60 protein-coding genes, 1 pseudogene and 1 riboswitch (2 of these 62 only partly in view) are annotated in these 56,062 nt (G+C 59.7%); of the genes and pseudogenes, 36 read left to right on the top strand and 25 right to left on the bottom strand.

The features are described from left to right. The 9 genes from RD1_RS18030 to RD1_RS17990 form a co-directional block, all read right to left on the bottom strand. Positions 1-646, bottom strand: the 5' portion of a protein-coding gene (locus RD1_RS18030) for a mandelate racemase/muconate lactonizing enzyme family protein (RefSeq protein WP_011570005.1). Its footprint begins 596 nt before the window's first position; the window shows 646 of its 1,242 coding nt (coding positions 1-646); the start codon lies at positions 644-646; the stop codon falls past the left edge of the window. A 25-nt stretch (positions 647-671) separates the two neighbouring features. Beyond that, a complete protein-coding gene (locus tag RD1_RS18025; RefSeq protein ID WP_011570004.1) occupies positions 672-1,763 on the bottom strand; it encodes a Zn-dependent alcohol dehydrogenase in 1,092 nt (363 codons plus the stop codon). A 101-nt stretch (positions 1,764-1,864) separates the two neighbouring features. Then, positions 1,865-3,070 (bottom strand): TCR/Tet family MFS transporter, encoded by a 1,206-nt coding sequence (locus RD1_RS18020; RefSeq protein ID WP_011570003.1) that lies wholly within the window; start codon positions 3,068-3,070, stop codon positions 1,865-1,867. Further along, positions 3,067-4,398 carry a lyase family protein gene (locus RD1_RS18015; protein WP_011570002.1) on the bottom strand — a complete coding sequence of 444 codons (1,332 nt, stop codon included), beginning with the start codon at positions 4,396-4,398 and terminating at the stop codon, positions 3,067-3,069. Before RD1_RS18015 ends, RD1_RS18020 begins: the two co-directional genes overlap by 4 nt. A gap of 3 nt (positions 4,399-4,401) precedes the next feature. Continuing rightward, on the bottom strand, positions 4,402-5,112 hold the full coding sequence (locus RD1_RS18010; RefSeq protein WP_011570001.1) for an alpha/beta fold hydrolase: 711 nt from the start codon (positions 5,110-5,112) through the stop codon (positions 4,402-4,404). Beyond that, positions 5,105-5,908: a 3-oxoadipate enol-lactonase gene (gene pcaD / locus RD1_RS18005; RefSeq protein WP_011570000.1), complete on the bottom strand. Its 804-nt coding sequence runs from the start codon at positions 5,906-5,908 to the stop codon at positions 5,105-5,107. Before pcaD ends, RD1_RS18010 begins: the two co-directional genes overlap by 8 nt. Before the next feature lie 40 nt (positions 5,909-5,948). Then, the gene (locus tag RD1_RS18000; RefSeq protein ID WP_011569999.1) at positions 5,949-6,932 is read right to left on the bottom strand and encodes a threonine ammonia-lyase; all 984 of its coding nucleotides are present in this window, start codon (positions 6,930-6,932) and stop codon (positions 5,949-5,951) included. Beyond that, positions 6,929-7,753, bottom strand: coding sequence for an alpha/beta fold hydrolase (locus tag RD1_RS17995; protein ID WP_011569998.1), 825 nt, complete (start codon positions 7,751-7,753; stop codon positions 6,929-6,931). Before RD1_RS17995 ends, RD1_RS18000 begins: the two co-directional genes overlap by 4 nt. Then, complete coding sequence (locus RD1_RS17990; RefSeq protein WP_011569997.1) at positions 7,753-8,439, bottom strand: haloacid dehalogenase type II; 687 nt, start codon at positions 8,437-8,439, stop codon at positions 7,753-7,755. Before RD1_RS17990 ends, RD1_RS17995 begins: the two co-directional genes overlap by 1 nt. A 183-nt stretch (positions 8,440-8,622) precedes the next feature. Here RD1_RS17990 and RD1_RS17985 point away from each other — a divergent pair, with 183 nt between their 5' ends. Both RD1_RS17985 and RD1_RS17980 read left to right on the top strand, forming a co-directional pair. Then, a complete protein-coding gene (locus RD1_RS17985; protein ID WP_011569996.1) occupies positions 8,623-9,057 on the top strand; it encodes an FKBP-type peptidyl-prolyl cis-trans isomerase in 435 nt (144 codons plus the stop codon). A 134-nt stretch (positions 9,058-9,191) separates the two neighbouring features. Next, positions 9,192-9,626, top strand: coding sequence for a hypothetical protein (locus RD1_RS17980; RefSeq protein ID WP_011569995.1), 435 nt, complete (start codon positions 9,192-9,194; stop codon positions 9,624-9,626). Between the two features lie 224 nt (positions 9,627-9,850). Here the strand turns inward: RD1_RS17980 and RD1_RS17975 are convergent, their stop codons facing one another. From RD1_RS17975 to fabA, 3 genes are read right to left on the bottom strand one after another with little or no spacing between them, the layout of a single operon-like run. Beyond that, positions 9,851-10,642 (bottom strand): enoyl-ACP reductase FabI, encoded by a 792-nt coding sequence (locus RD1_RS17975; RefSeq protein ID WP_011569993.1) that lies wholly within the window; start codon positions 10,640-10,642, stop codon positions 9,851-9,853. Positions 10,643-10,651: 9 nt separating this feature from the next. Further along, a complete protein-coding gene (gene fabB / locus RD1_RS17970) occupies positions 10,652-11,881 on the bottom strand; it encodes a beta-ketoacyl-ACP synthase I (protein WP_011569992.1) in 1,230 nt (409 codons plus the stop codon). A 31-nt stretch (positions 11,882-11,912) separates the two neighbouring features. Further along, positions 11,913-12,422: a bifunctional 3-hydroxydecanoyl-ACP dehydratase/trans-2-decenoyl-ACP isomerase gene (fabA, locus tag RD1_RS17965; RefSeq protein ID WP_011569991.1), complete on the bottom strand. Its 510-nt coding sequence runs from the start codon at positions 12,420-12,422 to the stop codon at positions 11,913-11,915. A gap of 194 nt (positions 12,423-12,616) precedes the next feature. On the opposite strand from fabA, the gene irrA reads away from it, so the two are divergent. From irrA to trpB, 17 genes are all read left to right on the top strand, one after another. Further along, the gene (gene irrA / locus RD1_RS17960; RefSeq protein ID WP_011569990.1) at positions 12,617-13,036 is read left to right on the top strand and encodes an iron response transcriptional regulator IrrA; all 420 of its coding nucleotides are present in this window, start codon (positions 12,617-12,619) and stop codon (positions 13,034-13,036) included. A gap of 144 nt (positions 13,037-13,180) precedes the next feature. Next, positions 13,181-14,506, top strand: coding sequence for a tRNA (N6-isopentenyl adenosine(37)-C2)-methylthiotransferase MiaB (miaB, locus tag RD1_RS17955; RefSeq protein ID WP_011569989.1), 1,326 nt, complete (start codon positions 13,181-13,183; stop codon positions 14,504-14,506). Positions 14,507-14,618: 112 nt separating this feature from the next. Then, positions 14,619-15,638: a PhoH family protein gene (locus tag RD1_RS17950; protein WP_011569988.1), complete on the top strand. Its 1,020-nt coding sequence runs from the start codon at positions 14,619-14,621 to the stop codon at positions 15,636-15,638. 36 nt (positions 15,639-15,674) lie between these two features. Beyond that, positions 15,675-16,175: an rRNA maturation RNase YbeY gene (ybeY, locus tag RD1_RS17945; protein WP_011569987.1), complete on the top strand. Its 501-nt coding sequence runs from the start codon at positions 15,675-15,677 to the stop codon at positions 16,173-16,175. 38 nt (positions 16,176-16,213) lie between these two features. Beyond that, positions 16,214-17,110: a hemolysin family protein gene (locus RD1_RS17940; RefSeq protein WP_011569986.1), complete on the top strand. Its 897-nt coding sequence runs from the start codon at positions 16,214-16,216 to the stop codon at positions 17,108-17,110. Positions 17,111-17,145: 35 nt separating this feature from the next. Continuing rightward, positions 17,146-18,636: an apolipoprotein N-acyltransferase gene (lnt, locus tag RD1_RS17935; protein WP_011569985.1), complete on the top strand. Its 1,491-nt coding sequence runs from the start codon at positions 17,146-17,148 to the stop codon at positions 18,634-18,636. A gap of 30 nt (positions 18,637-18,666) precedes the next feature. Beyond that, a riboswitch (SAM-SAH riboswitch) is annotated at positions 18,667-18,716 on the top strand. 4 nt (positions 18,717-18,720) lie between these two features. Continuing rightward, on the top strand, positions 18,721-19,902 hold the full coding sequence (metK, locus tag RD1_RS17930; protein ID WP_011569984.1) for a methionine adenosyltransferase: 1,182 nt from the start codon (positions 18,721-18,723) through the stop codon (positions 19,900-19,902). Positions 19,903-20,016: 114 nt separating this feature from the next. Then, a complete protein-coding gene (gene trmB / locus RD1_RS17925) occupies positions 20,017-20,718 on the top strand; it encodes a tRNA (guanosine(46)-N7)-methyltransferase TrmB (protein ID WP_011569983.1) in 702 nt (233 codons plus the stop codon). Between the two features lie 83 nt (positions 20,719-20,801). Further along, positions 20,802-22,154, top strand: coding sequence for a 3-phosphoshikimate 1-carboxyvinyltransferase (gene aroA / locus RD1_RS17920; protein ID WP_011569982.1), 1,353 nt, complete (start codon positions 20,802-20,804; stop codon positions 22,152-22,154). A gap of 7 nt (positions 22,155-22,161) precedes the next feature. After that, positions 22,162-22,779: a (d)CMP kinase gene (locus RD1_RS17915; RefSeq protein WP_011569981.1), complete on the top strand. Its 618-nt coding sequence runs from the start codon at positions 22,162-22,164 to the stop codon at positions 22,777-22,779. A gap of 129 nt (positions 22,780-22,908) precedes the next feature. Beyond that, a complete protein-coding gene (locus RD1_RS17910) occupies positions 22,909-23,439 on the top strand; it encodes a hypothetical protein (RefSeq protein ID WP_044033251.1) in 531 nt (176 codons plus the stop codon). Between the two features lie 278 nt (positions 23,440-23,717). Beyond that, entirely contained in the window at positions 23,718-25,397 is a 1,680-nt protein-coding gene (rpsA, locus tag RD1_RS17905) for a 30S ribosomal protein S1 (protein ID WP_011569979.1), read from the top strand. A gap of 403 nt (positions 25,398-25,800) precedes the next feature. Then, a complete protein-coding gene (gene ihfB / locus RD1_RS17900) occupies positions 25,801-26,085 on the top strand; it encodes an integration host factor subunit beta (RefSeq protein ID WP_011569978.1) in 285 nt (94 codons plus the stop codon). Further along, positions 26,085-26,435 (top strand): lipopolysaccharide assembly protein LapA domain-containing protein, encoded by a 351-nt coding sequence (locus RD1_RS17895; protein WP_011569977.1) that lies wholly within the window; start codon positions 26,085-26,087, stop codon positions 26,433-26,435. Before ihfB ends, RD1_RS17895 begins: the two co-directional genes overlap by 1 nt. A gap of 40 nt (positions 26,436-26,475) precedes the next feature. Beyond that, positions 26,476-27,144 carry a phosphoribosylanthranilate isomerase gene (locus RD1_RS17890; protein WP_011569976.1) on the top strand — a complete coding sequence of 223 codons (669 nt, stop codon included), beginning with the start codon at positions 26,476-26,478 and terminating at the stop codon, positions 27,142-27,144. Positions 27,145-27,237: 93 nt separating this feature from the next. After that, positions 27,238-27,429, top strand: a complete 192-nt coding sequence (locus RD1_RS17885; RefSeq protein WP_044033250.1) for a hypothetical protein — start codon at positions 27,238-27,240, stop codon at positions 27,427-27,429. Between the two features lie 199 nt (positions 27,430-27,628). Then, positions 27,629-28,861 (top strand): tryptophan synthase subunit beta, encoded by a 1,233-nt coding sequence (trpB, locus tag RD1_RS17880; RefSeq protein ID WP_011569975.1) that lies wholly within the window; start codon positions 27,629-27,631, stop codon positions 28,859-28,861. A gap of 7 nt (positions 28,862-28,868) precedes the next feature. Here the strand turns inward: trpB and RD1_RS17875 are convergent, their stop codons facing one another. The 6 genes and pseudogenes from RD1_RS17875 to RD1_RS17850 all read right to left on the bottom strand — a co-directional run bounded on the left by RD1_RS17875 (position 28,869) and on the right by RD1_RS17850 (position 33,603). Then, entirely contained in the window at positions 28,869-29,507 is a 639-nt protein-coding gene (locus RD1_RS17875) for a hypothetical protein (protein WP_011569974.1), read from the bottom strand. A gap of 65 nt (positions 29,508-29,572) precedes the next feature. Then, positions 29,573-29,948: pseudogene (locus tag RD1_RS17870) on the bottom strand (DUF2237 family protein). After that, positions 29,935-31,122: a serine hydrolase domain-containing protein gene (locus tag RD1_RS17865; RefSeq protein ID WP_011569972.1), complete on the bottom strand. Its 1,188-nt coding sequence runs from the start codon at positions 31,120-31,122 to the stop codon at positions 29,935-29,937. Before RD1_RS17865 ends, RD1_RS17870 begins: the two are co-directional and overlap by 14 nt. Then, complete coding sequence (locus tag RD1_RS17860) at positions 31,122-32,162, bottom strand: DUF2332 domain-containing protein (RefSeq protein ID WP_011569971.1); 1,041 nt, start codon at positions 32,160-32,162, stop codon at positions 31,122-31,124. The genes RD1_RS17865 and RD1_RS17860 overlap by 1 nt, the downstream gene beginning before the upstream one ends. Continuing rightward, a complete protein-coding gene (gene pth, locus RD1_RS17855; RefSeq protein WP_011569970.1) occupies positions 32,159-32,860 on the bottom strand; it encodes an aminoacyl-tRNA hydrolase in 702 nt (233 codons plus the stop codon). Before pth ends, RD1_RS17860 begins: the two co-directional genes overlap by 4 nt. 104 nt (positions 32,861-32,964) lie before the next feature. Next, on the bottom strand, positions 32,965-33,603 hold the full coding sequence (locus RD1_RS17850) for a 50S ribosomal protein L25/general stress protein Ctc (RefSeq protein WP_011569969.1): 639 nt from the start codon (positions 33,601-33,603) through the stop codon (positions 32,965-32,967). Between the two features lie 147 nt (positions 33,604-33,750). Here RD1_RS17850 and RD1_RS17845 point away from each other — a divergent pair, with 147 nt between their 5' ends. After that, positions 33,751-34,923 carry an MFS transporter gene (locus RD1_RS17845; RefSeq protein ID WP_044033528.1) on the top strand — a complete coding sequence of 391 codons (1,173 nt, stop codon included), beginning with the start codon at positions 33,751-33,753 and terminating at the stop codon, positions 34,921-34,923. Between the two features lie 24 nt (positions 34,924-34,947). On the opposite strand, the gene RD1_RS17840 is transcribed toward RD1_RS17845, so the two are convergent. Beyond that, on the bottom strand, positions 34,948-36,117 hold the full coding sequence (locus tag RD1_RS17840) for an alpha-hydroxy acid oxidase (RefSeq protein ID WP_011569967.1): 1,170 nt from the start codon (positions 36,115-36,117) through the stop codon (positions 34,948-34,950). A 248-nt stretch (positions 36,118-36,365) separates the two neighbouring features. Then, positions 36,366-37,157 (bottom strand): tryptophan synthase subunit alpha, encoded by a 792-nt coding sequence (gene trpA / locus RD1_RS17835; RefSeq protein WP_011569966.1) that lies wholly within the window; start codon positions 37,155-37,157, stop codon positions 36,366-36,368. A 152-nt stretch (positions 37,158-37,309) separates the two neighbouring features. Between trpA and RD1_RS17830 the strand changes: the two genes are divergently transcribed. Then, on the top strand, positions 37,310-37,504 hold the full coding sequence (locus tag RD1_RS17830; protein ID WP_044033527.1) for a hypothetical protein: 195 nt from the start codon (positions 37,310-37,312) through the stop codon (positions 37,502-37,504). A gap of 66 nt (positions 37,505-37,570) precedes the next feature. After that, positions 37,571-38,668 (top strand): redox-regulated ATPase YchF, encoded by a 1,098-nt coding sequence (gene ychF / locus RD1_RS17825; RefSeq protein WP_011569964.1) that lies wholly within the window; start codon positions 37,571-37,573, stop codon positions 38,666-38,668. 111 nt (positions 38,669-38,779) lie between these two features. On the opposite strand, the gene RD1_RS17820 is transcribed toward ychF, so the two are convergent. After that, a complete protein-coding gene (locus RD1_RS17820; RefSeq protein WP_011569963.1) occupies positions 38,780-39,982 on the bottom strand; it encodes a pyridoxal phosphate-dependent aminotransferase in 1,203 nt (400 codons plus the stop codon). 83 nt (positions 39,983-40,065) lie between these two features. Here RD1_RS17820 and RD1_RS17815 point away from each other — a divergent pair, with 83 nt between their 5' ends. The 3 genes from RD1_RS17815 (at position 40,066) to dhaL (ending at position 42,636) form a co-directional block, all read left to right on the top strand. Next, positions 40,066-40,473 (top strand): helix-turn-helix domain-containing protein, encoded by a 408-nt coding sequence (locus RD1_RS17815; protein WP_011569962.1) that lies wholly within the window; start codon positions 40,066-40,068, stop codon positions 40,471-40,473. Next, positions 40,457-40,723, top strand: a complete 267-nt coding sequence (locus tag RD1_RS17810; RefSeq protein ID WP_011569961.1) for a succinate dehydrogenase assembly factor 2 — start codon at positions 40,457-40,459, stop codon at positions 40,721-40,723. Before RD1_RS17815 ends, RD1_RS17810 begins: the two co-directional genes overlap by 17 nt. A 155-nt stretch (positions 40,724-40,878) precedes the next feature. Next, a complete protein-coding gene (dhaL, locus tag RD1_RS17805) occupies positions 40,879-42,636 on the top strand; it encodes a dihydroxyacetone kinase subunit DhaL (protein ID WP_011569960.1) in 1,758 nt (585 codons plus the stop codon). A gap of 18 nt (positions 42,637-42,654) precedes the next feature. On the opposite strand, the gene RD1_RS17800 is transcribed toward dhaL, so the two are convergent. Next, on the bottom strand, positions 42,655-43,089 hold the full coding sequence (locus tag RD1_RS17800; protein ID WP_011569959.1) for an RbsD/FucU family protein: 435 nt from the start codon (positions 43,087-43,089) through the stop codon (positions 42,655-42,657). 93 nt (positions 43,090-43,182) lie between these two features. On the opposite strand from RD1_RS17800, the gene RD1_RS17795 reads away from it, so the two are divergent. From RD1_RS17795 to RD1_RS17755, 9 genes are all read left to right on the top strand, one after another. After that, on the top strand, positions 43,183-44,205 hold the full coding sequence (locus tag RD1_RS17795; RefSeq protein ID WP_011569958.1) for a LacI family DNA-binding transcriptional regulator: 1,023 nt from the start codon (positions 43,183-43,185) through the stop codon (positions 44,203-44,205). A gap of 29 nt (positions 44,206-44,234) precedes the next feature. Continuing rightward, positions 44,235-45,293 (top strand): sugar phosphate isomerase/epimerase family protein, encoded by a 1,059-nt coding sequence (locus RD1_RS17790; RefSeq protein ID WP_011569957.1) that lies wholly within the window; start codon positions 44,235-44,237, stop codon positions 45,291-45,293. Between the two features lie 66 nt (positions 45,294-45,359). Then, positions 45,360-46,442, top strand: coding sequence for an ABC transporter ATP-binding protein (locus RD1_RS17785; RefSeq protein ID WP_044033526.1), 1,083 nt, complete (start codon positions 45,360-45,362; stop codon positions 46,440-46,442). Positions 46,443-46,507: 65 nt separating this feature from the next. Then, a complete protein-coding gene (locus RD1_RS17780; RefSeq protein WP_011569955.1) occupies positions 46,508-47,968 on the top strand; it encodes an ABC transporter substrate-binding protein in 1,461 nt (486 codons plus the stop codon). Between the two features lie 72 nt (positions 47,969-48,040). Beyond that, complete coding sequence (locus tag RD1_RS17775) at positions 48,041-48,958, top strand: carbohydrate ABC transporter permease (protein ID WP_011569954.1); 918 nt, start codon at positions 48,041-48,043, stop codon at positions 48,956-48,958. Further along, positions 48,958-49,827, top strand: coding sequence for a carbohydrate ABC transporter permease (locus tag RD1_RS17770; RefSeq protein ID WP_011569953.1), 870 nt, complete (start codon positions 48,958-48,960; stop codon positions 49,825-49,827). The genes RD1_RS17775 and RD1_RS17770 overlap by 1 nt, the downstream gene beginning before the upstream one ends. Further along, positions 49,824-50,918, top strand: coding sequence for an ABC transporter ATP-binding protein (locus RD1_RS17765; RefSeq protein WP_011569952.1), 1,095 nt, complete (start codon positions 49,824-49,826; stop codon positions 50,916-50,918). The genes RD1_RS17770 and RD1_RS17765 overlap by 4 nt, the downstream gene beginning before the upstream one ends. Then, positions 50,915-51,202, top strand: a complete 288-nt coding sequence (locus RD1_RS17760) for a hypothetical protein (RefSeq protein ID WP_011569951.1) — start codon at positions 50,915-50,917, stop codon at positions 51,200-51,202. Before RD1_RS17765 ends, RD1_RS17760 begins: the two co-directional genes overlap by 4 nt. After that, positions 51,199-52,143: a carbohydrate kinase family protein gene (locus RD1_RS17755; RefSeq protein ID WP_011569950.1), complete on the top strand. Its 945-nt coding sequence runs from the start codon at positions 51,199-51,201 to the stop codon at positions 52,141-52,143. Before RD1_RS17760 ends, RD1_RS17755 begins: the two co-directional genes overlap by 4 nt. A 21-nt stretch (positions 52,144-52,164) precedes the next feature. Here RD1_RS17755 and RD1_RS17750 read toward each other — a convergent pair whose 3' ends face one another. From RD1_RS17750 to RD1_RS17740, 3 genes are all read right to left on the bottom strand, one after another. Continuing rightward, entirely contained in the window at positions 52,165-52,722 is a 558-nt protein-coding gene (locus RD1_RS17750) for a CIA30 family protein (RefSeq protein ID WP_044033524.1), read from the bottom strand. Positions 52,723-52,825: 103 nt separating this feature from the next. After that, positions 52,826-53,962 (bottom strand): Gfo/Idh/MocA family protein, encoded by a 1,137-nt coding sequence (locus tag RD1_RS17745; RefSeq protein WP_011569948.1) that lies wholly within the window; start codon positions 53,960-53,962, stop codon positions 52,826-52,828. A gap of 10 nt (positions 53,963-53,972) precedes the next feature. Beyond that, positions 53,973-55,016 (bottom strand): sugar phosphate isomerase/epimerase family protein, encoded by a 1,044-nt coding sequence (locus tag RD1_RS17740; protein ID WP_011569947.1) that lies wholly within the window; start codon positions 55,014-55,016, stop codon positions 53,973-53,975. A 160-nt stretch (positions 55,017-55,176) separates the two neighbouring features. Between RD1_RS17740 and RD1_RS17735 the strand changes: the two genes are divergently transcribed. Both RD1_RS17735 and RD1_RS17730 read left to right on the top strand, forming a co-directional pair. Next, positions 55,177-56,025, top strand: a complete 849-nt coding sequence (locus RD1_RS17735) for a sugar phosphate isomerase/epimerase family protein (RefSeq protein ID WP_011569946.1) — start codon at positions 55,177-55,179, stop codon at positions 56,023-56,025. After that, a protein-coding gene (locus RD1_RS17730) for an SDR family NAD(P)-dependent oxidoreductase (protein ID WP_011569945.1) crosses the window boundary here: on the top strand, positions 56,022-56,062 show its 5' portion. The gene runs 700 nt beyond the window's last position; the window shows 41 of its 741 coding nt (coding positions 1-41); it begins with the start codon at positions 56,022-56,024; its stop codon lies off the right edge, out of view. Before RD1_RS17735 ends, RD1_RS17730 begins: the two co-directional genes overlap by 4 nt.

Below are 56,062 nucleotides of genomic sequence, written 5' to 3'. Positions count from 1 at the left end.
CGGTGCTGAACTGACCATGGGTGCCGAACAGCAGGTCTGCCCGGTCGCCCACAGCGTCGCGGATGGCTTTGCAAAAGGCCACGGACAGCGCGATATCGCGCATCGCAGGCATGTGCCCGCCGCGCATCGTATAGGGGCCCGCAGGGTCGAATTTGAGTGCGGTATAGCCTTTGTCAACCATCGCAACGGCGGTTTCAGCGGCCATTTCCGGAGAGCTCCAGAAAGCGGACGGATCGTGATGCGCCAGCGGATAAAGATAGGTGTAGGCGCGGATACGATCGTTCATGCGACCGCCCAGAAGGGCATAAACAGGGCGTTCACGCGCCTTGCCCAGAATGTCCCAACAGGCGATTTCCAAACCGGAAAACGCGCCGATGACCGTCAGATCGGGGCGCTGCGTGAAACCGGAGGAATAGGCGCGGCGGAACATCAGTTCTATGTCTTCGGGGTTCTCGCCTGCCATGTGGCGGGCAAAGACATCGTCGATCACGGCGCGCATCGCGACGGGTCCGACGCTTGAGGCGTAGCATTCGCCCCAGCCGGTGATGCCGTTATCCGTGGTCAGCTTTACCAAAATCCAATACCGCCCGCCCCAGCCGGGCGCCGGTGGGGCCGTGATGATCACGTCGAGGTCTTTCAGCTTCATTTCTGTTCCCTCTTGGCTTGACCCGCTAGGTGTCGAACACGATCACATTGCGTCGCGCGGCACCTGTCTTGGTATCTGCAATCGCCTCGTTGATCTGATCCAAGGACCAGCGCCCGGAGATCAGCTCATCCAGTTTCAGGCGTCCCTGCAGGTAGAGGTCGACCATCCAGGGGATGTCCCGCTGGATCACCACATCGCCCATCTTCGAGCCGACCATGCCCTGTCCCAATGCGGCCAGAACGACCGGTTCATAGCTGGATTTGGCACCGGAATGGGGCATCCCGACCATCACGATCTTGCCGCCAGCGGCAAGGTAGCGCGGTGCCTGATCATAGGCGGGGATTGCACCGACGGTAACGATGACCGCGTCCGCACCGCGCCCGCCCAAGGCCTCAAATGCCGCGCGCCACGGTTTGTCCGTTGTGCCCAGAACGCCGTGTGTCGCGCCGAAATCCTTGGCTGTTTCCAGCTTTTCCTCGCTCATGTCGATGGCTACGATGCGGCGCGCGCCTGCGATCCGCGCCCCTTGTATCGCGTTCAATCCGACACCTCCGGCACCGATTACAACGACGTCCTGCCCGGCGCGCAGGTTCGCCGCGTTCACCACGGCCCCCACACCTGTGATGACGCCACAAGCGATCAGGCTGGCCGCGTCCTTGGGCACAGCAGGGTCAATGCGGACCACCTGATTTTGCGCAACCACGACCTTTTCCGCGAAACCACCGGTGGCCATCGCCTGATGCAGCCTGCCCCCGTCGGCGGTTGTGATTGGCCCGGCGTCCCCGTCATAGGGCGTGTCGCAGAGCGTCGGTTTGCCGCCCGCGCAGCTACCGCAGGTGCCACAGGCGCGGATCAGGGTGACAACGACGCTGTCGCCCGTGTTCAGACCGGTAACACCCGCGCCGAGGGTTGTGACGCGCCCGGCGGCTTCATGTCCATAGACGGCCGGCAGCGATCCCCCCCAAGCGCCTTGCGCGAATGAAATGTCGGAGTGACAAATCGCGACGGCGTCAAGGGTGACCTCGACCTCGCTACGTTCCGGGGGGCGCAGCAAGATGTCCTCGACCACCAGCGGCGCTGCGAACTCATGGCACACGGCGGCTCTTACTTTTTGCATGATCTGGTGATCTCCCCGGTGCTTCCTGTTTCTGTCTGGCCAGCGTTACTAAATGCCGGGTCATGCGCAAGCCCGAACGCGACGAAAGCCAACTGGTGCCGTCAGGAAAACGATGCGGCGCGCCCGCGTGTGATGAAAATGGTCAGACCGATGACGATCAATCCAGCCGACAGGATGAAAGGCGCGCCCGGCGCGTAAATGGGCGCATCCGGGCCGGTGAAGGCTGCGAAAGTGCCCGTCATGACCAGTGGTGACAGGATCATCGCAAGTGCGCTGAGCGAGGTGAGCGCGCCTTGCAACTCGCCCTGCGCGTCGGGTCCGACGGATTTGGACATGATGCCTTGCAGGGCTGGGGTGATCACAGCGGCGAGGGCTGCGAGCGGTGTCAGGATCAGGGCGATGGTGCCACTGGTGACAAAGGCGAGGGCCAGAAATACACAGATGTCAAAAATATGGCCATAAACGACCGTGCCACGCGCGCCCAGCAGACGCATCACGGGGCGGATCAGACCGCCCTGCACGATGGCCATCATGATGCCGAACAGCGCAAGGCTCAGCCCGATGGTCGCAGGTTCCCAACCGAACCGTTCCTTGCCAAAGAAGGACCAGATGGCGGGGTAAACGGCGAATGCCACCTGATAGAGAAAAAATACGATCAGGAACGGCCCCAGCGCATGCAGTTTGCTGAGGTGGCGAAAACTGCCGAAAGGGTTGGCGCGCCGCCACTCGAAAGGGCGCCGTTTGCTGGCGGGCAGCGTTTCCTTGAGCACGAAATAGCCGAAGATCGCATTCAACCCGGCGCAGGCGGCAGCGGCATAAAACGGGGCGCGGGTTCCGAATTCAGCCAGCAGGCCGCCAATCAGGGGGCCAAGCACGAAGCCGACACCGAAAGCCGCACCGATCAGGCCGAAGTTCGCGGCCCGGTCCTGCGGGGCCGAAATGTCCGCCATATAGGCATTGGCCGTTGCCTGTGTCGCAGCCGTGACCCCGCCGATCATGCGCCCGATCAGCAACAGCCAGATGCTGCCTGCCAGCGCCATGACGAGGTAATCCAGCATCATCACAAACAGTGATACCAGCAGGATTGGCCTGCGCCCAAAGCGATCTGACAGACCGCCGATCACGGGCCCAAAGAAGAACTGCATGACCGCAAATGCCGTGGCCAATATCCCGCCCCAGAGCGCTGCGGTGCCCAGATCGCCCGCGCCCACCTCCTGGAACAGGTCGGGCATGACGGGGATGATCAGCCCGATGCCCATCGCATCAATCATCATGGTCATCAGGATGAAAACGACGGCGGGTTTCACTTGGCCATGCTCATGATGCGCGCGGCAAAGGCCCGCGCCTCTTCCGGGGCCTGACCAAGCTGATGCCCGGCCTGAAATAAGGTCTGCGGCAGGTGGGGGTAGGCCGCGCGTGCAAGATCGGGCAGGGACGCGCCTTCAGCCACTGCTTGGGCACAGAGCGCTTTGGTCGCCGCCTGTGCCTGCGGCCTCGGCATGTCCTGGCTAAGCGCGAAACTCAGCGCTTCGGCGTGGATCAGCCCGTTGCCGGTTTCCAACCCCGCCTGCATCTGTGCTACGTTTGGCTGCACTTCGCCCGCCAGCCCGGTGGCGATCTGCAACGCTGATGCGGTCGTCAGGACGATCTGTGGCAAGAGCATCCATTCGCTGAACCATGCGGTGCCGTCGCGTTGGTGCCGGTGCTGCGCGGCGGATGTCATGCCAGCGCGCAAAGCGCATGATTGGTTGGAAAGCGCCACAAGCCCAGTGGCCGCAATCGGGTTTTGCTTTTGCGGCATGGTGGAGGAAGCCCCGCGTCTGTCAAACGCGACCTCGTCAATCCCGCTGGCGGCAAGCCCGTTCAGGCTGCTGCCCATACTGCCAAGTATGGTTGCCACATGTCCCAGCCAATCGCTGATCCGCAACAGGGGCGTGCGGTCTGTGTGCCACGACCTTTCAGGATCCTGCAGCCCCAGCCCCGCCGCCAGCGCGCGGCGCAGATCAGGGGCCTGTGCGCCCAGTGCGGCGGATGTCCCGGACGCGCCTGAGAGCGAGACGAAGAGACTCGATTGACGCAGATGCGGCAAAGCATCCAGCGCATCCGCGAGGGGCATGCCCCATTGCGCCACAACCGCGCCCCATGTTGTCGGTGTCGCAACCTGCCCATATGTGCGCGCGGCCATGGGGGTTGTTGCATGTTCTTCTGCCGCAGCGGCCAGACGCGACAACAACTCGCTGAGGTCACTTTCGGCCAGCGCGAGGGCCTGACGCAGCCGCAGCATCAGTGCTGTGTCGATGATGTCCTGCGATGTGGCCCCCCAATGAACGAATTGCGCATGTTCGGGTGCGTTCATCTCGGCGCGAAAGGCGTCCACCAGACCGGGGACGCAGACGCCGTTCTGCCCTGTGGATGTGGCCAGCGCGCCGGGGTCGATCTGAATTTCAAGGGTGGCGCGGTGAATGGCGGCGGCGCTTGTTTCGGGGATGATGCCCAATTTGCCCTGCGCCTTGGCCAATGCGCCTTCCACCAGCAGCATTGCACGGATCGCGGCGGAGTCTGAAAACAGCCGGCCCGTCTCACCGACCGGAAAGAGTTTGCTGTAAAGCGGGCTGTCAAAAACGCTTGCGGCCATCGGTTATCCTCGGATCGCCTGATCAATATGGGTGGCGAGGGTTTCGGGGTCTGAGAAAAACGGGGAATGGCCGCAATCCATCTGGTGCAGTCTCTGCGCAGGCCAGTCTTGGGTCATGGTGACCTGAAACTCGGGCGGGACAGTGCGATCATCCATACAGCGGATGTAGCTTCGGGGCAGTTTTTCAACAGCCGACATATCAGCCAAAGGCGCATTCGTCGGTGCAACCGCCTGCGGGCAGAGCCGGGTCAGGGCAAATTCAACGTCGCCCGGGGCACAGTCGTGATAAAAGATGTCGGGGGCCATCTCAGGGTCGATTGTAAAGCTCAGCCCATCTGGTGCCATGCGAACAGCGGGCAGAAGAGGCTGGCGCGGCGCTTTCTTGCGCATCTGGGCAAGGGTCATGCCGTTTTGCGGGACATAGGCACAAAGATAGATCAGCTGTGCGATCTGTTCCGGAACGCGCTCTGCCGCCGCAGATATTGCGTAGCCGCCCATGGAATGGCCCACCAGCGTCGTCTGTTCGTGGCAGTTTTCAACGATGGCTTGGGCATAGCAATCAAGGGTAACCGTTTGCACGGGCGTGTCATCTGCGCCGTGGCTTGGCAGGTCGATGGCGCGCGCCATGTGCCCCTTGGCGTTGAGACAGGGGATCAATTTGTCCCAGCACCACGCCCCGTGACAAGACCCGTGGATCAGCAGGATATCAGCCATCCGGCCCCGCAATATGACCAACCTGCTGCAAGAAACCGGTCAGAACGCGCGCGTATTCCTCTGGCTGTTCGACGCAAGGCAAGTGCCCCGCGTTCCGGATCAGGTGGAACTGACTGCCCGGGATCAGGTCTGTCGTCTCGCGCACGAGATCGGGGGGCGTTGAGCCATCTTCGGAGCCGGCAATGCCCAGCGTCGGCAGACGCAGCCCGCTGGTGGGCGTGTAAAAATCGGTTCCGGAAATGGCGGCTGAACAGCCGATGTAGCCGTTGTCTTCCTGCCGCGTCAGCATGTTGCGCCAAAGCGCAAGTTCAGCGCGAGTGCGAAAAGCGGCCGAAAACCACCGCTCCATTACCGCATCGGCCAGCTTTTCGATGCCCCCGCTTTCAACATCCGCGATCCGCGCGTCCCATAGGGCGGGCGTCCCGATTTTCGCCGCCGTGTTGGACAGGACCATGGCGCGGATCAGGTCGAGCCGTTTGACCGCAAGCCCCTGCGCGATCATGCCGCCAATCGACAGCCCCACAAAGACGCAATTCCTGACCTGCAAATGATCCAGCAGATTTTCCGCGTCCTTGACAAGCGCGCCCATCGCATACCGACCCGGCGGGCAACTCGTCAGCCCATGGCCGCGTTTGTCATAGCGGATGATGCGCAAACCGCTTGGCAAAAAGGGCAGAACGGGATCCCACAGGCGCATATCCGTGCCCAGCGAATTGGCAAAGACGACCGGCGGCCCATCCTCAGGCCCATCCACACGGTAATGCACCGCGATATCACCAAGCTGTGCCATTTTCATGCGCGTTCCCTCACATTCCGGGCTGAAAAACACTGCCAGATCACGCGCTATCCCCGCATCGCTTCAAGGCCATTTGAAAAACATCCGCATCCACATTGCCGCCTGAGATGGTAACGATCACCGTGTCTGCGTCAATTTCAGAGGTGTGGAACAGGGCCGATGCCAGCGCAACCGCCCCGCCGGGTTCGGCCACGACCTTGAGGTGCGCAAAGGCCAGCGCCATGGCGTGCAGGGCCTCCTCATCGCTCACCACAAGTCCCGGACCTGCCAGACGCTGCAAGATGGGGAAGGTCAAAACGCCCGGCGTGGGCGTGATAATGGCGTCACACAGGCTGCCGGAGGTTTGCGCGTTGTGCAACCGCGCGCCCGCTTTGAGGGAGCGCGCCATGTCATCGAAACCGGCGGGTTCAGCCGGGCGCACGCGAAATCCCGGTGCGTCCGCCTCAAGCGCCAGTGCGATGCCGGAGGCGAACCCACCGCCGCCGCAGCACACGATCACGTCGGCGTCGTCGATGCCCCGCGCTTGCGCCTGTGCTGCGATTTCCAGCCCGGCGGTGCCCTGACCTGCGATGACTTGCGCATTGTCAAACGGCTTGATCAGGGTGAGATTGCGCTTTGCTGATAACTCAGCGCCAATGGCGTCGCGATCTTCGCCCCCAACCCGGTCATACAAGACGATTTCCGCCCCGAGCGTCCGCGTATTTTCAATTTTCGTGCTTGGCGCATCCTGCGGCATGATGATCACCGCAGGGGCGTCAAACTGGCGGGCGGCAAGGGCGATGCCCTGCGCGTGATTGCCGCTGGAAAAGGCGATGATGCCCCGCTTGCGTGCATCAGCATCAAGGGCCGAAATCGCAGACAGCGCGCCGCGGTACTTAAAGCTGCCAGTATGCTGCAAACACTCAGCCTTGACGAAAACGCGGCACCCTGCGATCGCATCGAGGTTGGGTGAACACAGCAGGGGCGTGCGCCGCACATGGCCTTTCAACCTTTGTTCAGCGGCCCGGATTGCGTCGATGTTCACTTGAGCGCCTCAACCCATGTTTGCAGTGCGGCCACCGATTCCGGTTCATCAAGAAACGGCACATGCCCCCGCCCGATCACCGTGGCTGAAATCATGTCCGGGCGACGTTTTTTCATCTCCTTCAGGGTCTCATGCGAAAACAGATCGGAGTTTTCACCGCGAATGCACGCCAGAGGCAAATCGGACAATGCGTCGAAATAGGGCCAGAGGTCGGGGGCGGCCTGTGCGCCTTGCAATTCCACGGCATCGCGTAGTTTGGGGTCATAGGTGATGTCCAAGCCATTGCGGCTGCGGGTGTAGTGTTTGATCGCCTCTTCCATCCAGCGGGTCAAAGGGACGTCCGAAAACCCGGTCATGTTCTGTTCCAGCAGGCGTGCTGCAGTCAGGTGGCTGGACGCTTTGGGCGCGCGGCCAATATAACCCATGATGTTCTCCAACCCTTTGGGTTCAATCACCGGCCCGATGTCATTGAGGGCTGCGCCCAGAAGCCGTTCCTTGGCGCCAAAGGCCAGACCCATGGCCAGCAACCCGCCGCGCGACGTGCCAAGGATCGCCACGCGATCCAGCGCCAGATGATCGAGCAATTCAATGACGTCGCGGGCTTCAACGATCAGGTTGTAGTTCTCCCAGTTCTTGTCCCAGTCCGAATTGCCCCGCCCACGGTAATCAAGTTTGATCAACCGCGCGCCACTGAGGTGGGGTGTCACGTAAGAGAAGTCTTTTGACGTGCGCGTCAGCCCCGACAGACAAAGGATCGGCAAACCGTCGCCTTCGTCTGTGTAATAGAGGGAAAGCCCGTCTGAGGTTGTGAAATGTGGCATTATATTCCTGCAATTTCGGGGATTTTCCGCAAATCATTCAACACATGTTCTGGGCGCCATGGCAACCTGTCCACCGGGTCACTCGCGCGATTGACCCATGCGGTTTGAAACCCGTAGCCTGTGGCGCATGCGGCATCCCAGCCGTTGGACGAGACAAACAGAACGTCACCGAGGTCGCCGCCGAACCTCTTGAGCACCAGATCATAGACCCGCGCATCCGGTTTGAAAACGGCCACGCTTTCAACCGACAAAACATCATCAAGGTATGCGTCAATACCCGCCGACTGAACCGCACCGGCAAGCATGTCGGGCGATCCGTTGGACAGGATTGCCGTGTTCAGCCCCGCCTCTTTCAGCCTCGCCAGCATCATCGGCACTTCGGGATAGCTCTGAAGTTCCCAGTAAAGCGCCAACAGGCGTTCGCGCAAGGCCGCGTCCTGCGCATGCCCGGATTTTTCCAGGGCCCAATCCAGCCCTTCCTGGGTGATGGTCCAAAAGTCATCATGCGCCCCGACAACAGCGCGCAGCCAGGTGTATTGCAGTTGTTTCTGCCGCCAGTTTTCCGCCAGAACGGGCCAGCTGTCGGAAATATGGTTGAAATCGGGTTCGCAGGCCGCCTGCCGTGCCGCCGCCGCAACATCGAAAAGCGTACCATAGGCATCAAAAACGCATGTCTTAATGGCCATTTGCACATTCCTTTCCTGCTGTCGGGGCCAGAGTGTCACGGGCCGTTGCATTGTAAAAGGGCGAAAAGGGCGCGTTTTCGGGTTTACTGATCCGGCGGACCTGTTCAATGTGGTCGTGAAACGGAAGAACCTGCGCAGATACGCGGCCTTCGCCACACACCCCTCGCAAAAACGGGAGACGACATGACCCACGTCAAGACAGGCGATACAGTCGCTATTCACTATACAGGCACGCTGGAGGATGGAACCACGTTTGACAGCTCGGACGGGCGCGCGCCCCTGGAGTTCGTCGTCGGGTCCGGTCAGATTATTCCGGGACTTGACGTGGCTTTGCCGGGCATGAGCGTGGGCGACAAGAAGAAGGTCGAGATCGCCTGTGATCAGGCCTATGGCCCCTCGAACGCCGAGATGCGACAGGCCGTCCCGCGTGAGGGCATCCCGCCGGATTTACCGCTGGATATCGGGACGACACTGGAGATGCAGACGCCGGATGGCCAGTCAATGCCGGTGCGTGTGGTCGCTGTCGACGAGGCAACGGTGACACTGGATGCCAATCACCCGCTCGCCGGTGAGGATCTGACGTTCGATATCGAGGTGATGCGCATAGACGCGGCGTGACGCCATCGTGCTAACAACGCGTTAATTACGAATTCTGGAGTTACTTGAACGAAATACGAGGTGATTCTACTCTCCTAACCGCGGCGTGATTGCGCTCACTCGGTCCATTCTGCGTTCCGGAAGGAGAGATTCAGATGAATTACGAAACCTCCCGAACGCGCGACGCCCCTGCGTTAAATGTGCTGCAGGTCATTTTTCTGGATATTGTCCTGACGCTCGGCCTGCTGGTGACGTTAAAGCTGAGCGGTGCTGGTTGGTTGTTCGCTTTCGTTGCGGCTTGGGCGGGCGGGTGTGTTTTGACGATTGTTGCTGTTTTCGTGATCTACAAGGTTGCGCTGATGGCCGAAGGCAGGGCAGATGTGGCGGCCACGTCTCCGCGCACCTCCGTTGCCGAGGCGATAGAGGCGTGGGAAACAGACCGCTTGAGTGATCTGGAAACGCGCACGCAAGCGGGGTCGCAAGACACGAAAAACGCAACTGATCAGCCGATCAGCGACGCGCCCGCGTCGGCCGCGCACCCATCTGCGTCGCCGCCGGTCACCGACAGGAAATGCGCAAACGGGCCTTGAAGCGTCATGTCAAAATCCTGAACCATCCATCGCTATCGAAACCCAAACACTTCAATGCGTTACGTGATACTTGCAGTGTCAGGTATTTCGTCAGGCGTCTTGATGCGAGGACGCGCATTGAACGGCGCTGCCAGCGACCGCCCTTTACGCATGTATTGCCGGTCGGGCGCAGGCGAAGCGCCCTGCGCTTTGACGGCGAAGGGCAGTAAGAGATTGTGCCCGGATTACAGGTTCTCGCCCTGCGGCATCCCGAGGATATGATACCCCCCGTCGACATGTATGATTTCGCCGGTGGTGCAGGCTCCTGCATCTGACGCGAGATAGACCGCTGTGCCGCCGACCGCATCCAGCGTCGCGTTTGAGCGCAGAGGGGCGTTTTGGTCGGTGTGTTTATAGGTTTTGCGCGCCCCGCCGATGGCCGCCCCGGCGAGCGTTTTCATCGGACCGGGAGAGATTGCATTCACGCGGATGCCCTCCGGGCCAAGGTCGTTCGCAAGATAGCGGGTCGCACTTTCCAACGCGGCTTTTGCTACACCCATCACATTGTAATTCGGCACGACGGTATTGCTGCCCTGATAGGTCAGCGTCATCAGCGTGCCACCATTTTCAACCATCATGGGATGCGCGCGACGCGCCACCTCCAGAAACGAATAGGCGCTGATGTCCATCGTCTGCTTGAAGTTCTCGCGACTGGTGTTGAGGAACCGCCCTGTCAGTTCGGATTTGTCCGAAAACGCGATGGCATGCACCAGAAAATCCATCGTCGGCCAACGCGCCGACAGTTGTCGGAAGGCGTTGTCCAGGGACGCGTCGTCGGTGACATCCACATCGACCATGAAGTCCGACCCGACAGAAGCCGCGAGCGGGGCAAGGCGCGAGCCGAAAGCTTCCCCCTGATAGGTGAACGCCAGTTCCGCACCGGCGGCCGCCATCGACCGTGCGATGCCCCATGCGATCGAACGCTCGTTGGCAACTCCCATGACCAGCCCGCGTTTTCCTGCTAAAAGACCTGACATGATGCTCTCCTACCCCAGATATTTCGACAGGATCATTGACCCGTTGGTGCCGCCAAACCCAAATGAATTTGTCATGACGGAATCAAGGCCCGCGTTATCGACACGTTCCAGCACGATCTCCGAAGGCGTCAGCGCGGGATCCAGTGTCTCCACATTGACGGATTTTGCCATGAAGTCATGTTTGAGCATCAGCAGGCTGAAGATGGCCTCCAACGCGCCGGCGGCGCCCTGTGCGTGACCCGTCAGGGACTTGGTTGAACTGACCGGTGGCGTGGTGCCTGTGCCAAAGACACGGCGCACCGCCTCGATCTCGCCCACGTCACCCACGGGCGTGGATGTGCCATGCGCGTTGATATAACCGACCTTGCGCCCCTCGGGCAGGGTGCTCAGCGCCAGACGCATTGCGCGTTCGCCACCTTCACCAGAAGGGGCGACCATGTCGTGCCCGTCAGATGTGGCTGCGTATCCCGTAACTTCTCCGTAGATCGTCGCACCTCGTGCCAGGGCGTGGTCCAGATCTTCCAGCACCACGATGCCGCCACCGCCTGAAATCACAAACCCGTCGCGGTTGGCGTCAAAAGCGCGGCTGGCCTGTTCCGGCGTGTCGTTATACTTGCTGCTCATCGCGCCCATGGCGTCGAAAAGGCACGACAGCGTCCAGTCGAGTTCCTCGCCGCCGCCTGCGAACATGACATCCTGCTTGCCGAGCATGATCTGCTCCGCTGCGTTGCCGATACAATGAAGCGAGGTCGAGCAGGCGGAGGTGATCGAATAGTTGATGCCCTTGATCTTGTAGGCGGTCGCGAGGTTAGCGCTGACCGTGGAGGACATGCACTTTGGCACCGCAAAGGGGCCGATCCGCTTGGTCGCGCCGGTTTTCTTTACCACCTCATGGGCGGTCAGCATCGCTGAGGTCGATGGCCCACCAGAGCCCGCAACAAGGCCGGTACGCGGGTTGCTGATCGTGTTCTCGTCCAGTCCCGCGTCGGCGATGGCTTGCCCCATGGCGATATAGGCATAAGCCGCACCCGGCCCCATGAAGCGCAGCGCGCGCTTGTCGATATGTTCGGTCACATCAATCTTCAGCGTCCCCGCGATCTGGCTGCGAAAGCCGTGTTCGCTCATCTCAGGGCTTGCGGTGATGCCACTGGTGCCGGCCTTGAGCGCGGCCAGAACTTCGTCGGCGTTGTTTCCGATGGATGAGACGATGCCCAGACCTGTCACGACGACACGGCGCATGGCGCACTCCTTTATTTCTCGCGGCGCTGCCTCAACTCTCGGAGAGCGCGACCTTCATATCTGTAACCCGATAGATGGTTTCCCCATCTGCCTCCACACGGCCATTGGCCACGCCCATTGTCAAGCGCCGGGACTGGATCGCCTTGGTGAAATCCACGTAATAGGTCAGCATCTTGCGATCCGGGCGCACCATCCCGGTGAGTTTCACCTCACCCACGCCAAGCGCATAACCGCGCCCCTGCCAACCGCGCCAGCCCAGATTGAAACCGGTCAGTTGCCAAAGCCCGTCAAGGCCAAGGCACCCGGGCATGATTGGGTTGCCGGGAAAGTGGCAGTCGAAAAACCACAGATCGGGGTTGATATCAAACTCTGCGACAACATGTCCTTTTCCGTTCGCGCCCGCATCGTCCGAAATCTCGGTGATGCGATCCATCATCAGCATGGGGGGCTCGGGCAGTTGTGCGTTGCCGGGGCCGAAAAGCTCGCCGCGGGCGCACTTTAGCAGGCCTTCTTTGTCGAAACTGGTGGGGTATTGGGCCATACTGGCGCGTCTCCTGATCGGCGTCTTTAAAGGTCGAACCCCTCTAGCATCGTGTTTGCGGGTCCTGCAAGGGCGCGGGTGCGGCATGATTCCATGCAACACAAGCTGTTTTCCACACAAGCGTGGGGGTCTTTCCAATTGAAAACCATTCGCAAAGTCCTTTATATTAATGAGGAACGTAGCAAGAGGCATCCATGACTGACGCGCAACATGACACCGGGGCACAATGGCTGGCATCCGCCGGGCTGCGTCCGACGCGGCAGCGCGTGACATTGGCCGCATTGCTGATCGGCGATGGGCAGGACCGCCATGTGACCGCCGAAAGCCTGTTTGACGCGGCCAAGGCGCAGGGCGAAGCGGTGTCTCTGGCGACTGTCTACAACACCTTGCGGGCCTTTTGCGATGTGGGTCTGGTGCAGGAAGTTACCGTGGACGGATCAAAAAGCTACTTTGATACGAATACGCATGATCATCCGCATTTCTATTGGGAAGATGACGCAACCCTGACCGATGCCCCGTCTGAGGATCTGGTGATTGCACAACTGCCCGATGCACCCGAGGGGGCGGAGATCGCCTCTGTGGACGTGGTGATCCGTCTGCGCCGAAAATCCTGACGCGGCACAACCACGGCGATGACGTGTGCGTTTACGCATGCAATGGCGGGCCTGCGTGCGTTGGCCGTAGGCGCTAGTTGCATTGCAAGCCTTCCCGGAGACTGATATTCAGCCGCGCAACTTCCCTTTGATCGGATTCCTGCCATGACAGCGCCCAAGAAGCTTTTCATTAAGACATACGGCTGCCAGATGAATGTCTATGACAGCGAACGCATGTCCGAGGCTCTGGTCGCGGAAGGGTATGTTGAGACGAAAACCGCAGAAGACGCGGATATGATCCTGCTCAACACCTGCCACATCCGCGAAAAGGCGGCGGAAAAGGTTTACTCCGAACTAGGCCGTCTAAAATCGCTCAAGGCCGATAACCCTGATCTGAAGCTTGGCGTCGCGGGATGCGTCGCACAGGCCGAAGGGGAAGAGATCATGCGCCGCCAGCCGGCGGTGGATCTGGTTGTGGGGCCGCAGTCCTACCACCGCTTGCCACAGATGGAAGCGCGCCTGCGCGAGGGCCACAAGGCGCTCGACACCGACTTTCCACCCGAGGACAAATTCGAAGAGCTCAAGGCGCGCCCCAAAGCGCGGCGCGCCCCGTCAGCGTTTTTGACCGTGCAGGAAGGCTGCGACAAATTCTGCGCCTTTTGTGTGGTGCCTTACACGCGGGGTGCTGAGGTCAGCCGCCCTGTCACGCGCGTGCTGGACGAGGCCCGCGATCTGGTGGAGCGTGGCGTGCGCGAAATCACCCTGCTGGGGCAGAATGTAAACGCCTATCACGGCGCGGGTGCGGACGGTAACGAAAAGACGCTGGCGCAATTGATCTGGGCGCTCAATGACATCGACGGGTTGGAACGCATCCGCTTTACCACCTCGCACCCCAACGACATGCAGGATGATCTGATCGAGGCGCACCGCGATTGCCCGAAACTGATGCCCTATCTGCATCTGCCGGTGCAATCGGGGTCTGATCGGATCCTCAAGCGCATGAACCGCAAGCACACGGCCGACAGCTATCTGCGCCTGATCGAACGTATTCGCGTCGGACGGCCTGATATCCTGCTCTCCGGGGATTTTATCGTCGGCTTTCCCGAAGAAACAGAAGCGGATTTTCAAGCCACGCTCGATCTGATCGAGGCGGTAAATTACGGCTATGCCTATTCGTTCAAATATTCCACACGGCCCGGCACGCCCGCCGCGGAGCGCGCGCAGGTCGACCCCGTCGAAGCGGATGAGCGGTTGCAGCGCATACAAGCGCTGATCACGCGCCAGCAGCAGGATATCCAGCAGTCCATGGTCGGGCGTGACGTCAGCGTTCTGATTGAAAAGCCGGGCCGTTTCGAGGGTCAGATGGTGGGAAAATCCGAATATCTGCACGCGGTCCATGTGGATCAATGCAGCGCGCAGATCGGCGACATTTTACCCGTGCGCATTGTCGAGGCGAAACGCAACTCGCTTGCCGCGGTGACGCTTGCCTGAACGCCGACTGCATTTTTGTGCAGCTTTACGGCATAAACATGCCCGCAGCGCTTGCGTTGGTCTCTAGGAATTGGCACCGTCAAAGCGACTCGTACCCCGTGAGGAGCAGCTATTGCCGCCCGATGACCCAAGCGCGACTGATGTTTTGACCGCCGCACCCGGTGGCACAGTTGAATTCCCCGATAATCGTCTGCTGATCGACTTGTGCGGGCCCTATGACGCAAACCTCGCGCAGGTGGAAAAGGCGTTGGGCGTGCAGATTGTGCGGCGTGGCAATCAGCTGGCCGTTGTGGGCAGCCATGATGCTTCTACGGATGCGATGCGCGTGTTGCATGCGCTTTATGCCCGGCTGGAAAGCGGGCGCGCTGTCGAGGCGGGCGATGTGGACCGCGAATTGCGCATGGGCCCCTTCGAGGAAGTCGCGGCGCCCGAGGACGGGCACCAGCTGGAGATGCCCATCGGAAACCGCATCGAGATCCAGACCCGCAAGAAACGGGTGGAACCTCGGACCGATGCGCAGAAAGCCTATGTGCAGTCGCTGTTTGAAAACGAACTGGCCTTTGGCATTGGTCCGGCGGGGACGGGCAAGACATATCTTGCCGTTGCGGTCGGGGTGTCGATGTTTTTGTCGGGGCAGGTGGATAAGATTATCCTGTCACGCCCTGCCGTTGAGGCGGGGGAGCGGCTGGGGTTTCTGCCCGGTGACATGAAAGACAAGGTCGATCCTTACATGCAGCCGCTTTACGATGCGTTGGGCGATTTTCTGCCCGGCAAACAGCTGTCCCGCCTGATCGAGGAAAAGCAGATCGAGATCGCACCGCTGGCCTTTATGCGCGGGCGGACGTTGTCGAATGCCTTTGTAGTGCTGGATGAGGCGCAAAATGCGACCACCATGCAGATGAAGATGTTCCTGACCCGCCTTGGCGAGGGGTCGCGCATGGTGATCACAGGGGACCGCACGCAGATTGATTTGCCGCGCGGCACAGCGTCGGGACTGGCGGATGCGGAGCGGTTGCTGAAAGCGATCCCCAAGATCAGTTTCAACTACTTCACTTCAAAAGACGTGGTGCGCCATCCGCTGGTGGCTGCGATCATCGAAGCCTATGAGGCTGACCCGACGCCCAAGGCGTGAATTGCGCGTTTTGCGGATCGGTTCAGGGACTGGCGCATGGATATTGATATTCTGATCGAAGATGACCGCTGGGCAGCCATGGATCTTGATGTGCTGGTTCGGGATGTGCTGCGCGCCATATCTGATACCCTGACCCTTGATCTTGCGGCTGCGGAGGTTTCGTATCTGGCCTGCGATGATGCGCGTATCGCACTTCTGAACGCCGATTTTCGCGAAAAGGCGACGGCGACAAATGTGCTGAGCTGGCCCGCCGCTGATCTGGCACCGGTGGTCGCCGGTGCTGTGCCCACCACGCCGACGGTGGATGTGACGGGTGCGCTCACCTTGGGTGATGTGGCGATTGCCTATGAGACATGTGAGCGTGAAGCCGCCGATCTGGGCAAGCCGCTTGCGGAGCATGTAACGCATCTGATCGTTCATGGAACGTTACATTTATTGGGGTATGATCATATACGGGACTCAGATGCCGCGCTTATGCAGGGCGTTGAGGCTAAAATACTTGGCAAAATGGGGTTTGATGACCCATATATGGTGTAGTAGGCGGATGCTCCCGCTTTAATTCAGAACAGGACCCAATGGGCGACAACGACGGATCATCTGACGCAGCGCAAAGCGCGCGTGAACAAATCACCCCCCCACAAGACGACGAACCTGTAAAGCAAGCAGGGTTCTTCAGCCGCGTGATCGGCGCATTAAGCCCATCTGAGGGCGATGTTGTCGAACTGCCGACCGAGAACCATCGGGAGAGCCAGCAAACACACGGCATGATGAACCTGCGCCGGATGCGGGTTGAAGACGTCGCGATCCCCAAGGCCGATATCACGGCGATTCCGGCGACATCGACCCTCGATGAGGCTGTCGCCGTTTTCAAGGAAAGCGGCTCGACACGGCTGCCGGTATACGATGGCACGTTGGACACGCCCATCGGATTTTTGCACCTCAAGGATGTGGCGCTGAACTATGGGTTTAACGGCGGATCAAAGGGGTTTGATCTGCGCGCAATGCTGCGTCCGCTGCTTTATGTGCCGCCGTCCATGACCATTGGCGTGCTTTTGACCAAAATGCAGGCAGAGCGTCGGCACATGGCGCTGGTGATTGACGAATATGGCGGTGTGGACGGGCTGGTCACCATCGAGGATTTGATCGAACAGGTCATCGGCGAAATCGAAGACGAACACGACGTGGATGAGGGCGTCTATTTCACCGAAGAAAAGCCGGGCTGCTATCTGGCCCTGGCAAAGACTCCGCTTGAGGATTTCGAGGCTGAAATCGGCACCTCCCTGACCGCCCATGAAGAGGTCGATGAAGAAGAGATCGAAACGCTGGGCGGGTTGGTCTTCATGCTGTCGGGGCGTGTCCCGGCGCGCGGCGAGGTCGTGGTGCATCCCGACGGTCCCGAATTCGAGGTGATCGACGCAGACCCGCGCCGCATCAAAAGGCTGCGGGTGCGCACGGCGGCTCAAACGGCGTGACACCTGCGCCGGGGCGTTCGGCGGGTGCCGTGTTGATGAGATTCCCATGGGTCGCGCAAATCGTGCTGGCCGCAGCCTTGGGTGTGTTCGCCGCCTTTGGGCAGGCACCTTACGATCAGCCTGCCGTGCTTCTGATCGCTTTGGCCGGGGCATTTCATCTGTGGCGCATCCAGACACGGCCCCGCGCGGCGGCGGTCATGGGGTTGGCCTTTGGCTGCGGCTATTTCGCGCTGGCGCTGATCTGGATCGTTGAACCTTTTCAGGTGGATGCCGCCCGCCACGGGTGGATGGCCCCTTTTGCGGTTGCCTTGCTCAGCCTTGGGCTTGCGCTGTTCTGGGCTGCTGCCTTTTGGGCGGCCCGGCTTTTGTCGCATGCGGCCTTCGGATTGGTGTTGACATGGACGGCTGCGGAAATGGCGCGGGCCTATGTCTTTACCGGTTTTCCATGGGCAAGCCCGGCGCAGGCGACAATCAACGGCCCCCTGTCGCAGGTGCTTGCCTTGGGGGGGCCGCATGCGGCGAACTTTGTGCTTTTGCTTTGCGCTTGGGTGGTATCGCTGTCGGGGCGGTGGCCGGTCAAAGCGGGGCAGGCCGTCGTTCTTGCCGCCGTCTTGTGGTCGCTCCATGCGCCGTTGCAACGTCCTGCGGCCGTGCTGAGTGACACGTGGGTGCGGCTCATCCAGCCCAATGCCGCGCAACATCTCAAATGGCAGCCTGAGATGGCAGAGGTGTTCTTTACCCGACAGCTCGCGCTGACCGCCGCCCCGGCGCAATCGGCGGCGCAAACGCCCGATCTGGTCGTTTGGCCGGAAACGGCAATTCCGTGGCGTCTGGAGACGGCGGGTCCGGCGCTTGTGGAAATCGGGCGCGCGGGCAATGGCGCGCCAGTCGTTTTGGGGGCATTGCGCGCGGAAGGGGTCCACCTGCGAAACGCGCTTGCCGTGATAGACCCCGCAGGCGCGCCAGAGGCGATTTACGACAAACACCACCTCGTGCCCTTTGGCGAATATATGCCCTTTGCGGGCCTTGCGAACCGTCTTGGGTTATCCGCCCTTGTGGCGCAAGCTGGCATCTTCAGCAGCGGCCCCGGTCCTGAACTTTTGGATTTTGGTCCTTTGGGCACGGCGCTGCCCTTGATCTGTTACGAGGCTGTCTTTGCCCATGGCGTCAACGCGGCGCCCGCGCGCCCGGATTTCCTGTTGCAGATTACAAATGACGCGTGGTTCGGACAATACGCGGGGCCCCAGCAGCATCTGGCACAGGCCCGCATGCGCGCAATTGAGCAGGGTTTGCCATTGATGCGCGCGGCCAATACAGGGATTTCCGCCATGATTGACCCGGCGGGGCGGATCATTTCCAGTCTGCCCCTCGGGCAGGCCGGTTTCATAGATGCGCCCCTCCCACGCCCAGACCCCGCGACGCCGTACAGCTGGTTTGGAGACGTCCCGGTACTCGTGTTTTTGCTTGTCGCTCTTGGGTTTATCCGCCTGCGACAGACCACCGTACGGTGGTCATATAGCGATTGACCTTGCCATAGCGCGACCGTAAGCAGTTGCAGCGAACCACAACGGCTTCCTGACGTGGTTCTTCATTGGCGATTGGAGCGATAAATGTCCCGCAAAAACTACGTTTTCACCTCGGAGTCCGTTTCAGAAGGACATCCGGACAAACTCTGTGACCGGATTTCGGATGCGGTTCTTGATGCGTTCATCGCCGAAGAACCCGAAGCGCGTGTCGCTGCGGAAACTTTTGCCACGACGAATCGTGTGGTGATCGGCGGTGAGGTGGGGCTGTCGGATAAAGACAAGCTGCACGACTACATGGACCGGATCGAAGCGATTGCACGCGCCTGCATCAAGGACATCGGCTATGAGCAGGACAAGTTCCACCATGCCACATGCCAGGTGACAAACCTGCTGCATGAACAATCCGCGCATATCGCGCAAGGGGTTGATGCCGCAAAAGGCAAGGATGAAGGTGCCGGCGATCAGGGTATCATGTTCGGCTATGCCTCCAACGAAACGCCGGAACTCATGCCCGCGCCGATCCACTATGCACATGCAGTGCTGCGCCGCCTTGCCGAGGTGCGCAAAGACGGAACCGAACCAACCCTGCGCCCCGACGCCAAGAGCCAGCTTTCGGTGCGCTATGAGGACGGCAAACCGGTTGGTGTCACCTCTGTCGTTCTGTCGACGCAGCATGCTGATGAAAGCCAGACCTCCGACGATATCCGCGCAATCGTTGAACCCTATATTCGCGAAGTCCTCCCCGATGGCTGGATCACAGGCGATACGGAATGGTGGGTGAACCCGACCGGCACTTTCGTGATTGGCGGCCCAGATGGCGATGCCGGTCTGACCGGGCGCAAGATCATCGTGGACACCTATGGAGGGGCTGCCCCGCATGGTGGCGGTGCCTTCTCGGGGAAGGATCCGACGAAAGTGGACCGTTCAGCCGCCTATGTGGCGCGCTATCTGGCCAAGAACGTGGTTGCGGCAGGGCTTGCGAACAAATGTACGATCCAGCTCAGCTATGCGATTGGTGTCTCCAAGCCGCTGTCGATCTACTGTGACACCTTCGGCACCGGCGAAGTGGACGAAGAAGAGATCGAACGCGCGATCGGGAAGGTCATGGATCTGACCCCGCGCGGCATTCGTGAACATCTGCACCTGAACAAACCGATCTATGAGCGGACGGCGGCATATGGTCATTTTGGGCGTGCGCCTGATGCCGATGGCGGGTTCAGCTGGGAAAAAACCGACCTTGCAGACGTGCTGAAAGCGGCGCTGTAACAGAACGAGGCCGCCGGACGCCCCATCATGGCGGGCCGTCCGGCAGCATATTGCCAACCAACTTCTGCCCGTTGCAATGTTGCAGCGGTTTTCATGGCCCGTTAAACGGCAGCCATGAGCAAACAAACACGCCCACATCGAAACTTTTATGGTCGCCTCAAGGGTAAGTCGCTCAAGGCGGCGCAGAAGCGCTACCTTGATGAAGACCTCGCAGCGCTCTCGCCCGGAGCTGTGGGCTGGGAGGAAAACCCCGATCGCAGGCCTCTCGATTTGCCCGGGCTGTTTGAAGGCAAGCCTGTCTGGCTGGAAATCGGCTTTGGCGGGGGCGAGCATCTTGTGCACCAAGCCGCGCAAAACCCCGATATCGGCATCATCGGGGCGGAACCCTACATCAACGGTGTCGCGATGTTGCTTGGTAAGATCCGGCGCGCGGGTGTTGAAAACCTCGCGGTCCATGCGGGCGATGCCCGCGATCTGATGGATGTATTGCCGGCCGCCTCGATCGACCGAGCCTTTCTGCTTTATCCCGATCCATGGCCGAAAGCGCGCCACCACCGCCGTCGGTTTGTCACGGCAGAACACCTCGACCCGCTCGCGCGGGCGCTCAAGCCCGGCTCGGTCTTTCGCGTGGCCACGGATATCGAAGACTATGTCCGGCAAACCCTGCAGGAAGTGCCAAAGCATGGGTTCAAATGGTTGGCGAACGCGCCGCAGGATTGGCGCAGACCCTGGCCCGACTGGATTTCCACGCGATATGAACAAAAGGCGCTGCGCGAAGGGCGCACGCCGCATTACCTGACCTTTGTCAGGGAGTAGGCAGCCCGAGACCCGAATGGGCTGGACGCAGCAGCGCCTTGCCGCTAATCCAGCGGCAGTTCTGTTCAATACCGAGATGCATCATGTCCAGCCACGGCGCTCCCATTCCAATGACATCCAGCGCCTGCGGGCCTCTGACGGGTGAGGCCCGTGTCCCCGGTGATAAATCCATTTCGCACCGGTCGTTGATTCTGGGCGCGCTGAGCGTGGGCGAGACACGGATTTCCGGCCTTCTTGAGGGGCAGGATGTGCTCGATACCGCCAAAGCCATGCGGGCCTTTGGGGCCACAGTCACCGATCATGGCGGTGGTGAATGGTCCGTGCATGGGGTCGGTGTTGGCGGGTTTGCCGAACCTGATGGTGTGATTGACTGCGGCAATTCAGGCACCGGTGTACGGTTGATCATGGGGGCCATGGCCACATCCCCGATCAGTGCGACATTCACCGGTGATGCCTCGCTGAACGGGCGACCGATGGCGCGGGTTACCGATCCGCTGGCGCTGTTCGGGGCGCAGTCCTACGGCAGACAGGGCGGGCGGCTGCCGATGACGGTGGTCGGTGCGGCAGAGCCTGTGCCGGTGACTTACACTGTGCCGGTGCCGTCTGCGCAGGTGAAATCGGCGGTGTTGCTCGCTGGTCTCAACGCGCCGGGACAGACAGTTGTGATCGAGGCTGAGGCGACGCGTGATCACACGGAACGCATGCTGGCAGGTTTCGGGGCCGAGATTTCGGTTGAAGACGCGGACGAAGGCCGGGTGATCACCCTGACTGGCCAACCCGAATTGAAATCCCAAAAGATCGACGTGCCGCGCGATCCCTCCTCTGCGGCCTTTCCGGTCTGCGCGGCGTTGATTGTGCCCGGGTCGGATGTTCTGGTGCCGGGGATCGGGTTGAACCCGACGCGCGCCGGGCTGTTCACAACGCTGCGTGAAATGGGGGCGGATCTGACCTATGAGAACGAACGCGTTGAAGGCGGCGAACCGGTCGCCGACCTGCGCGCGCGGTTTTCACCGGACCTGACGGGCATCGAGGTGCCACCGGCGCGCGCGGCCAGCATGATTGATGAATATCCCGTGCTGTCTGTCGTGGCGAGTTTTGCGCGCGGCGATACGGTCATGCGCGGTGTCAAGGAACTGCGTGTCAAGGAAAGTGACCGCATTGATGCCATGGCCAGCGGTCTGCGCGCCAACGGCGTGGCTGTTGAGGATGGCCCCGACTGGTGGGTTGTTACGGGGCGGGGCCATGGGAATGTGGCCGGTGGGGCGACCTGCGCAAGTTTCCTTGATCACCGGATTGCCATGTCGTTCCTTGTGATGGGCATGGCCACGCAAAAGCCGGTTACGGTTGATGATGCCGGGCCCATCGCGACGTCTTTTCCCATTTTCGAACCCTTGATGGCGCAATTGGGTGCGCGCATTCAGCGCGACAACGGCTAGGGGCGCGATGTCGGACGCGGCCTTCACCATTGCCATCGACGGACCCGCCGCCGCGGGTAAGGGCACGATTTCAAAAGCGGTCGCTGCGCATTTCGGGTTTCGCCATCTGGACACGGGGTTGCTCTACCGGGCAGTCGGGGCGCAGGTGCTTTTGGGGATGGAGCCGCTGCAGGCAGCGCAACGGCTTTCCGCTGATATGCTGGAAGGCGCGAACCTGCGCAGCCCGGAAGTCGCGCAATCCGCCAGCCGCGTCGCTGTCATTCCCGAGGTGCGCGCGGCCCTGCTTGATTTCCAGCGCAGCTTTGCCAGACGGGCCGGAGGCGCGGTTCTGGATGGGCGTGATATTGGCACGGTGATCTGCCCGGATGCGGAGGCCAAGATTTTCGTGACGGCCAGTGCAGATGTGCGCGCGCGCCGCCGCTTTGATGAACTTGTCGCAGCAGGCGCGGCGATCAGTTTTGAACAGGTTCTCGCAGATGTTCTGGAACGCGATGCCCGTGATCGGGACCGCGCCGAGGCCCCTTTGAAACCCGCCGCCGACGCGGTGACGATTGACACCTCGACCTTGGATATTGAAGAGGCGGTTGCCGCAGCGATCAAGGCGATCGAGGCGCGGCGCGCGTAACGGTCCCCGTCGGCGCGCGCCGCGGGACGCGTCTTTTTTGATGATCATCAGGCCGTTCACAAAACGGTGCTTGGTCAACACGGCCTTCGAACGCTATCATTCCACTATATAGATACGAGAGGGTTTGGAATGATACGGATTGCATTATTGACCGTCCTGTTTGTGGTGTCGACAATGGCGCGCGGGCAAGACGTGCCCACGCCCGAAGGGCCGATGACGATGGAGCGGATGGCGGGCATCATCGCGGCCCTTGACCCCGACGTATCGCAGCGCGGCCCGACCTTTGAATTTACCATTCAGGACATCCCCATTATCGTGATCGCGGACCCGCGTGCGGATCGTATGCGGGCCATGGTGCCGATCCGCTCTGCCGATGCGCTGGAGCAGGCAGAGCTTTTGCGCCTGATGCAGGCCAATTTCGATTCGGCACTTGATGCGCGATATGCTGTGGCACAGGGGCGGTTGTGGGGCGTGTTCATCCATCCCCTGTCGCCGCTGGAGCGCGATCAGCTGATTTCCGGATTGGCGCAGACGGTCAGTGTCGCGCTGACCTATGGGCAGAGTTATTCCGGAGGCGCGTCGGTCTTTGGGGGCGGTGATTCCAGCGGCATTTATCAGAAGCTGCTGGAGGAGTTGCAAAAACGCGGTGAAGAGCTTTGATCGCGCGCGGCGAATAGGGCGCCTCATGCGGGCTGACGGTGTTTTGCCGAATTGCACCGCGCGTTATCACATGCCTTGATACCGCGACAAAACCACGTTAAGAGCGGCGCATTGACGGGGCGCTAAAGCCACGCGGCTGAGGAAAACAGGCAGGGTCGGTGATCACCGGCCCTTCGTTTGTTTCAGCGCAGGGCCCGGCCCGTCAGTGCAAAATCGTCAAAGACCGGCGGAGACAACCGCACGGCCAGAAACAAACCAAGTTAGGAAAACGACGCCACATGGCAAATCTGATGGATGAGTTTGAAGCACTCTTAGAAGAAAGCTTCGAAATGGACACCCCCGAAGAGGGATCGGTTGTCAAAGGCAAGGTCATCGCGATTGAAGCGGGCCAAGCCATTATCGACGTAGGCTACAAGATGGAAGGCCGCGTCGAACTCAAAGAATTCGCAGACCCCGGTGAAGCCCCCAAAATCGCTGTTGGCGATGAAGTGGAAGTCTTCCTCCGTCAGGTCGAAAGCTCCAAGGGCGAGGCGGTTATTTCCCGTGAGATGGCCCGTCGCGAAGAAGCATGGGACCGTCTGGAAAAAGCCTACGCCAGCGAAGAGCGTGTCGAAGGCGCAATCTTTGGCCGGGTCAAAGGTGGCTTTACGGTCGATCTTGGTGGTGCTGTCGCCTTCCTGCCCGGCTCTCAGGTTGACGTGCGTCCCGTGCGGGATGCAGGCCCGTTGATGGGTCTCAAGCAGCCTTTCCAGGTTCTGAAAATGGACCGCCGCCGGGGCAACATCGTTGTATCGCGTCGCGCGATCCTTGAAGAATCCCGTGCCGAACAGCGCGCCGAAGTCATCGGTAACCTGTCCGAAGGCCAGACAGTTGACGGTGTGGTCAAGAACATCACCGAATACGGTGCCTTTGTGGATCTTGGTGGCGTAGACGGCTTGTTGCACGTGACCGACATGGCATGGCGCCGTGTGAACCACCCCTCCGAGATCCTCACCATCGGTGAGACGATCAAGGTGCAGGTCATCAAGATCAACAAAGAGACACACCGCATCAGCCTCGGCATGAAGCAGCTGCAGGAAGATCCATGGGATCTGGTGGCCGCGAAATACCCGCTGGGTTCCACCCACACAGGCCGCGTGACCAACATCACCGACTACGGTGCCTTTGTTGAGCTTGAAGCCGGTGTTGAAGGTCTGGTACACGTCTCCGAGATGTCCTGGACCAAGAAGAACGTGCATCCGGGCAAGATCGTGTCAACCTCCCAAGAGGTCGAAGTCATGGTTCTGGAGATCGACGGTGCCAAGCGCCGCGTGTCCCTTGGCCTCAAGCAGACCATGCGCAACCCATGGGAAGTCTTCGCGGAAACACATCCCGAGGGCACGGAAGTCGAAGGCGAAGTCAAGAACATCACCGAATTCGGTCTGTTTGTTGGTCTGGACGGCGACATCGACGGCATGGTTCACCTGTCGGATCTGTCTTGGGACGAACGTGGCGAAGATGCGATCCAGAACTACCGCAAAGGCGACATGGTGCAGGCCGTTGTCTCCGAAGTGGATGTCGAGAAAGAGCGTATCTCACTGTCGATCAAGGGCGTCGGTGGTGACAAATTCGCCGAAGCCGTGGGCGGCGTGAAGCGTGGGTCCATCGTGACCGTGACCGTCACCGCCATCGAAGACGGTGGTGTCGAAGTGGAATATGAAGGCATGAAATCCTTCATCCGCCGCTCCGACCTCAGCCGTGACCGTGCAGAGCAGCGCCCCGAGCGTTTCTCGGTCGGTGACAAGGTCGACGTGCGGATCACCAATGTCGATGCAAAATCGCGTCGTCTGGGTGTCTCCATCAAAGCGCGCGAGATCGCGGAAGAGAAAGAGGCCGTGCAACAGTATGGCTCTTCGGACTCCGGTGCTTCCCTGGGCGATATCCTTGGCGCGGCGCTGAAAGGCGACGACGACAAATAATACTAAACGTTCTGCGACCCTGAAGTGACATTTTTCGGGTTTGAAGATCAAAGGCCCCGGCAACAAAGGTTGCCGGGGCCTTGTTTTTGGCGGCGCAAGCACATGCGTTGGAATGTACCACAGACCGACACCTCCGTTTTCACATGGTCAGCCCATGAAGGGATCGCTTGCCTGCCCTACCTAAATCGAATCATCGCCTTAGCTGCACCGCAGCAAGGCACGCGCAACGCTGCCCTTTGTTGTGGCACTTGACGATAATGGCGAAAAACTGCGCGAATACAGGGCCTTCACCAAGAAAAAACTGGAAACCGCTTCACAGGCTGACTTTCCGTGGCGACAGAAACTTTCTATAGTTTATGCAATGCGCTCCAAAGCGCTACACATAATCCTGGGGGGTGTTGCTATGATCCGTTCTGAGCTGATCCAAAAGATAGCTGACGAAAATCCACATTTGTACCAAAGAGATGTGGAGCGGATTGTGAATACCATATTCGAGGAAGTAACAGGCGCCATGGCGCGCGGCGACCGGGTCGAGTTGCGCGGCTTTGGTGCATTTTCGGTCAAGAAGCGGGACGCGCGTATCGGACGCAATCCACGGACCGGCGAGACGGTGCACGTGGAAGAAAAGCATGTGCCGTTCTTCAAGACGGGCAAACTTCTTCGCGACCGCCTTAACGGGAAATCCTGATGCGCTACATCAAATACGCTCTGATCGCCACTTTTGGCATCGCCCTGATCTCTGTCGCGGTTGCGAACAGGGAGCACGTTTCTATCCAGTTGATCCCGAATGAGGTTGCAGGTTGGTTCGCGATGAACCCGCAAATCGAGTTGCCGCTGTTCATCATCATCTTTGGCGGTATCATCGTCGGCCTGTTCGTCGGATTTGTCTGGGAATGGCTGCGCGAGCATGCACAACGTGCCGAGGCGGCGCGTCAGGCGCGCGAGATGCGCCGCCTGCAACGTGAGGTGAAACGGCTCAAGGGCGAAAAGCACGAAGGCAAGGACGAAGTGATCGCCCTGCTGGAAGAGGCCAGCTGAAGCCCTTGCAGTGCCGCCTTTGGCGTGATCAAACCGTGCCATGAACAACAGTGTCTCAGTCAAGATTTGCGGTCTGTCGACGGCGGACGATGTTGCTGCGGCGGCGGCATCGGGCGTGGCTTATGTCGGGTTCGTGTTCTTTGCGAAATCGCCGCGCAATGTAAGCTTCGATCAAGCGCGTGCCCTGGCCGTTGAAACACCCACCGGTGTGGCGAAGGTCGCCCTGACGGTAAATGCGGATGATGCGTTTCTGGATGCGCTGGCGGCGCGGGTCCCGCTGGATATGCTGCAACTGCACGGGAGCGAAACGCCCGAGCGTGTGTCGCAGGTCAAGGCACGCTATGGTCTGCCGGTGATGAAGGCATTGGGCGTTGCCGATGCCAGCGACCTGCCCGCAATTGATCAATACAGTGCGGTGGCGGATCAACTCCTGATCGACGCCAAACCACCGAAAGATGCCGATCTGCCGGGCGGCAACGGACTGGCCTTTGACTGGCAGCTTTTGGCGGACCGCAAGTACTGGAGCCGGCCGTGGATGCTGGCCGGGGGGCTGACGGCTGAAAACGTCGCGGATGCGGTTCGCCTGACCGGCGCGCGGCAGGTCGATGTATCGTCGGGCGTGGAAAGCGCGCCGGGAACAAAAGACGCGCAGCTTTTCGACGCTTTCGTGCAGGCGGCCAACAAAAAGAGCATTCCCTCTCTTCTGTGACCCACTTCACAGACCTGCCGCTGGCGCTTTGTTAAGAAAGTGTTAGCAGCAGATCATCCATAGGTCTGAGTTGCAGATTTGTGGAATAGAAAAGTGAAATTTGTCCTTCTCGTCGCTTTTGCCTCTGTTGCCGTGACCGCTATTGGCGTTATTGCCGGGACAAAGACGGATGTGGATCGTGCCGGGGCCGGCAGTACGCTCCATCTGTCTGATGTCTCCTCCCGAACCGGCAGTATCGCCGATAGCACCGCGACACCCTTACCCTTTGAATTTGGTCCGCCCTAAGGCGTCATGCGAAAAACCTGAAGCACGCAACGCTGCCCGAAATCAGAGATTACAACGCGTTATGCGATGCTTGAAGGTGCAGGTATTCCGTCAGACGACTTAGGCAACGGGTCGCAGGCTTGCAGCGGCCAAAACGCCTTGTTTACCTGTGGCGTGCAGGATAGTCAGAAGGTCAGTTCTGCGAACAAAGGTGCGTATCATGGCCAATGATCTTTTCAATTCTTTCATGACGGGTCCGGATGAAAACGGACGTTTTGGCGATTTCGGGGGGCGCTTTGTCTCCGAGACGCTGATGCCGCTGATTCTGGAGTTGGAAGAGCAATATGAAAACGCCAAGACGGATGAAAGTTTCTGGGCCGAAATGAATGACCTGTGGACCCATTACGTGGGCCGACCCAGCCCGCTTTATTTTGCCGAACGCCTGACGGATCATCTGGGCGGCGCAAAGGTCTATATGAAACGTGATGAGCTGAACCATACCGGCGCGCACAAGATCAACAACGTGCTGGGCCAGATCATTCTGGCGCGCCGGATGGGCAAAACGCGCATCATTGCGGAAACGGGCGCGGGTCAGCATGGCGTGGCCACGGCGACGGTCTGTGCAAAGTTCGGTTTGAAATGTGTCGTCTACATGGGCGCGCATGACGTTGAACGGCAGGCCCCGAATGTGTTCCGCATGCGGCTTCTGGGGGCTGAGGTTGTGCCGGTAACCTCCGGTCGTGGGACGCTGAAGGATGCGATGAACGACGCCCTGCGCGACTGGGTGACCAATGTGCGCGACACGTTTTACTGCATCGGGACGGTTGCGGGTCCACATCCTTACCCTGCCATGGTGCGGGATTTTCAGGCGATCATCGGCAAGGAAGTGCGCACGCAAATGACCGCTGCGGAGGGCCGCTTCCCGGATACGGTGATCGCAGCGATCGGGGGCGGGTCCAATGCCATGGGCCTGTTCTATCCGTTTCTCGACGACAAGGAGGTTGGCATCATCGGCGTCGAGGCGGGCGGCAAAGGCGTCAATGCCAAGATGGAGCATTGCGCATCGCTGACAGGCGGGCGGCCCGGCGTGCTGCATGGCAACCGGACGTATCTGTTGCAGGATGATGACGGTCAGATTCTCGAAGGGTTCTCAATTTCGGCGGGTCTGGATTACCCGGGCATCGGGCCGGAACATGCATGGCTGCATGACATCGGGCGCGCGCAATATGTGTCGATCACGGATGTCGAAGCGCTTGAGGCGTTTCAGTTGTGCTGCGAACTTGAAGGCATCATCCCGGCGCTGGAACCCAGCCACGCGCTGGCCCATGTGATGAAAATCGCACCTGACCTGCCATCTGACCACATCATCTGCATGAACATGTGCGGGCGTGGCGACAAGGATATCTTTACCGTTGCCAAAGCGCTTGGGTTCGAGATGGGGGAGTTTGCCTGAACCGCACTCAGGCGCAGATCAGGCTTGCGTTGCGACGTTGCAGCCTCGCAGTTTTACGCTGTCGCCAGACGATCATCAGCCCGGCTGATGCAAACAACAGGCCCGATGCGGGTAGCGGAACAGTGGCGGGCGTCACGGACAGGATCGTCGCATCTATCCCCTGAATTTGATCCTGTTCGTCAAGAAAATAGGCCGTGAGAAACGCGCTGTCGAAAGTTGACGGAAACATGGTTGGCAGGCTTGTGTCGCCATTGCGCCACCCCGTAGCGTTGATATCCATCGCGAAGTTCCACCCATTCGGGTCCTCAGACAGGAAACTCTGCACAGTAAAGAAATCTGTTGTGCCGATGCTGGCGATCGACACGAGGCGGTTGTCCAGCACGAGCCTGTAGCCTTGCGGCGTTGTGAGGGTCAGCGTTTCCAATCCCGGGTTATACAAGTAATCGCCGCCAAACTGCCGCGAGGGTGGAAAGGAATAGGTCATCCTCACGTTGAGGTCCCCGCCTTTGACCACCTGTGCATTTTCGGCCGGGTTACGCAGAAATGCACCATCTACTCGAGCCGTTACGTCGAACGTGTATGTCGTGGCGCTGCACAACGTTGTACTGAATGCAAATAGGGCGAGCGCGATTGACGTCAGTTTCATCTTATTCCTCCCAGAAGACCGCCGATAACAAAGGTTAATGGGAAAGATGCGATACGTCCAACGTGTCAGCTCATGGCATGCTTGCTTAGAATTTCCAGCGGTACGATTTTCCAGTGCCCTCTATGCGTCGCCTCGAAGGCTGATCCGTGGTGCGCAGCCCCTCGGTGTGGGCCTGTAAAACCGGCTCGCACAGAGGCACCATGTATCGCCCGGGTTTCAAGCCCTGCAAACCCATACTTCGGGGCGCGGAGTGCTGAGGTCGTTGCCGAGGTATTTGGAAAACGCGAGGAACTCCGCCGTCATCACGGCGCAGACCGTGTGGCTGCCCTGATCGGCAGCACAGGTGTTGCAATACCCGTCGCGAAAGAACCCCGTGACCGGGTCGGTGCCGCAGATCACGAGCGGTTCGCCCAATACGTTGATGCTGTCATCTTTTTCCATTTGCATCTCCTTGCACACGATCGGCTATCTCACGAAACAGCGCGATGTTCTGTTGCTGCACGTCCGCATCGCGAAACGCGGCATCCGCTGCTGTCAGCGCAACAACTACCCCTTGTTCCTCGTTGATGTAGAGGTATTGGCCATAAATGCCACGTCCCATGTATTCACGCGGTCTTGCGTCACGCGGCATCCACCATTGATAGCCATAGCCGTATTCATCCGGACCGGTTGGCGCCGAGGCAGTGGTGGAGTCGATGACCCAGTTTTTCGGGACGATCTGGCGTCCGTTCCATGCCCCGTGTTGCGCCATCATCTGACCAAAGCGCGCATAATCGCGCGTGGTCATGTTCAACCCGCCCAAGGCAAATGCCACACCCGCGCCATCCGTCAGATAGTAGGGCGTGCTTTCCAGACCCAGCGGCGTGATGATATGCGCCCCCATCAAGTCGACCACGGACCGCCCCGTCGCAGCACGGATCACCATGCCCAGCACATGGGTGTCAATCGACACATATTGCCATTCACTGCCGGGGCGCGCGAAGGTTTGCGTAAGTCCGGCGGCAAAATCATCCATCAGCCCGCCCAACGCCAGCACGCGCCCCATGCGGTTTATGTCGGAATCGTAGTCGGTATAGTCTTCGTCAAAGGTCACGCCAGTGGCCATATTCAGCACATTGCGCACCGTGGCACCGTCATAGGCGCCGCCCTTCAGGCGCGGTGCATAGCGCGTCACCGGATCATCAAGCGATGCGATGGACCCTTGCGCCAAAACGATGCCGGTCAGGGCAGAGATATAGCTTTTGGCCAGCGACCAACTGATGCGCCTGTCTTCGGCTTTGGTGCCGAGATGATAGCTTTCATGGACCAGCTGCCCATTGCTCAGCACCACCAGAGATGTGACCTTGCGCGCGGCGAGCCATGCCGCTGTGCCATCGGGCAGGGTCATTTTCGGACCATCCGGCAGGGCAGAGGGCGGCGTCTGGGCTTCTCCAACGGGGGTGTGCAGGAATGCTGCATCCATATTGCTGAAATTCCGGACGATAAGGTCTGGCTCAAACAGGCTGTTGACTGCCATCAGGCGCTTGATTTCCTCGCCCTTCCAAAGGCCTATGACGAGTGCCGCGCAGAGGGCGGCCAGCAAGACGCGCCCCAGCCATTTTCCAAAGCGGCGCATCAGGTCGCGCCCGCCCATTTGACCCATCGGCCATGAAAATCCGCGCGACCAAGGTACAGCGTTCTGTCGCCCGGCCATAGCCTGAGGGTCAGCGCCGCGCCCAATGCGCCTTTGGTATCGCCATCGGTTTCCAGTGAAAGCCACGCAAGGGGGCGCGTTTGCGTGGCCTGCGCACCGGCCGCTTCGATCAGGGCGCGGCCTCGGGCCTGCGCGGCGCTGGGGAAATACTGCCACGCCACGGTGTGCTGGATCAGGTGCATGTGATGGTCTGGCGCGTCTGCCAGCCGTTTTTCCAGCCAGTCGATGGCATCACCGCGCTCCATCTTTGTGCAGGCAACCGATGCGGCTGCTTTGGTCAAGGCCAGCCGCTCAGGTTGGTCCGGCCACAGAAAAGCGGTCAGGCGCAGCAGGTCCGCAGGGTCGCGGGGGTCGAGCGGGTTGAGGTCAACGCCCGCGCGCTCTGCGATCTGTGGCAAGCGTTGCGGGGGCATCGGCCCGTCCCATTGCGGGCGCAGGGTAAGTGCGGGCGCTCGCACGCCGAAGCGCCCCTCCGGCAGCGCCACATCAAAGCGGTCCCACATGAGGTTCAGCCCCCCGCTCGCGCCAAGCTCGGACAGGTAGACCGGCAGATCGAAATAGGTCGCAGCCACCGCCGCGCCGGGCATCAGCGCAGCGCTGCGACGTACCTCATTGGTTTGCGGCGGGCTTTGCACCCAATCGAGCAGAAAGACCTCGTGGGTACGCAGCGCTTGCAGCACCGCGTCACGCAGCAGCGTATCTTCGCTCTGGTGCGGGGGATAGACCCGCGTCAGCGCAGGTGCGCGGTCACTCAGCACCAGCGCATGCAATCCGCCCGCAATGCGCAGCGGCAGGGAGGCACCAGCCGGGCCAATATCTCCGCCGAAGTTCGCAAAATACCGGCCCAACCGGCTGTCGGCAGGCCAGTGATCCGCAAGAATGCCCAGCAGTTGTCCCATGAAGGGCGAACCAAGGCGCGCGCAGCTGATCGCCTGATCGGCAAACGCGTCTCGTATGTTCACTTGAAGCGTTCCATCAGCTTTTGCAGTGCAGAACGCGTGTCGGGTTCGGGTTCTGCCTTGGTCGCCGTCGCCTGTTGTTTTGCGGGCGCGGGTGGTTTGTCCTTGCCCTTTTGCCCGGTGCCGGAACGGCGGGGCGACACGCGCAGCGCAACCGCGTTGCTGAATTTTGCAGCCTCAGTGGTGGCAAGAAAGGGCGCACCGTCGCTGACACCGCGCAACACATCATCCAGCCAATCCTGATCCGCTTTGGCAAAATCGTGCAATACATAGCCGGGTACGCGGTCCTTGTGCCCCGGATGGCCAACCCCCAGCCTGACGCGCGCGTATTCAGGCCCGATATGCGCATGGATCGAGCGTAGCCCATTGTGACCTGCATGCCCGCCGCCGGTCTTGTATTTCACTTTGCCCGGTGCGAGGTCGATCTCATCATGCAGGACAATCACATCCTCCGGTTCAAGTTTGTAAAAGCGCATCGCCGCCTGAACCGATTGACCCGAGTTGTTCATGAAGGTTAGCGGTTTCAGCAAGACCGCACGGTCACTGCCAAAACGCCCCTCGCTGAGACTGCCCTGGTGCTTGTCTTTCCACGCGCCAAAGCCGTGATCCGCGGCGATACGGTCCAGCGCCATGAAGCCGATATTATGCCTGTGACCGGCGTATTTCGGGCCCGGATTGCCCAACCCAACGATCAGTTTCACGCGACGGTTTCCTCCATATTGCGGTGCAGCATAGCCGAGCATGATCCAAAACGAAATACGGGGCCGCAAAGGGCCCCGCATAGCTTATCGCGTTGACTGGCGATTTACTCTTCTGTGGCTTCAATGGCTTCTTCGGCACCGTCCTCTTCCTCTTCGTCATCAGAGGATACAAGACCCGCAGGTGCGGAAAGCTGAGCAATCACAAAGTCACGGTCAATGGTCGGCTTGGCACCTTCCGGCAGGTTCACCGAAGAAATCGTGATGTTGTCGCCGATTTCCATTTCCGAAATGTCGATGGTGACGTGATCGGGGATATCGCCCGCTGTCACAATCAATTCGACTTCAGGGCGGATCAATGTGAGAACACCGCCTTTTTTCAGACCCGGTGCGACGTCTTCGCCTTCCACTTCAACCGCGATGAAGAGGTTGATCTTGGTGGTGCGCTTCAGACGCATGAAATCGATATGTGTGGGCAGGTCTTTGACCACGTGACGCTGCACGTCGCGGCAGATCACACGTACGTCGTCGTGACCTTCGACCTTCATGTTGAAAAGGGTCGATTTGAAACGCCCTTCACGCAGTTTCTTGATCAGCACGTTGAACGGAATGTTGATCGGCAGCGGGTCGACATCACCCCCAAAAACGATACCAGGAACCATGCCGTCGCGGCGTGCCTGACGAGCGGCGCCCTTGCCTGTCCCCGTCCGTTCCTGAGCGACAAGATCCGGAATTTCTCCAGCCATTGATACTCTCCAATATGTAAGGGTGGGGCTCCTCCAAGGCTGTAGCCCCACGTGAAGCCGCGCGTATAAACCGGATTATCCGCCATGGAAAGCGGTTTTTGCAAACAGGCGACTTGTTGGAATTGGCGCGGCATGGCAGGGAAAGTCATGGGATTTTTGCTTGACCTGTGGATATCGCGCAGACCGCTGACAGGGTTCGCCCTGATGGCTGCCGCATGGGCTGCGTTTTTTGCGCAGATGCCGGTGATCAAGACGGCTATTGACGCCTCTGACGGGGCCTATGGTGCCTTGCTTCTGGTGGCGTCATTGGCCGCCGTGACCGCGATGTGGCTTGCGCCGTTTGCCGACCGCGTCGCGGGGCGGTGGGCGTTGCCCTGCGCCTCTGTGCTGATCGCGCTGGGGATGCTGGGCGCGGGGGCGGCAACCGAATGGCTGCTGTTTACGCTCATGATGGTCGTGGCCTCCATCGCCGCAGGTGTTGTGGATGTTCTGGCCAATGTGCGCATCGCCGAAGCCGAAGAGGCATCAGGCCGCCCCCTGATGAACCTCAATCATGCCATCTATTCTTTTGCCTATGGGGCTGCGGCGATGGCCACCGGGGCGTTTCGCGAATTGCACTGGACGCCAGTTGAGATTTTCGCGCTGCTCTGCGGTGTCACGATCGCGCTGGCATGGATCATGGTTGAACCGGCATCCAAGCCCCGACCGGTGCCCGCCGCTGCTGCGCGGGCGTCGGTATCGGTGGCACGCCTGTTGACCGTTCTGGGTGGTTTTGTGGTGCTGGTCGCCTTTCTGGTTGAGGCCAGCGCCGAAGGGTGGTCGGCGCTGCATCTGGAACGCACGCTTGGGGGTGATCCTTCCGAGGGGGCGTTGGGCCCTGCCATTCTCGGGCTCACCATGGGGGTGGGGCGCCTCGCGGGGCATTTCATGTCGCATCACATGCCTGAACTCAGACTGATGGGCATCGCGGCGCTGCTCTCCGCGTTTGGGCTGTGCGTCGCCGGGGTCGCGCCGTCCCTGATGATCGCCTATCTGGGCTTTGGTCTGGCCGGGCTCGGGGTGTCGGTCATCGCACCCCTTGCGCTCGCGCTGATCGGCAGGACGGTCGCCCCCGAGGCGCGCCTTGACGCGATCAGCCGCGCCTCTGTCATGGGGTATGGGGCTTATTTCTTTGGGCCGCCCTTGATGGGGTTCACCTCTGAGGCCTTCGGGCTGCGGGCGGGGTTCATCCTCGTGGCCTGCATCATGGTGGTCACGGCCCTCGTTCTCTTGCCCGCCCTGGGGCGCAGCGCCGCCGCACATCCGGTCAGGGATGCCTGAACACCCCCGCAGGTCATTGACGCATCAAGGCGACTGCCACTGCCCCTCGAAATCCTTTGGCACCAAAAGGTTATGCCGCCCAAGGTCAGCGACATCGGTCTCCCCACAGAGCGCCATGGTGGTGTCCAGTTCCTTGTGGATGATCTCCAGCGCCTTGGTCACGCCGGGACCACCCATCGCCCCCAGCCCGTGCACAAAGGCGCGGCCGATGTAGGTGCCCTTTGCCCCCAGCGCCAAGGCTTTCAACACGTCCTGACCAGAGCGGATGCCGCCATCCATATGCACCTCGACCTTGTCGCCAACCGCGTCCAGAATCGCCGGAAGCGCCCGGATCGACGACAGCGCCCCATCCAGTTGCCGCCCGCCGTGGTTTGATACGACAATTGCATCCGCGCCGACATTCAGCGCCATCCTGGCATCCTCAGCATCCAGAATACCCTTGAGGATGAGTGGTCCGCCCCACATCTTCTTGATTTCCTTGACCTCGTCCCAGTTCAGTTTGGGATCAAAGCTTTCGGCAGCCCAGATCGACAGGGATGTCATGTCACTGATGCCCTCAATATGGCCTACGATATTGCCGAACTGGCGGCGTTTGGTTTTCGCCATGGCTGCAATCCAGCGCCATTTGGTGGCAAGGTCGATGAGGTTGGGCACCGTCGGCTTGATCGGAATGCTCAGCCCGTTCTTGATGTCCTTGTGACGTTGCCCGAGTATTTGCAAATCAAGCGTCAGCACGAGCGCCGAGCATTTCGCGTCCTTGGCGCGCTGGATGACCCGCTCCACAAAGCGTTTGTCCTTCATTGCATAAAGCTGGAACCAGAACGGCTTGCTGGTATTGGCGGCGACATCCTCAATGGAACAGATCGACATCGTTGACAGCGTAAAAGGCACGCCAAAGGCCTCAGCGGCCTGTGCTGCGAGGATTTCACCATCCGCATGCTGCATGCCGGTTGAGCCGACGGGTGCCAGAGCCACCGGCATGGCGACATCCTCGCCAATCATCCGGCCCGCGGTGCTGCGCCCGGTCATATCCACGGCAACCCGCTGCCTGAGGCGGATTTTCGCAAAATCGGTGGTGTTTTCGTGGAACGTCTGTTCCGTCCAGCTGCCGCTTTCGGCGTAGTCGTAAAACATCCGGGGCACACGGCGTTCGTGCAGGTCTTTCAGATCCTGGATTGTGGTAATAGCCGCCATGATGTCCCCTCGTATTGGTCATTTTTCGTTACCAATCGGACCCGCAAAGATCAATCGCTTAACGCTTTGGGTTTTTGCCGGTTCTGCCGCGAACCGGCGCGGGCGGACAGCTGCCTTCAGTTCCGGTTCAGGCGGCACAGAGCCGAAAAGTGCAAAAGGAAATGCGTTCGGAGCGGATTTGCAAGGCAGTGCCCATGTTCGATGGCCTCGCTGGCGGCAAAGCAAATCGCGGGCTCTCTATGTTTCAATCACACGCTGTGGGCGCCGTCTGCGAGTGTTTTGACAAAGGCCAGAACATCCGAAACGCTTTGGCCTGCGCCGATCTTTCCGACAATGGCGGACCCCACGACCACGCCGTCGGCCACCTCTGCGATGGCTTTGGACTTTTCAGGGGTGTTCACGCCGAAACCGACGATTACGGGCAGGGCGGCGGCGGATTTGATACGCGCCACTTCGGGGCCGACATCGACCGCTTGCGCTTCGGCCGCACCGGTGATGCCCGTGATCGAGACATAATAGACAAAACCGGAGGTGTTTTGCAAAACGCGCGGCAGGCGCTTGTCATCGGTGGTGGGCGTTGCCAATCGGATGAAGTTCAGACCGGCGGCTTGCGCGGGCAGACACAATTCGCTGTCTTCCTCCGGTGGCAAATCCACAACGATCAATCCATCAATGCCCGCGTCCTTGGCCTCGGCCAGAAAACGATCAACGCCGCGGCTGTAGATCGGATTGTAATAGCCCATCATCACGATGGGGGTTGTCTGGTCGTCCTTGCGAAAGGCGCGGGCGAGGTCCAGCGTCTTTTGCAGCGTCATGCCCGCCTCCAGTGCGCGTTGACCGGCCAGTTGGATGGTCGGCCCGTCCGCCATCGGGTCCGTAAAAGGCAGGCCCAGTTCGATCACATCCACCCCCGCCGCAGGCAACCCTTTGACGACTTCCAGCGAGGTTTCATAGTTCGGATCACCCGCCATCACATAGGCCACGAAGGCTTTCTTGCCGTCCTTGGCAAGCTGGGCGAATTTGTCGTCGATACGGGTCATGGCGGCACCTTTCAGCATTTGAGCTTCACATGCCCAAAACCGCCGGGGAAATCAATGCATCAAAGGTGCCAAGCGCTTCGCGCCCACTCAGCGGGTGGTTTTTGAGAATAATTCCCCTCGAAATCCGAAACGCCGACCCTTATCTTGGGGCTATGAATTACATTCTCGCACTTCTGTTGCCGCCGCTGTCCATCCTGCTGACGGGCCGTCCGATCCTCGCGATCATCGTTTTCGTGATCTGGATACCCGCCCTGTTCTTTTCGGGTGGGCTGACCCATCCGATGTTTATCCTGCTCGCATGGGCGCTGATTTTTCATGCCCGCGAAGACCGCAGGCAGCGGTTCTGACCGCAAGACCTTGTGTCGGGCGCACAATCGCTCTAGGTGAGGCGCGATTGATCAGGGGACGCGACCATGGGTTTCAAAATGGGCATTGTGGGTCTGCCGAATGTTGGCAAATCCACGCTTTTCAACGCGCTGACACGCACGGCGGCGGCGCAGGCGGCGAATTTTCCGTTCTGCACGATTGAACCCAATGTGGGTGAGGTTGCCGTGCCGGATGCGCGGCTCGACAAACTGGCCGATATTGCCAAGTCGAAACAGATCATTCCGACGCGGATGACCTTTGTGGACATCGCGGGTCTGGTCAAAGGTGCGTCCAAAGGCGAGGGCCTTGGCAACCAGTTTCTGGCCAATATTCGCGAAGTGGATTCGATTGCCCATGTGCTGCGCTGCTTTGAGGACGGTGACGTCACCCATGTCGAAGGGCGCGTTGACCCGGTTGCGGATGCGGAAACCATCGAGACCGAGTTGATGCTGGCAGACCTTGAGAGCATCGAGAAACGCCTGCAGAACATCGTTCGCAAAGTGCGCGGGGGCGACAAGGAAGCCGTGCAGCAGCAACGCCTGATGGAAGCGGCCAAGGCCGCGCTTGAGGACGGGCGCCCGGCCCGCGTGGTTGAGGTGGACGCCGAGGACCGCAAGGCGTGGAACATGCTGCAATTGCTGACCAGCAAACCCGTTCTTTTCGTGTGCAACGTCGGCGAAGCCGAGGCCGCGACAGGTAATGCGCATTCGGCCAAGGTGGCTGAGATGGCGGCGGCGCAGGGCAATTCCCATGTGGTGATTTCAGCCCAGATCGAGGAAGAGATCAGCCAGCTGGAACCCGAAGAGGCCGAAATGTTCCTTGATGAGATGGGTCTGTCGGAGGCAGGTCTGGACCGTTTGATCCAGGCCGGATACGCGCTTTTGCACCTTGAAACCTATTTCACCGTAGGCCCGAAAGAGGCGCGCGCCTGGACCATTCCGCAAGGCACGACCGCCCCGAAGGCAGCGGGTGTCATTCACGGGGATTTCGAAAAGGGTTTCATCCGCGCAGAAACCATCGCCTATGATGATTTCGTATCCCTTGGTGGCGAGTCTGCGGCGAAAGAGGCGGGCAAGATGCGCGCCGAGGGCAAGGCCTATGTCGTCAAGGATGGCGACGTGCTGCATTTCCTGTTCAACACCTGACAGAGCATTGCGGCGCGCTGGCACATCCTTAACGGATCAACACCACAATTCATGCGCTGCCCCCGGCGGTTGCCGTGGCGGGGCACTTTCGCGCCGCCGCCCTGATCGTGTTCACGTAAGTTTGGCGCAGAACGTTTGAATGCGGCTGCAGGCTTCGGTCAAGGCCGCATCCGAGGTCGCATAGCTGACCCGGAAGTTCGGCGAGAGGCCAAAGGCTGCGCCAAAGACCACCGCCACGCCGGTCTCTTCGAGGAGCGCCGTGGCAAAGGCTTCATCCGTGTCGATCAATGTGCCCGCAGCTGAGGTTTTACCGATCAGACCCGCGATTGACGGATAGACATAAAACGCGCCATCGGGCACCGGGCAGCGGATGCCTTCGGCCTCGTTCAGCATTTTTACCACCAGATCGCGGCGGCGCGCGAACATCTCATTGTTGGGCGCGATGAAATCCTGCGTACCGTTCAGCGCTTCGACCGCGGCCCATTGACTGACCGAGCAGGGGTTCGACGTGGATTGCGACTGTACCTTGCGCATGGCGCCAATCAACTGCTCCGGCCCTGCGGCGTAGCCGATCCGCCAGCCCGTCATGGCGTAGGCCTTGGAGACCCCGTTCACCGTCAGCGTGCGCTCATAAAGGCGTGGTTCGACCTGCGCCGGGGTGCAGAATTTGAAATCGTCATAGACGAGGTGTTCATACATATCGTCGGTCATCACCCAGACATGCGGGTGACGCATCAACACATCCGTCAGCGCCTTGAGTTCGTCCCAGGTATAGCCCGCACCGGTCGGGTTCGAGGGCGAGTTGAAGATCAGCCATTTGGTTTTATCCGTAATCACCGCCTCAAGCTGATCCGCTGTCAGCTTGAACCCGGTTTGCAGCGAGGCTTCGGCGATGACAGGTTCACCGCCCGCCAGCAGCACCATATCCGGATAGCTGACCCAATAGGGGGCAGGGATCACGACCTCGTCGCCTTCGTTCAGCGTGGCCATCAGCGCATTATAGAGGATCTGTTTACCCCCGGTGCCGACACTGACCTGCGAAGGGGTGTAGCTGAGGCCATTATCGCGGTGCAATTTGTCGCAGATGGCCTGTTTCAGCTCGGGAATGCCGTCAACAGCCGTGTATTTTGTCTTTCCGGCTGTTATGGCTGCCACGGCAGCGTCTTTGATGTTCTGCGGTGTGTCGAAATCAGGCTCGCCCGCGCCAAGGCCTATGATATCACGGCCAGCGGCCTTCAGTTCGGCCGCTTTGGTGGTAACAGCAATCGTCGGAGACGGTTTGACGCGCGCGAGCGTCGTAGACAGGAATTCCATGAGGGCCTCGGTTTGATATGACTGAGGCGTTCTTAGGGGGCGGCAGGCCTCCGATCAAGCGCGACTGCGCAGGAGAATACAAAATGGACGATTTTAATGACTGGTACGGGCCGGACACCGCGACCTTCGGGGACAGGCTGGCAGCAGCCCGCGAAACATCTGAAATGACGCAGGCGGAACTGGCGCGGCGACTCGGGGTGCGGGTGGCCACGTTGCGGTCGTGGGAAAACGATCTAAGCGAGCCGCGCGCCAACCGCCTGTCGATGATGGCGGGCTTGTTGAATGTGTCGATGATGTGGCTCATCAACGGGCAGGGCGAAGGGCTTGATGCGCCGATGGAAGAACGCGCGCTGCCTGCCTCCGCCAGCGAGGTTCTCAACGAGATGCGCGAGTTGCGCACCGATATGATTGCCCGGGTGGAACAGATGGGGCGCCTGGAAAAGAAGCTACGCGTTGCGTTGCGGGATGGTAGCGATGACCGAACTGCATGAACATCGTATCAAACGGCTGAAGATGCGATCCATGCGGCGCGGGATCAAGGAAATGGATCTGATCCTGCAGCATTTTGCAGAGCGACAGCTTGACGGGATGGATGACGCGGGTCTTGGCCAATATGATGCCATGCTCAATGAAAATGATCATGATTTATATCAATGGGTTACCGGACAAGTTGCGCCACCTGAACCCTATGCGGCCTTGATCGCGGCCATCCGGAACGACCTGCCCGGTCACCACGTCTGAACCGGTCCTTGCGATCCGGCTTTGGTATGTAGTTGCGCAGACCTTCGGGACCGGGCCTTTCACGCGCGGACTGCGATGCGCCCCCGGAATGATGTTTGACTTTTTGCCGCCATGTGTAGCAGCCTTATGCTTCAAGAACATGAGGAGCAGCTGACGTGTCGGTCCAACGTAGAAAACTGATCAACCACCCCGACAACCTGATCGAAGAGTTGATCGCGGGCATGGTGTCCGCGCACCCAAACCATCTGTTCGTGAGCGGGGAAACAGGGCGCGCGATCGTTGCAAAGAATGGGCCGCGCGACGGAAAGGTCGGCATTGTTGTAGGCGGTGGATCAGGTCACGAACCGGCGTTTGCCGGCTATGTGGGGCATGGGCTGGCCGATGCTGCGCCCTTGGGGAACATCTTTGCCTCGCCGTCGCCGTCCCAGATCATGGATGCCGGATTTGCGGCGGACGGCGGTGCGGGGGTGTTATTTCTTTACGGGAATTACACCGGTGATGTGATGAATTTTGGCATGGCCGCAGAGGGCATGGCCAAGGAAGGGGTCACCGCGCGCTCCTTCGTTGTGACAGACGACATCGCCTCGGCACCCGTCGATTGCATTGAGGAGAGACGCGGCATCGCGGGGGATTTTTTCGTCTTCAAGGTTGCGGGGGCCGCCGCAGATCTTGGCTTGGACATGAAGGCGGTCGAAGCAGCGGCCAAGCGGGCCAACGATGCGACGCGAACCATGGGTGTGGCGCTTGGTGCCTGCACGATGCCGCAGACCGGTCAGGCCAATTTCGAACTGCCACCGGGTGAGATGGAAATCGGCATGGGCATTCACGGTGAGCCGGGCATCGAGCGTGGCCCGGCGGAAACGGCGGATGCGGTCACGGACCGGTTGCTGGCACCCATCCTGCAGGAACTGGACCTGCGCGCGCAGGACCGGGTCGCGGTTCTGATCAACGGCCTTGGCTCAACCAGCCTACTGGAGCTTTATATTCTGCACAACCGGGTTGCGCAGATCATGGCAGAGCGCTCGGTCGACATTCACGCAAGCTGGGTTGGCGAATACTGCACCTCGCTCGACATGGAAGGCGCGTCGATCACCATCATGAAGCTGGACGACGATCTGCAATGCTGGCTCGATCATCCCTGTGATACGCCCGCGTTGCGCGTTGGTGCGGCGGCTTCGCCCGCGGCGCACCCCGCGCGCGAGATGCAAAGCAGGGTAAGGCAACGTGGGCGCGCGTCTGTTGTGCTGGATGATCTGAGATCCGACGGGCCGATTACTCCGGATGTGTTCCATGAAATGATGGCGGCATCGGCGCAGGCGATTTACCGGGAACGCGACCGGCTCAGCGCGCTGGATGGGGCGATCGGGGATGGTGATCACGGGCTGACGATGGAAATCGGGTGGAAAGCTGTGATGGCCCGGTTGAATGGTGCGGATCGGCCAGCGACGATATCCGCAATGTGTGACGACATGGCGGATGCCTTCCTTGAAGCGGTCGGCGCATCGGCGGGGCCGCTATACGGGACTGCTTTTCAAACGGCGGGGGCGGCGGTCGCTGACCGGCTCAATCTGGATGCGGCCAGTTTTGCGGCGTGGCTTCAGGGTCTGTCAGACGGCATTTTGGCACGCGGTGGCGCGCAGCCCGGTGACAAGACGATGGTCGATGCATGGGTGCCTGCGGCAGCAGCGGGCCAAGCGGCGTTGGGCGAAGGGTCTTCGGTGGCGCAGTGCGCTGTTGCAGCGGCACAAGCGGCGGCAGCGGGTGCGGTTGAGACAAAGCAGATGCTCAGTAACAGGGGGCGGTCCAAAAAGCTGGGCGAAAGGTCGCGTGGGCATATTGATCCCGGCGCTGAATCCGCTGCGGTGATGCTGCAGGCCTGGGCACAGGTGCTGAGCGATCTGGAAAAATCCTAGCGCTATGTCGCCGGGCTTTCAGCTTGGAGCAATGGCGCCTTTGGACAGGATGATATTGCCGTAAAAGCGGTTCTCTGACGTTTGGACAACGCAGTAGGTCTTTTTGGCCTCCCGGTAGAATTCGTGCCGTTCCACGGATTGTATCTGCGCGGGGTGGTCGGCCACCTCATCAATGATGCGCTGGAACTCTGCCACGATATCCGGGACAGCCTCTGGATCCCCAACCACCTGCATCGACCGGGCCGGGGCATCCACATATGTGTCCAGCGGCATGACGGACAGGATCGCGCGCAGCGCTTCGGTCGCGCTGGCCCCGGCCAGACGTTCAATCCGGTTTGCACAGGATTCGGCCGGGAAGTTTGCATCTGCAATCACGAGTTGATCTCCGTGGCCCATGGCCCCGAGATGGCGCAACAGGTCCGGGGTCAGAACAGGGTCGATTCCGATAAGCATAGGGATGGGCCTTTCATTGGTGATGTGATTTTTCTCATTTTTGGTTGACGTACATCATGAACTACATCAACCTTTTGATCAGAGGGAGTCAACATGAACCGGGTGACGGCACAAGACGTTGCAAAAGCGGCTGGCGTGAGCGTGGCCACCGTCGATCGGGTGCTCAACGCGCGCAAGGGCGTCAGTGAGAGCACGATCGAAAAGGTCCATTCCGCGATGGATCAGCTCCATTTCGTGCGCAATCAGGCTGCCGCCGATCTCGCGCGGGGCAAGAGTTACCGGTTCACCTTCATCCTGCCGGCGGGCGAAACAACCTTTTTCAGAGATCTGTTGAGCGAAGTGGAAGCGGCAAAGACCGAAGCCTCCAAAAACCGGATCGACATCCGCGCGGTCACGGTTCCGCCCCTGAACCCGGAGGCGGTCGTGCACGCCATTGACGCTTTGGGGGATGATGTCGGTGACGGGCTGGCCCTTGTGGCGATAGAAAGCCAGATCGTGCGCGATGCGATAAACAAGCTGCGAAATCAGGGTGTTCGGATCGTGACGTTCATTTCTGACATCCCGAATTCGCGCCGCGATCGGTTCATCGGCATTGACAATGTGGCCGCGGGCCGGGTCGCGGCAAGCCTGCTCAAGAGGTTCATTTCCGCGCCATCGGGTGATGTTGCCGTGATCGCAGGTTCTGGCATCTTGCGCGATCACGTGGAGCGCCGCATGGGGTTCGAGCAGGTGATGCGCGCGGAATGCCCGCATCTCAACGTCCTGCCGTGGATCGAAGGCGAAGAGATGGCGGGCGTGGTCGAGGAAAAGCTGTCAAAGCTGCTGGCGTCCAATCCGAATATTGTCGGGCTATATAGCCTCGGTGGCGGTACGCGCGGCGTGATCGAAGCGATTGAGAGCGCAAAGACCAACATTCGGGCCGTCACGACCGAGCTTTCGGAACACACACGGGATGCCTTGATATCAGGCACGGTCGATGCTGTGCTTGTGCAGGACCCGGGTCATGAGGTTCGCAGCGCGGTACGCGTCCTCAAAGCCCTCACGGACAACGGGCCGATCAATGAAAATCAGGAACGGATCAGAATAGAAATCTTCATGCGGGACAATCTTCCGTAGGACAGGAATTGGTGAAAGGGTACAGGGGAATGAAAACGATCAAGGGGCCAGCGCTGTTTCTGGCGCAGTTCGCGGGCGATGAGGCACCGTTTGACAGCTGGGGGTCGATCACGAAATGGGCCGCGGATTGTGGTTACAAGGGCGTGCAGATTCCAAGCTGGGATGGGCGGTTGTTTGACCTCGACAAGGCGGCGGAGTCTGATGCCTATTGTGATGAGATCAAGGGCGTCGCGGCGGACAATGGCATTGAGATCACCGAGTTGTCGACGCATTTGCAGGGCCAGTTGGTGGCCGTGCATCCGGCCTATGATGATGCCTTTGATGGCTTTGCAGCCCCGCATGTGCGTGGCAATCCGGCAGAGCGGCAGGCCTGGGCCGTCGATCAGGTTAAAAAAGCACTGACAGCATCGAAAAACCTTGGCATTGGCGCGCATGCGACATTCTCCGGCGCGCTGGCGTGGCCCTACATGTATCCTTGGCCGCAGCGCCCTGCCGGGCTGGTTGAAACCGCCTTTGATGAACTGGCCAAACGCTGGACGCCCCTGCTCGATCATGCGGAAGAGTGCGGCGTTGATGTGTGTTATGAAATCCATCCGGGCGAAGACCTGATGGACGGTGTCACCTACGAGATGTTCCTAGAGCGGACGGGCAATCATGATCGTGCCTGCATGCTCTATGACCCGTCACATTATGTCCTGCAGTGCCTTGATTACATTGATAATATTGACATCTACAAAGATCGTATCCGGATGTTTCACGTCAAGGACGCGGAGTTCAATCCGACCGGTCGGCAGGGTGTCTATTCCGGATTCCAAAGCTGGGTCAATCGTGCGGGACGTTTCCGCAGCCTCGGTGACGGGCAGGTGGATTTCAACGCTGTTTTCTCCAAAATGGCAGCAAACGGGTTCGATGGCTGGGCCGTGGTCGAATGGGAATGTTGCCTCAAACATCCCGAAGACGGCGCACGCGAAGGGGCGCAATTCGTGTCCGATCACATCATTCGCGTGACCGAACGCGCCTTTGACGATTTCGCCGACGGCGGGACGGATGAGGAGGCGAACAAGCGCATGTTGGGGATTACGCGATGAGGGGTGTCTTGCGGATAATGCGGCGCGATGCGGTGGCGAGGCCTGAAGTCACAAAGGCATCGCATCGTGTCTGAGCTCAAAGTAAAAAACCTGCGGCGTGAGTTTGGCAGTGTGGTCGCGCTGGAGGATATGACCTTCGATGTCGCGGATGGCGAGTTTTTCTGCCTTTTGGGCCCGTCGTCATCGGGGAAAACCACGACGCTGCGTGCGATTTCCGGGCTTGAAGAGTTGAAAGCGGGCGAAGTTCGCTTTGACGGGCAGGATGTCACCCGTGCGCCGGTCCAAAATCGTGGCATATCCATGATATTCCAGACGTTTGCGCTTTATCCGCACATGACGGTGGAGGCCAATCTGGCCCATCCGTTGCGCCGTGACGGGGTGGCAACTGACGAGATCAAAAAGCGTGTCGGTGAAATCGCGGAGTTGTTGCGGGTGTCGCATACGCTCAAGCGCAAGACCACGACCCTGTCCGGTGGGGAGCAGCAGCGCGTGGCCATCGGCCGTGCCATCGTGCGCCGTCCACGGCTTTTGCTGCTGGATGAGCCGCTGACCAACCTGGATGCGAAGCTGCGCCATGAGATGCGCGCGGAGTTCAAACGTCTGCACCGCGAATTGGGCATGACGATGATTTACGCAACGCCCGATCAGCTTGAAGCGCTGACCATGGGCGAGAGGATCGGTGTGATCGAGAACGGGCGTGTGGTGGCGATTGGCACGCCGCGCGATCTTTATGCGATGCCCAACGACCTTTACGTGGCGCGCATGGTCGGCTCCCCGCCGATCAACATCCTGTCCGCGTCTACCCCGGATGACGGGCAGGTCCAACTGTCCTTTCTGAAAGCACCGGTGCATGCGCGCAGCGTTTTGTCGGGTCAGGATATTGCCGTCGGGCTGCGTCCCCAGGACATTGTTCTGGCTGAAGGGGGCACGGCGGCACGGGCGCGCTTCCCGGCCAAAATTCATCTGACGGAACCGCTGGGGGATGTGACGATCTTTGATGTGACGGTGCAGGACGTGGGCCTGAAAATGGTTCTGCGTGAAGAGGTTGCGGCGCAGTATTCGGTGGGTGACGAAATCGAAGTCGCTTTTGACCCCTCTGATCTGCACTTCTTTGATCGGGGCAGCGGGCGGCGTTTGGGCAGCGGATAAAAGCAAAAGAAAAGGTGAGCAGAGCAATAAAAACTCAAAAATTGACAACTAGTGGAGGAAGAAGAATGCGTACTTTAATGGGCGGATTACTGGGGGCGACGACCCTGGCCGCAGGATTGAGCGGAGCCCCGGCTCTCGCCGAAGACATCACCATCACCATGGCAGCTCCGGACTGGCCACCGACAAGGTTCATGCAGGAATATGCGGATCAGACCTATACGTCGCCGTCGGGTGCCAATGTGAAGCTGGAGATCGACTTCATCCCGTGGCCCAGTTTTTACGAGCGGGTGGCAGCATCGCTGACGTCGGGTGAGCAGAAATACCAGATGATCGTGACCGACAGCCAGTGGCTTGGTGCTTTCGTCGAGGGTGGATATTACTTGAACCTGACGGACCGGATCAAAGCGGACCCGGAATTGACGGCCATCATGCAGGATCTGCACCCGGCGCTTGTCTCTGCCTATTCGACCTATCCGCACAGAACCCGTGCGCAACTGGAAGAGGCGGGTGAAGTACCGGCACCGGGCGTCAATTACTACGGCTTCCCGCAGTTCCCCGATACCTATGTGACCTACTATCGCGAAGATATTTTCTGTCACGAAGGGGAAATGGCGGATTTTGAGGCCAAGTACGGCACAAATCTGCCCTGCACCTATGAGGACTGGCAGGATACGGACTGGACCAAATGGGGACAGATCGGTGAATTCTTCCAGCGCAAGAAAGGCGATATGCTCGCCGGGGAAACGCTGGACGACGATTTCTACGGCATCGCCTATCAGGCTGGCAAGGGATATGATTTCTCCACCATGCAGATCAACGCGTTTATCTGGCAGCAGGGTGGCGATATCTGGGACGAAACCAAAGCTCCCGAAGCGCAGGCCGAAGGTGTCGTGAACTCGGATGTCGCGGTCGCTGCCTTCGAAGAATACCTGTCCTATCTGCAGTACATGCCGCCGGTAGCGCAGACCGGGCAGATGGACATCTTCGTGATCCAGGATCTGTACATGCAGGGCAAGGTTGGTGCGATCATCGACTGGGTTGGCCTTGGTGAGCCCATTCTCGACCCTGACGCCTCAAAGGTGCATGACAAATCCGCCTTTGCACCGGCACCGGGCACTCGTCAGGCTGATGGCTCGATCGACCGGACCGGCAACATCGGCGGTCAGCCGTTCGTCCTGACAACATGGAACAGCGATGAGATCGTCGATGAGGCGCTCAACATTGTGAAGTGGTGGCTGAGCCCGGAAACACAGCTGGAAGCGGTCAAGAACGGTGGTCAATCCGGGCGCATGAGCGTCATGGCGGATCCACAGTACAACGATCTGCGCCCATGGAACCGTGCGCATGTGGAGATGATCGACTGGCAGAAAGACGTCTGGCACATCCCTGAGTTCTTCGAAATGCTGACTCAGCAGCAGGAAGAATTCGACAAGGCGATCACCGGTCAGATTTCGGCCAAGGAAGCGCTCGATGCGGTTGCTGAATTCCAGCAGGAATTGCTGGAAGACATCGGCATGATCGAGTGATCTGATAAGCGCAGAGCCCGGGCGCAATCCCGGGCTCTGGTTTCCAACATAACCCTTGTGAGGCAGTAGTTCATGGCAGATGCAGCAAACGGTAGGGGCGGTTTCGGCGCCTGGCTGTTGGACCCCAAAAGACGCGGTGCGCTTTTGGTCACGCCTGCAATCACGATCCTTTTCGTGATGAATATTTTCCCGTTGCTCTGGTCGTTCGGGCTGAGCTTTTTCAACTATAAAGCAAGTTCGCTGCGGGTGCCCTCGTTTCGCGGTCTGTCAAATTACGAACGCGTCCTGACGGATGACAAGGTTTGGGAAAGGTTCCAGACCACGGCGATCATTGTCGGGTCATCGGTCATTTTGCAACTGATCATCGGGTTTTTGCTGGCGCTGATGTTTGCCAAGGCATTCCCCATGCGGCGCATCGTTCTGATGCTTGTTCTGACGCCGATGATGTTGTCGTTTGTGTCGGTCGGCGTGTTCTTCAAACTGTTTTACGAACCGACCTTCGGGGTTGTCAGCTATCTGCTCAGCAATTTTTCCGATGAACGCTTTGTCGTGATGGGCAGCCCTGCCGGGGCCATCGCCGGGATCGTGATCGCGGATGCCTGGATGTGGTCGCCTTTCGTGATGTTGCTGGTTCTTGCCGGTCTCGTCAGCGTGCCCAAATACCTCTACGAGGCGGCCGAGATCGACCGCGCCAGTGCGTGGCGCCGGTTCTGGACGATCACCTTTCCCTATATCAAAAGCCTGCTTTTGCTGGCGGTTCTGTTTCGCACCATCGAGACGTTCAAGCTGTTTGATATCGTCTATATCATCACCGAAGGCGGGCCGGGCAGTTCGACCGAGACCATCGCGGTATATCTCTATCGCACGGCCTTTCAGTTCTTTCAGACCAGCCAGTCGTCTGCGCTGGCCTATATCGTGCTCTTCATCGTTGTCGTGATGACGAACCTTTATCTTTATACCGTCAACCGGCGCGCAGAGGAGGTCAACTGATGGCCCGTAGATATCGTGAGATCGGCAAGGCGGGCTGGGGATACACGCTGATTACCACGCTGGTCGGGCTGGTGTATTTCTCCCCCGTTCTGTGGATCATTCTGACTGCCTTCAAAACGCGGACCGATGCGCTGGCCGTGCCGCCAAAACTGTTCTTTACGCCGACGCTGGATAACTTCGTGTCGGTGTTTTACCGCTCGTCGATAACGACCGGGTCCAGTCAGGCCACTGACATGGCGCTCTATTTCTTCAACTCGATCTTTATCGCGGGCACCTCTGTGGGTCTTGCGCTGATCGTGGGAACATTGGCGGCCTATGCCTTCAGCCGTTACCCGCTGAAGGGGAATGACACCTATCTGTTTATCATCCTGACGACACGGATGATGCCGCCCATCGTTGTCATCATTCCGATCTTCCTGATGTTCCGCCTCTCTGGTCTTGCGGGCAGCTATTGGGGGATCATCCTGCTTTATACCGCCTTTAACATCCCGTTCTCGGTCTGGCTGGTGAAAAGCTTCTTTGATGAGCTCAACCCGGAAATCGAGGATGCCGCCCGTATGGACGGTGCGAGCGAAAGCCGGGTTTTCTTCCGCTTTTGCATCCCGCAAATTCTGGCCGGGCTGGCGGCGACATTCGTCTTTGGCCTGATCCTGACGTGGAACGAGTTCCTCTTTGCGCTGCTGTTGACGGGGGTTGAGACCCGAACCGTGCCGGTCGCAATGGCACGGACACTGGGCGGTGAGGTCGGCGTTGATTACGGCTTGCTTGCGGCCATTGTGACCTTGTTCCTGTTGCCCATCTTTTTCGTCACTTTCCTGCTTCAAAATCAGCTTTTGCGCGGTGTGACTTTTGGAACGGTGAAAAAATGACGATTGAACTGAAGAGTCTCACCAAACGGTTTGGTGCTTTGACGGCGGTGGATTCGATTGATTTCGATGTGGGCGATGGGGAGGTCTTGTGCCTGCTTGGCCCATCCGGCTGCGGGAAAACCACAACCCTGCGGATGATTGCCGGGCTGGAATACGCGACCGAAGGCGATGTTGTCCTGCAGGGCAAACGGGTCAATGAACTGGCGCCGCGGGACCGCAACGTCGCGATGTCGTTCCAGTTTTACGCGCTTTATCCCAGCCTGACCGTTGCGGAAAACCTCGCGTTTCCCTTGCATGCGGAAAAGATGTCGAAATCCGAAATCGACAGGCGCGTGCAAAAGATTTCCGATACCCTGCAACTGGGCAATATTCTGGGCCGCAGACCGGGGCAGCTTGCCGAAGGGGAAAAGCAACGGGTCGCGGTGGGGCGTTCCATCATCCGTGATCCCACGTGTTTCCTGTTTGATGAACCGCTGTCCCGGCTCGATGTGCAACTGCGCGAGGAAATGCGCGGCGAGATCAAAGAGGTGTTGCAGGACCTCAGCCGTCCGACCGTCATTGTGACCCATGACCAGCTCGAAGCGCTGACCATGGCCGACCGGATTGCGGTGATGCGCGATGGCCGGATCGAACAGGTGGACACGCCGCACAATGTGTTCCAGCGGCCCAGCAATCTGTTTGTGGCCGGGTTTATCGGCACACCGCAGATGAACCTGCTGCCAGCGACGCTGACCGACCTCAAAGGAGACGGGGTTGCGGAATTCGCGGTTGAGGGTGATCAAAGCATGGTCATTGAGGTGGATCGCCGTGTTGAGGAACTTGCGCGCGGGGCCAAGGTGACCCTTGGCATCCGCCCCCGCAACCTTGAGATCAGCCGCGAACCTTCTGCGGATGGCCTGTCGACAAAGATTGATATGGTCGAACCGATGGGGGCAGAAACGCTGGTGCACCTCAAGGACGGGCACCATGATCTGCGGCTTGTAACGGATTGGCGCGTGCCACTCGCGGAAGGGGACCATGTGCATACAAAGTTCCCGCCCAAAATGACGCATATCTTCACCGAAGACGAACAACTATTGAGGACAAAATGACCGCATCACAGGCAAAACTTGCTGAACGTCTCATCATCGGTTTGTGCGTTCTGTCCATTCTGGCGATCTTTCAACCGTTTTCACTGACGCTGTTTTCCATCGGCTGCGTGACCGTGGTGATTGGCGCGCTCGTGTTCAACCTTGTGCCATTTTGCCGGGAAGGGGTTCCGGCGCGCAAACTTCTGAATGTGTTCATAATCGTGCTGATCGTGCTGGGCGTGGCGGCGGCGCTGGGGATCGGCACGGCTTTTCTTTACGTTGAATATCTGGGATCGCTGAGATGAGCGGCCGGTTTGATGTCTCTGTGGTCGGGCTCTATATCCTCGATATTCTCGGGCGTCCGGTCGAAAGCATCCCGGAAGGGGGCAATGTCGAATTCATTGAAGAGATACGTCTCACCGTCGCCGGGACCGCTGGCGGGACCGTGGTCGATCTGGCCAAGCTGGGTCTCAAATGTCAGGCGGTCGGGGCCGTCGGTGACGACGAAAAGGCGGATTTCGTACTGAACCATATGGCGCGGGCAGGCATTGATTGCCGCCTGATGCAGCAGCTTGAGGGTGTTGAAACCTCCGCCACGATTTTGAATGTGCGCGCCAACGGCGAACGCCCGGCCCTGCATTGCCGGGGTGCGTCCGATCATTTTGATGTCTCGCCCGACCAACTCTCAGAGGTGTTGAATTGCCGGTTTCTGCATCTTGGCGGTACCGGGCTTTTGGCCAGGATGGATGGGGAGCCATCGCGCCGCTTGCTGCAGGCCGCCCAGGAGGCAGGCTGCGTCACCACATGGGATCTGGTCGGTGCCGGGCCTGATACATGGCAATTTGTCGAACCGTTGCTGCCCCATATCGACTATTTCATTCCCTCCATCGAGGAGGCGGAAATCCTCTCTGGTGTCAGCGGTGTTGAGGATAACATCGCCTTTTTCCAAAGCCGGGGGGTCAAGTGTTGCGTGCTGACCATGGGGGGCGACGGGTCCATGATCGCACAGGGAAATGACCGTGTGCATGTTCCGGTCTATGATATCGACGTGGTCGACACGACCGGATGTGGCGATGCCTATACGGCGGGCTTCATCGCCGGGCTGGCGGATGATCGCTCGCTTCTTGAGTGCGGACATCTGGGCACGGCGGCGGCGTCACTTGTCGCATCGGGTCTTGGGTCTGACGCCGGGATCATTGATCGCGCGCAGACCGAGGCCGCGATGGCCGCATGGCGCGCGGCCTGAGCATCGACGCTCAGGCGTGCCTCAAAAGAGCGCGATGCGCCGCACCGAAATATCCGCCTCATGATCGCGGCCAAAGGCGACAATGGCGATGCTGATGATTTCTTCGGGGTCAATGCTCTCGCTCAGATGTGCGTGAGATCGCTCAAAACTGTCCAGCGACAACTGCACCTTTTGCCATGAGGTGCAAGCTTCGAAACTTTCGCCGTAATAGTACCATGGCCTGCTCATCTCGGACGTTCTGATAAACAAATAGTAGCGCTGATCGTTTCCGCGCACATCCATCTCGATCCCGGTGGTTGCCGCGGGCAGGCCATCGCGCAGCAGACGGCGTACTTGAATAAAGCCACCGTTGAACACCGTGCTGACAGTGCCGGTCAACCGGATGCCGGGCTGGCCATCGATCATGGCCACGACGGCACCACCGTCAGAGACACCGCCCATCACCGTATCCGCCGCATACTGCCAGCGTTTCGACGCGCCGTCGCCGAAGTCTTCGAGAACCATGTCATCTGCGGCGGCCGTCGCGCTTAGTCCCACGGCAAGCAATGCCGCCCATGCCAATCCCCGTATTCCGCGCATTTCATCCCCTTTCGAAGTCGTCCTTTCGAAAAAGATAGCGCGCCGATGTGCGCGGTCGACCCGCGCGATCGGCTCAAAGGCGCGGGCCGGCTCAGGCCTCGGATCAGCTTGCCGCTTCCCACCGTCCGCTGTCGGCAGACCGCAGCACGGCATCCGTGACCCTGTCGGTCTTCAGCGCGTCGGCAAAGGTTGGCGCGGCGGGCATTCCGTCAAGACCCATGATGAAATCCGCCGCCTGATGCGTGAAGCTTTCATCATAGCCGATGGACAGGCCGGGCACCCACCATTTGTCCATGTAAGGGTGATCGCCATCGGTCACATGTACCGACCGCCATCCCCGTGTCCTGCCGTCATCGCGGTGGTCAAAGTACTCAAGGCGGTGCAGATCATGCAGATCCCAGAACAGCGAGCCATGTTCGCCGTTGATCTCAAGCGTATAGAGCGCCTTGTGACCCCGCGCGTAGCGGGTCGATTCAAAGGTCGCCAGCGATCCATTGGCAAACCGCCCCATGAAGGCGCAGGCATCGTCAATGCCAACCGGTTCGACCTTGCCCGTCAGCGCGTGTTCGCGTTCCTTGACGAAGGTTTCCGTCATGGCAGTCACGCTGTCGATCCCCCCGTTCAGCCACATTGCCGTATCAATGCAATGCGCCAGCAGATCGCCAGTCACACCGCTGCCCGCCACGGATTTATCGAGCCGCCAGAGCCCTTCTCCCCCCTGCGGCAGGTCTTCGGAAATCGTCCAGTCCTGCAGGAATTTGGCGCGATAATGGAAAATCCGGCCCAGATCGCCGTTGTCGATCATCTGCTTGGCCAAGGTCACGGCAGGAATACGGCGGTAGTTGTACCAGACCATATTGGCAACACCTGCCTTTTCGACCGCATCCACCATCTTCTGGCTTTCAGCGGCGGTCCGGCCCAGTGGCTTTTCACACATCACCATCTTACCGGCTTCTGCGGCGGCAATCGCAATCTCCATATGCATGTTGTTTGGTGCCGCGATGTCGATCAGGTCGATGTCATCGCGCGCCACGAGGTCTTTCCAATCCGTCTCAACAGAGCCGTAGCCCCAGTTCTGCGCGAAGGCTTCGGCGCGGTCACGGTCGCGCGCGCAGATGGCGGTGAGTTCCGGCTGACGGGGCAGATCAAAGAAACGCGGGGCGGTCAGGAAAGCGTTGGAATGTGTGCGCCCCATGAAACCATAGCCGACCATGCCAATTCTGAGTTTGGGTTTTGTCATTTCTGCCTCCTTATGCCTGCCAGCCATGGGTGTTGCGCACCGCGATCATGGCGGCCAGAATGTCGTTCCACGTTTGCTGATCCTCTAGAACCGCATTGGGGAACATACACCCGTCCCAGCAGATGTGCTGCATCGCCTCGGTTGGTGTTCCATCCGCGTTGTTCAGCCAGAACCCTGCGTGTTTGACGATATCGAGCCTGCCATTCGGGTCCGTTGCCAGACAGTGCCGGCCCGTCTTGTCGTGGCTGCCGCTGCCATGCACGGTGCCGTCGTTCTGGGCGACGTGAAAATCAATCGTCCAGGGTCTGAGCGCGTCCGTGATTGTTTTCAGCGCCACGTCCAGTTCGGCAGGGTCTTTCCAATCATACCCTTCCGGCAGCAGCCGGTGTTCCGGCGCATTGTAGCCCAGAGCATAGAGCATCGTATGGGCAAGGTCTGCCTGAAACCCGAATGTCCCGGGGCGATCCACCGCCTCCAGAAGGTCCAGCATGTGTTTCCAACTGTGCATGCCACCCCAGCAGATTTCGCCTTCAGCGGCGAGCTTTTCGCCATGGTCGGCGGCAATGTCACAAGCCTGACGCATCGTTTCGGCCATTTTCGCCGTGTTGCCTGCCGGGTCCTCTGCCCAGCTTGCCACATCCGTTGCGGTATCCACGCGAATGACGCCACTGTCGCGCACGCCAAGGTCACGCAACCGCCCCATGATCCGGCAAGACTGGCGCACCGCGTTCAGAAACGCCTGACGGCCTTCGCCCTCATCCATGGCCGAACCACCCCCGACGGGGGGCCAGACGGGCGCCACGGCAGAGCCGATCTTCAGACCCCGACCGCCGACATTATCCGCAAGCGCCTTGATGGTATCCTCGTCGGCATCAATCGGCGTGTGCGGATCGGCAAGAAACAGGTCGACCCCGTCAAATTTCACCCCATCGACCTCGGCGGCTTGCGTCAAGTCCAGCATTCTGTCGAGGCTGATCGGCGGTTCTTCGTCGCCTTTGCCAACCAGTCCCGGCCACATCGCATTGTGCAGCTTGGGATATGTTTGAGTTCCCATGATACCCTCCCCGGTTTTTGGTGTTCGGGTGTCATGCTGGCATAACTCTGAGCAAAAGTATTCATTTTTCTGACGTGCGCTCATCATAAATAGCTTTGGATATTCCTCATTTACGCAGTATAACCCTCAGGACTGGGCATCCTTAGGGGGGAGACGCGTTGTGAAAATTGGATTCTGCATGTTGCTGTGGACGACCTCGGTGGGGCAGGAGCACAAGGCGCTTCTCGCTGATCTCAAGAAAACCGGCTATGACGGGGTGGAAATCCCCATCTTTTCCGGAACGCCTGATGATTACGCGCAAATCGGCAAGATGCTGGATGAATTGGGCCTGGGGCGCACCGGAATTTCGGTTGTACCGACGCTTGAGATGAACCCGCTCAGCGACGATGCTGAGGCGCGCAAGGCGGCTGTGGACTACCTCAAATGGTGTGTCGATTGTACGGCGGCGCTGGGGGCGGATGCGATCGGGGGGCCTTTGCACCAGACGCTGGGGCATTTCACCGGCGCGGGACCGACCGGGGCAGAGTTTGACCGGGCGCGCGAGGTCCACCGGCAGGTAGGTGATCATGCCAGCGCCAATGGCGTCACAATCGCATTGGAGGCGGTGAACCGGTTTGAAACCTATTTCGCCAATACGATGGACGATCTGTGCGCCTATACCACATCGCTGGATCACCCCGCGATCAAGACAATGTACGACACTTTCCACGCCAATCTGGAAGAGCGTGACCCGATTGATGCGTTTAGGCGCAATGCCGACAATATCGTACATGTGCATATTTCCGAGAATGATCGCGGCGTGCCGGGGCGCGGGCATATCCCCTTTGCCGAGACCTTCGCGGCGATCAAGGCGTCGGGCTATGACCGTTGGCTGACGATCGAAGCCTTTGGACGCGGCTTGCCCGAACTTGCGGCGGCAACGCGTGTCTGGCGTGATTTTGCGGAAAGCCCCGAGGCATATTATCGCGATGGCTATCGCTGTATCAGAGAAGGATGGGACGCGGCATGATGGATTTTTCAGGACAGGTGGCCGTTGTCACCGGCGG

Source organism: Roseobacter denitrificans OCh 114 (assembly GCF_000014045.1).
Taxonomy (GTDB): domain Bacteria; phylum Pseudomonadota; class Alphaproteobacteria; order Rhodobacterales; family Rhodobacteraceae; genus Roseobacter; species Roseobacter denitrificans.
Note: the sequence above shows the minus strand (reverse complement) of the source record. Positions and strands in the feature narration are given on the sequence as shown.

Excerpts from the sequence above, each read along its gene's own strand:
- RD1_RS18025 (WP_011570004.1), bottom strand. The coding sequence starts at position 1,763 with ATGCAAAAAGTAAGAGCCGCCGTGTGCCATGAGTTCGCAGCGCCGCTG.
- RD1_RS18015 (WP_011570002.1), bottom strand. The coding sequence starts at position 4,398 with ATGGCCGCAAGCGTTTTTGACAGCCCGCTTTACAGCAAACTCTTTCCG.
- RD1_RS18010 (WP_011570001.1), bottom strand. The coding sequence starts at position 5,112 with ATGGCTGATATCCTGCTGATCCACGGGTCTTGTCACGGGGCGTGGTGC.
- pcaD (WP_011570000.1), bottom strand. The coding sequence starts at position 5,908 with ATGAAAATGGCACAGCTTGGTGATATCGCGGTGCATTACCGTGTGGAT.
- RD1_RS17995 (WP_011569998.1), bottom strand. The coding sequence starts at position 7,753 with ATGCCACATTTCACAACCTCAGACGGGCTTTCCCTCTATTACACAGAC.
- RD1_RS17990 (WP_011569997.1), bottom strand. The coding sequence starts at position 8,439 with ATGGCCATTAAGACATGCGTTTTTGATGCCTATGGTACGCTTTTCGAT.
- RD1_RS17985 (WP_011569996.1), top strand. The coding sequence starts at position 8,623 with ATGACCCACGTCAAGACAGGCGATACAGTCGCTATTCACTATACAGGC.
- RD1_RS17980 (WP_011569995.1), top strand. The coding sequence starts at position 9,192 with ATGAATTACGAAACCTCCCGAACGCGCGACGCCCCTGCGTTAAATGTG.
- RD1_RS17975 (WP_011569993.1), bottom strand. The coding sequence starts at position 10,642 with ATGTCAGGTCTTTTAGCAGGAAAACGCGGGCTGGTCATGGGAGTTGCC.
- fabB (WP_011569992.1), bottom strand. The coding sequence starts at position 11,881 with ATGCGCCGTGTCGTCGTGACAGGTCTGGGCATCGTCTCATCCATCGGA.
- fabA (WP_011569991.1), bottom strand. The coding sequence starts at position 12,422 with ATGGCCCAATACCCCACCAGTTTCGACAAAGAAGGCCTGCTAAAGTGC.
- irrA (WP_011569990.1), top strand. The coding sequence starts at position 12,617 with ATGACTGACGCGCAACATGACACCGGGGCACAATGGCTGGCATCCGCC.
- miaB (WP_011569989.1), top strand. The coding sequence starts at position 13,181 with ATGACAGCGCCCAAGAAGCTTTTCATTAAGACATACGGCTGCCAGATG.
- ybeY (WP_011569987.1), top strand. The coding sequence starts at position 15,675 with ATGGATATTGATATTCTGATCGAAGATGACCGCTGGGCAGCCATGGAT.
- RD1_RS17940 (WP_011569986.1), top strand. The coding sequence starts at position 16,214 with ATGGGCGACAACGACGGATCATCTGACGCAGCGCAAAGCGCGCGTGAA.
- lnt (WP_011569985.1), top strand. The coding sequence starts at position 17,146 with ATGAGATTCCCATGGGTCGCGCAAATCGTGCTGGCCGCAGCCTTGGGT.
- metK (WP_011569984.1), top strand. The coding sequence starts at position 18,721 with ATGTCCCGCAAAAACTACGTTTTCACCTCGGAGTCCGTTTCAGAAGGA.
- trmB (WP_011569983.1), top strand. The coding sequence starts at position 20,017 with ATGAGCAAACAAACACGCCCACATCGAAACTTTTATGGTCGCCTCAAG.
- aroA (WP_011569982.1), top strand. The coding sequence starts at position 20,802 with ATGTCCAGCCACGGCGCTCCCATTCCAATGACATCCAGCGCCTGCGGG.
- RD1_RS17915 (WP_011569981.1), top strand. The coding sequence starts at position 22,162 with ATGTCGGACGCGGCCTTCACCATTGCCATCGACGGACCCGCCGCCGCG.
- RD1_RS17910 (WP_044033251.1), top strand. The coding sequence starts at position 22,909 with ATGATACGGATTGCATTATTGACCGTCCTGTTTGTGGTGTCGACAATG.
- rpsA (WP_011569979.1), top strand. The coding sequence starts at position 23,718 with ATGGCAAATCTGATGGATGAGTTTGAAGCACTCTTAGAAGAAAGCTTC.
- ihfB (WP_011569978.1), top strand. The coding sequence starts at position 25,801 with ATGATCCGTTCTGAGCTGATCCAAAAGATAGCTGACGAAAATCCACAT.
- RD1_RS17895 (WP_011569977.1), top strand. The coding sequence starts at position 26,085 with ATGCGCTACATCAAATACGCTCTGATCGCCACTTTTGGCATCGCCCTG.
- RD1_RS17890 (WP_011569976.1), top strand. The coding sequence starts at position 26,476 with ATGAACAACAGTGTCTCAGTCAAGATTTGCGGTCTGTCGACGGCGGAC.
- trpB (WP_011569975.1), top strand. The coding sequence starts at position 27,629 with ATGGCCAATGATCTTTTCAATTCTTTCATGACGGGTCCGGATGAAAAC.
- RD1_RS17875 (WP_011569974.1), bottom strand. The coding sequence starts at position 29,507 with ATGAAACTGACGTCAATCGCGCTCGCCCTATTTGCATTCAGTACAACG.
- RD1_RS17865 (WP_011569972.1), bottom strand. The coding sequence starts at position 31,122 with ATGCGCCGCTTTGGAAAATGGCTGGGGCGCGTCTTGCTGGCCGCCCTC.
- RD1_RS17850 (WP_011569969.1), bottom strand. The coding sequence starts at position 33,603 with ATGGCTGGAGAAATTCCGGATCTTGTCGCTCAGGAACGGACGGGGACA.
- RD1_RS17845 (WP_044033528.1), top strand. The coding sequence starts at position 33,751 with ATGGGATTTTTGCTTGACCTGTGGATATCGCGCAGACCGCTGACAGGG.
- RD1_RS17840 (WP_011569967.1), bottom strand. The coding sequence starts at position 36,117 with ATGGCGGCTATTACCACAATCCAGGATCTGAAAGACCTGCACGAACGC.
- trpA (WP_011569966.1), bottom strand. The coding sequence starts at position 37,157 with ATGACCCGTATCGACGACAAATTCGCCCAGCTTGCCAAGGACGGCAAG.
- RD1_RS17830 (WP_044033527.1), top strand. The coding sequence starts at position 37,310 with ATGAATTACATTCTCGCACTTCTGTTGCCGCCGCTGTCCATCCTGCTG.
- ychF (WP_011569964.1), top strand. The coding sequence starts at position 37,571 with ATGGGTTTCAAAATGGGCATTGTGGGTCTGCCGAATGTTGGCAAATCC.
- RD1_RS17820 (WP_011569963.1), bottom strand. The coding sequence starts at position 39,982 with ATGGAATTCCTGTCTACGACGCTCGCGCGCGTCAAACCGTCTCCGACG.
- RD1_RS17815 (WP_011569962.1), top strand. The coding sequence starts at position 40,066 with ATGGACGATTTTAATGACTGGTACGGGCCGGACACCGCGACCTTCGGG.
- RD1_RS17810 (WP_011569961.1), top strand. The coding sequence starts at position 40,457 with ATGACCGAACTGCATGAACATCGTATCAAACGGCTGAAGATGCGATCC.
- RD1_RS17800 (WP_011569959.1), bottom strand. The coding sequence starts at position 43,089 with ATGCTTATCGGAATCGACCCTGTTCTGACCCCGGACCTGTTGCGCCAT.
- RD1_RS17795 (WP_011569958.1), top strand. The coding sequence starts at position 43,183 with ATGAACCGGGTGACGGCACAAGACGTTGCAAAAGCGGCTGGCGTGAGC.
- RD1_RS17790 (WP_011569957.1), top strand. The coding sequence starts at position 44,235 with ATGAAAACGATCAAGGGGCCAGCGCTGTTTCTGGCGCAGTTCGCGGGC.
- RD1_RS17780 (WP_011569955.1), top strand. The coding sequence starts at position 46,508 with ATGCGTACTTTAATGGGCGGATTACTGGGGGCGACGACCCTGGCCGCA.
- RD1_RS17775 (WP_011569954.1), top strand. The coding sequence starts at position 48,041 with ATGGCAGATGCAGCAAACGGTAGGGGCGGTTTCGGCGCCTGGCTGTTG.
- RD1_RS17770 (WP_011569953.1), top strand. The coding sequence starts at position 48,958 with ATGGCCCGTAGATATCGTGAGATCGGCAAGGCGGGCTGGGGATACACG.
- RD1_RS17765 (WP_011569952.1), top strand. The coding sequence starts at position 49,824 with ATGACGATTGAACTGAAGAGTCTCACCAAACGGTTTGGTGCTTTGACG.
- RD1_RS17760 (WP_011569951.1), top strand. The coding sequence starts at position 50,915 with ATGACCGCATCACAGGCAAAACTTGCTGAACGTCTCATCATCGGTTTG.
- RD1_RS17755 (WP_011569950.1), top strand. The coding sequence starts at position 51,199 with ATGAGCGGCCGGTTTGATGTCTCTGTGGTCGGGCTCTATATCCTCGAT.
- RD1_RS17750 (WP_044033524.1), bottom strand. The coding sequence starts at position 52,722 with ATGCGCGGAATACGGGGATTGGCATGGGCGGCATTGCTTGCCGTGGGA.
- RD1_RS17745 (WP_011569948.1), bottom strand. The coding sequence starts at position 53,962 with ATGACAAAACCCAAACTCAGAATTGGCATGGTCGGCTATGGTTTCATG.
- RD1_RS17740 (WP_011569947.1), bottom strand. The coding sequence starts at position 55,016 with ATGGGAACTCAAACATATCCCAAGCTGCACAATGCGATGTGGCCGGGA.